General features: G+C 61.3%; 57 protein-coding genes and 1 tRNA gene (1 of these 58 only partly in view). 28 read left to right on the forward strand and 30 right to left on the reverse strand.

What is annotated here, in order from left to right; all coding sequences use genetic code 11:
• Nucleotides 1-236 precede the first annotated feature (236 nt).
• Entirely contained in the window at nt 237-1,118 is an 882-nt protein-coding gene (locus BS629_RS06135; RefSeq protein ID WP_003543296.1) for a 3-hydroxybutyryl-CoA dehydrogenase, read from the forward strand.
• A gap of 178 nt (nt 1,119-1,296) precedes the next feature.
• On the opposite strand, the gene tlpA is transcribed toward BS629_RS06135, so the two are convergent.
• A complete protein-coding gene (gene tlpA, locus BS629_RS06140) occupies nt 1,297-1,959 on the reverse strand; it encodes a thiol:disulfide interchange protein TlpA (RefSeq protein WP_018243780.1) in 663 nt (220 codons plus the stop codon).
• 26 nt (nt 1,960-1,985) lie between these two features.
• Between tlpA and argH the strand changes: the two genes are divergently transcribed.
• The 4 genes from argH to BS629_RS06160 all read left to right on the forward strand — a co-directional run bounded on the left by argH (nt 1,986) and on the right by BS629_RS06160 (nt 8,030).
• Complete coding sequence (gene argH / locus BS629_RS06145; RefSeq protein WP_018243781.1) at nt 1,986-3,389, forward strand: argininosuccinate lyase; 1,404 nt, start codon at nt 1,986-1,988, stop codon at nt 3,387-3,389.
• Nucleotides 3,390-3,521: 132 nt separating this feature from the next.
• Entirely contained in the window at nt 3,522-3,734 is a 213-nt protein-coding gene (gene lptM / locus BS629_RS06150; RefSeq protein WP_018243782.1) for an LPS translocon maturation chaperone LptM, read from the forward strand.
• A gap of 11 nt (nt 3,735-3,745) precedes the next feature.
• The gene (lysA, locus tag BS629_RS06155; protein ID WP_018243783.1) at nt 3,746-5,014 is read left to right on the forward strand and encodes a diaminopimelate decarboxylase; all 1,269 of its coding nucleotides are present in this window, start codon (nt 3,746-3,748) and stop codon (nt 5,012-5,014) included.
• Between the two features lie 361 nt (nt 5,015-5,375).
• Complete coding sequence (locus tag BS629_RS06160) at nt 5,376-8,030, forward strand: TIGR02302 family protein (protein ID WP_018243784.1); 2,655 nt, start codon at nt 5,376-5,378, stop codon at nt 8,028-8,030.
• 240 nt (nt 8,031-8,270) lie between these two features.
• Here BS629_RS06160 and BS629_RS06165 read toward each other — a convergent pair whose 3' ends face one another.
• From BS629_RS06165 to BS629_RS06175, 3 genes are all read right to left on the reverse strand, one after another.
• A complete protein-coding gene (locus BS629_RS06165; RefSeq protein WP_003543311.1) occupies nt 8,271-8,630 on the reverse strand; it encodes a response regulator in 360 nt (119 codons plus the stop codon).
• 116 nt (nt 8,631-8,746) lie between these two features.
• Entirely contained in the window at nt 8,747-9,289 is a 543-nt protein-coding gene (gene hpt, locus BS629_RS06170) for a hypoxanthine phosphoribosyltransferase (protein WP_003567049.1), read from the reverse strand.
• 134 nt (nt 9,290-9,423) lie between these two features.
• A complete protein-coding gene (locus BS629_RS06175; protein ID WP_026188539.1) occupies nt 9,424-10,077 on the reverse strand; it encodes a membrane protein in 654 nt (217 codons plus the stop codon).
• A gap of 205 nt (nt 10,078-10,282) precedes the next feature.
• On the opposite strand from BS629_RS06175, the gene ftsE reads away from it, so the two are divergent.
• From ftsE to BS629_RS06195, 4 genes are all read left to right on the forward strand, one after another.
• On the forward strand, nt 10,283-10,942 hold the full coding sequence (gene ftsE / locus BS629_RS06180) for a cell division ATP-binding protein FtsE (protein ID WP_003543317.1): 660 nt from the start codon (nt 10,283-10,285) through the stop codon (nt 10,940-10,942).
• Nucleotides 10,935-11,948, forward strand: a complete 1,014-nt coding sequence (locus tag BS629_RS06185; RefSeq protein ID WP_018243786.1) for a cell division protein FtsX — start codon at nt 10,935-10,937, stop codon at nt 11,946-11,948. The genes ftsE and BS629_RS06185 overlap by 8 nt, the downstream gene beginning before the upstream one ends.
• 73 nt (nt 11,949-12,021) lie before the next feature.
• On the forward strand, nt 12,022-12,732 hold the full coding sequence (locus BS629_RS06190) for a YdcF family protein (RefSeq protein ID WP_018243787.1): 711 nt from the start codon (nt 12,022-12,024) through the stop codon (nt 12,730-12,732).
• Nucleotides 12,733-12,972: 240 nt separating this feature from the next.
• Nucleotides 12,973-13,770 (forward strand): lysophospholipid acyltransferase family protein, encoded by a 798-nt coding sequence (locus BS629_RS06195; RefSeq protein WP_018448107.1) that lies wholly within the window; start codon nt 12,973-12,975, stop codon nt 13,768-13,770.
• Between the two features lie 87 nt (nt 13,771-13,857).
• Here the strand turns inward: BS629_RS06195 and BS629_RS06200 are convergent, their stop codons facing one another.
• The gene (locus tag BS629_RS06200) at nt 13,858-14,400 is read right to left on the reverse strand and encodes a gamma-glutamylcyclotransferase (RefSeq protein ID WP_018517241.1); all 543 of its coding nucleotides are present in this window, start codon (nt 14,398-14,400) and stop codon (nt 13,858-13,860) included.
• A 50-nt stretch (nt 14,401-14,450) separates the two neighbouring features.
• Here BS629_RS06200 and BS629_RS06205 point away from each other — a divergent pair, with 50 nt between their 5' ends.
• Nucleotides 14,451-15,467 (forward strand): DUF2125 domain-containing protein, encoded by a 1,017-nt coding sequence (locus tag BS629_RS06205; RefSeq protein WP_018243790.1) that lies wholly within the window; start codon nt 14,451-14,453, stop codon nt 15,465-15,467.
• Nucleotides 15,468-15,565: 98 nt separating this feature from the next.
• Here BS629_RS06205 and BS629_RS06210 read toward each other — a convergent pair whose 3' ends face one another.
• The 4 genes from BS629_RS06210 to BS629_RS06225 form a co-directional block, all read right to left on the reverse strand.
• Nucleotides 15,566-15,985 carry a GNAT family N-acetyltransferase gene (locus tag BS629_RS06210; protein ID WP_018243791.1) on the reverse strand — a complete coding sequence of 140 codons (420 nt, stop codon included), beginning with the start codon at nt 15,983-15,985 and terminating at the stop codon, nt 15,566-15,568.
• A gap of 8 nt (nt 15,986-15,993) precedes the next feature.
• Nucleotides 15,994-16,917 carry a prephenate/arogenate dehydrogenase family protein gene (locus BS629_RS06215; protein ID WP_018243792.1) on the reverse strand — a complete coding sequence of 308 codons (924 nt, stop codon included), beginning with the start codon at nt 16,915-16,917 and terminating at the stop codon, nt 15,994-15,996.
• Nucleotides 16,914-18,011 carry a histidinol-phosphate transaminase gene (gene hisC, locus BS629_RS06220; RefSeq protein ID WP_018243793.1) on the reverse strand — a complete coding sequence of 366 codons (1,098 nt, stop codon included), beginning with the start codon at nt 18,009-18,011 and terminating at the stop codon, nt 16,914-16,916. Before hisC ends, BS629_RS06215 begins: the two co-directional genes overlap by 4 nt.
• Nucleotides 18,012-18,236: 225 nt before the next feature.
• The gene (locus BS629_RS06225) at nt 18,237-19,028 is read right to left on the reverse strand and encodes a class I SAM-dependent methyltransferase (protein WP_026188540.1); all 792 of its coding nucleotides are present in this window, start codon (nt 19,026-19,028) and stop codon (nt 18,237-18,239) included.
• Between the two features lie 53 nt (nt 19,029-19,081).
• On the opposite strand from BS629_RS06225, the gene gloB reads away from it, so the two are divergent.
• Together gloB and BS629_RS06235 are read left to right on the forward strand one after the other, a co-directional pair.
• Nucleotides 19,082-19,852: a hydroxyacylglutathione hydrolase gene (gene gloB, locus BS629_RS06230; protein ID WP_018243794.1), complete on the forward strand. Its 771-nt coding sequence runs from the start codon at nt 19,082-19,084 to the stop codon at nt 19,850-19,852.
• Nucleotides 19,852-20,274 carry a cupin domain-containing protein gene (locus tag BS629_RS06235; RefSeq protein WP_018243795.1) on the forward strand — a complete coding sequence of 141 codons (423 nt, stop codon included), beginning with the start codon at nt 19,852-19,854 and terminating at the stop codon, nt 20,272-20,274. The genes gloB and BS629_RS06235 overlap by 1 nt, the downstream gene beginning before the upstream one ends.
• 3 nt (nt 20,275-20,277) lie before the next feature.
• Here BS629_RS06235 and yddG read toward each other — a convergent pair whose 3' ends face one another.
• Together yddG and BS629_RS06245 are read right to left on the reverse strand one after the other, a co-directional pair.
• Nucleotides 20,278-21,168, reverse strand: a complete 891-nt coding sequence (gene yddG / locus BS629_RS06240; protein WP_018243796.1) for an aromatic amino acid exporter YddG — start codon at nt 21,166-21,168, stop codon at nt 20,278-20,280.
• 30 nt (nt 21,169-21,198) lie between these two features.
• On the reverse strand, nt 21,199-21,981 hold the full coding sequence (locus BS629_RS06245; protein ID WP_018243797.1) for a DUF3108 domain-containing protein: 783 nt from the start codon (nt 21,979-21,981) through the stop codon (nt 21,199-21,201).
• A 243-nt stretch (nt 21,982-22,224) separates the two neighbouring features.
• On the opposite strand from BS629_RS06245, the gene rpmB reads away from it, so the two are divergent.
• Both rpmB and BS629_RS06255 read left to right on the forward strand, forming a co-directional pair.
• Entirely contained in the window at nt 22,225-22,521 is a 297-nt protein-coding gene (gene rpmB, locus BS629_RS06250; RefSeq protein WP_018243798.1) for a 50S ribosomal protein L28, read from the forward strand.
• A gap of 112 nt (nt 22,522-22,633) precedes the next feature.
• The gene (locus BS629_RS06255; RefSeq protein ID WP_018243799.1) at nt 22,634-23,269 is read left to right on the forward strand and encodes a VUT family protein; all 636 of its coding nucleotides are present in this window, start codon (nt 22,634-22,636) and stop codon (nt 23,267-23,269) included.
• A gap of 6 nt (nt 23,270-23,275) precedes the next feature.
• Here BS629_RS06255 and BS629_RS06260 read toward each other — a convergent pair whose 3' ends face one another.
• The 5 genes from BS629_RS06260 to BS629_RS06280 form a co-directional block, all read right to left on the reverse strand.
• Entirely contained in the window at nt 23,276-23,842 is a 567-nt protein-coding gene (locus tag BS629_RS06260) for an ATP-binding protein (RefSeq protein WP_018243800.1), read from the reverse strand.
• 143 nt (nt 23,843-23,985) lie between these two features.
• Nucleotides 23,986-25,023: an esterase-like activity of phytase family protein gene (locus tag BS629_RS06265; protein WP_018243801.1), complete on the reverse strand. Its 1,038-nt coding sequence runs from the start codon at nt 25,021-25,023 to the stop codon at nt 23,986-23,988.
• 24 nt (nt 25,024-25,047) lie between these two features.
• Entirely contained in the window at nt 25,048-26,949 is a 1,902-nt protein-coding gene (gene cobT, locus BS629_RS06270) for a cobaltochelatase subunit CobT (RefSeq protein ID WP_018243802.1), read from the reverse strand.
• Nucleotides 26,950-26,961: 12 nt separating this feature from the next.
• On the reverse strand, nt 26,962-27,954 hold the full coding sequence (gene cobS / locus BS629_RS06275) for a cobaltochelatase subunit CobS (RefSeq protein ID WP_018243803.1): 993 nt from the start codon (nt 27,952-27,954) through the stop codon (nt 26,962-26,964).
• Between the two features lie 310 nt (nt 27,955-28,264).
• Complete coding sequence (locus BS629_RS06280) at nt 28,265-28,882, reverse strand: J domain-containing protein (protein ID WP_018243804.1); 618 nt, start codon at nt 28,880-28,882, stop codon at nt 28,265-28,267.
• Between the two features lie 102 nt (nt 28,883-28,984).
• On the opposite strand from BS629_RS06280, the gene BS629_RS06285 reads away from it, so the two are divergent.
• The gene (locus BS629_RS06285; protein ID WP_018243805.1) at nt 28,985-29,269 is read left to right on the forward strand and encodes a BolA family protein; all 285 of its coding nucleotides are present in this window, start codon (nt 28,985-28,987) and stop codon (nt 29,267-29,269) included.
• A gap of 101 nt (nt 29,270-29,370) precedes the next feature.
• On the opposite strand, the gene BS629_RS06290 is transcribed toward BS629_RS06285, so the two are convergent.
• From BS629_RS06290 to BS629_RS06300, 3 genes are read right to left on the reverse strand one after another with little or no spacing between them, the layout of a single operon-like run.
• The gene (locus tag BS629_RS06290; RefSeq protein ID WP_018243806.1) at nt 29,371-30,681 is read right to left on the reverse strand and encodes an HlyC/CorC family transporter; all 1,311 of its coding nucleotides are present in this window, start codon (nt 30,679-30,681) and stop codon (nt 29,371-29,373) included.
• Nucleotides 30,681-31,811 carry a 3-dehydroquinate synthase gene (gene aroB / locus BS629_RS06295; protein WP_018243807.1) on the reverse strand — a complete coding sequence of 377 codons (1,131 nt, stop codon included), beginning with the start codon at nt 31,809-31,811 and terminating at the stop codon, nt 30,681-30,683. Before aroB ends, BS629_RS06290 begins: the two co-directional genes overlap by 1 nt.
• Nucleotides 31,808-32,398 (reverse strand): shikimate kinase, encoded by a 591-nt coding sequence (locus tag BS629_RS06300; protein WP_018243808.1) that lies wholly within the window; start codon nt 32,396-32,398, stop codon nt 31,808-31,810. The genes aroB and BS629_RS06300 overlap by 4 nt, the downstream gene beginning before the upstream one ends.
• 148 nt (nt 32,399-32,546) lie before the next feature.
• Here BS629_RS06300 and BS629_RS38130 point away from each other — a divergent pair, with 148 nt between their 5' ends.
• The 5 genes from BS629_RS38130 (at nt 32,547) to BS629_RS06320 (ending at nt 36,352) form a co-directional block, all read left to right on the forward strand.
• Nucleotides 32,547-32,723 (forward strand): hypothetical protein, encoded by a 177-nt coding sequence (locus BS629_RS38130; protein WP_012759201.1) that lies wholly within the window; start codon nt 32,547-32,549, stop codon nt 32,721-32,723.
• A gap of 5 nt (nt 32,724-32,728) precedes the next feature.
• Complete coding sequence (gene xerD, locus BS629_RS06305) at nt 32,729-33,682, forward strand: site-specific tyrosine recombinase XerD (protein WP_018243809.1); 954 nt, start codon at nt 32,729-32,731, stop codon at nt 33,680-33,682.
• Nucleotides 33,683-33,744: 62 nt separating this feature from the next.
• Complete coding sequence (locus tag BS629_RS06310) at nt 33,745-34,698, forward strand: acetyl-CoA carboxylase carboxyltransferase subunit alpha (RefSeq protein ID WP_018243810.1); 954 nt, start codon at nt 33,745-33,747, stop codon at nt 34,696-34,698.
• Between the two features lie 197 nt (nt 34,699-34,895).
• Complete coding sequence (locus BS629_RS06315) at nt 34,896-36,122, forward strand: L,D-transpeptidase family protein (RefSeq protein WP_018243811.1); 1,227 nt, start codon at nt 34,896-34,898, stop codon at nt 36,120-36,122.
• Between the two features lie 5 nt (nt 36,123-36,127).
• Entirely contained in the window at nt 36,128-36,352 is a 225-nt protein-coding gene (locus BS629_RS06320; RefSeq protein ID WP_018243812.1) for a sulfurtransferase TusA family protein, read from the forward strand.
• A gap of 99 nt (nt 36,353-36,451) precedes the next feature.
• Here BS629_RS06320 and BS629_RS06325 read toward each other — a convergent pair whose 3' ends face one another.
• Nucleotides 36,452-37,648, reverse strand: coding sequence for a CobW family GTP-binding protein (locus BS629_RS06325; RefSeq protein ID WP_018243813.1), 1,197 nt, complete (start codon nt 37,646-37,648; stop codon nt 36,452-36,454).
• Nucleotides 37,649-37,666: 18 nt separating this feature from the next.
• The gene (locus BS629_RS06330) at nt 37,667-38,800 is read right to left on the reverse strand and encodes a D-alanyl-D-alanine carboxypeptidase family protein (protein WP_018243814.1); all 1,134 of its coding nucleotides are present in this window, start codon (nt 38,798-38,800) and stop codon (nt 37,667-37,669) included.
• A 157-nt stretch (nt 38,801-38,957) separates the two neighbouring features.
• On the opposite strand from BS629_RS06330, the gene BS629_RS06335 reads away from it, so the two are divergent.
• The 5 genes from BS629_RS06335 (at nt 38,958) to eat (ending at nt 44,397) form a co-directional block, all read left to right on the forward strand.
• Nucleotides 38,958-40,121: a M20 aminoacylase family protein gene (locus BS629_RS06335; protein ID WP_018517244.1), complete on the forward strand. Its 1,164-nt coding sequence runs from the start codon at nt 38,958-38,960 to the stop codon at nt 40,119-40,121.
• 54 nt (nt 40,122-40,175) lie between these two features.
• Nucleotides 40,176-40,252 (forward strand) — tRNA-Arg (locus tag BS629_RS06340).
• 571 nt (nt 40,253-40,823) lie between these two features.
• Nucleotides 40,824-42,260, forward strand: coding sequence for an ethanolamine ammonia-lyase subunit EutB (locus BS629_RS06345; protein ID WP_018243816.1), 1,437 nt, complete (start codon nt 40,824-40,826; stop codon nt 42,258-42,260).
• Nucleotides 42,257-43,003 carry an ethanolamine ammonia-lyase subunit EutC gene (gene eutC / locus BS629_RS06350; protein WP_018243817.1) on the forward strand — a complete coding sequence of 249 codons (747 nt, stop codon included), beginning with the start codon at nt 42,257-42,259 and terminating at the stop codon, nt 43,001-43,003. The genes BS629_RS06345 and eutC overlap by 4 nt, the downstream gene beginning before the upstream one ends.
• A gap of 29 nt (nt 43,004-43,032) precedes the next feature.
• Nucleotides 43,033-44,397, forward strand: a complete 1,365-nt coding sequence (gene eat, locus BS629_RS06355) for an ethanolamine permease (RefSeq protein ID WP_018243818.1) — start codon at nt 43,033-43,035, stop codon at nt 44,395-44,397.
• Between the two features lie 233 nt (nt 44,398-44,630).
• On the opposite strand, the gene BS629_RS06360 is transcribed toward eat, so the two are convergent.
• Nucleotides 44,631-45,149 (reverse strand): DUF2937 family protein, encoded by a 519-nt coding sequence (locus BS629_RS06360; protein WP_018243819.1) that lies wholly within the window; start codon nt 45,147-45,149, stop codon nt 44,631-44,633.
• 147 nt (nt 45,150-45,296) lie between these two features.
• On the opposite strand from BS629_RS06360, the gene BS629_RS06365 reads away from it, so the two are divergent.
• Nucleotides 45,297-45,539: a hypothetical protein gene (locus tag BS629_RS06365; RefSeq protein WP_018243820.1), complete on the forward strand. Its 243-nt coding sequence runs from the start codon at nt 45,297-45,299 to the stop codon at nt 45,537-45,539.
• A 118-nt stretch (nt 45,540-45,657) separates the two neighbouring features.
• The gene (locus BS629_RS39130) at nt 45,658-45,810 is read left to right on the forward strand and encodes a hypothetical protein (RefSeq protein WP_018243821.1); all 153 of its coding nucleotides are present in this window, start codon (nt 45,658-45,660) and stop codon (nt 45,808-45,810) included.
• Nucleotides 45,811-45,893: 83 nt separating this feature from the next.
• On the opposite strand, the gene BS629_RS06370 is transcribed toward BS629_RS39130, so the two are convergent.
• Nucleotides 45,894-46,184 (reverse strand): BON domain-containing protein, encoded by a 291-nt coding sequence (locus BS629_RS06370; protein ID WP_018243822.1) that lies wholly within the window; start codon nt 46,182-46,184, stop codon nt 45,894-45,896.
• A 63-nt stretch (nt 46,185-46,247) separates the two neighbouring features.
• Nucleotides 46,248-46,898 carry a hypothetical protein gene (locus BS629_RS06375; protein ID WP_032980561.1) on the reverse strand — a complete coding sequence of 217 codons (651 nt, stop codon included), beginning with the start codon at nt 46,896-46,898 and terminating at the stop codon, nt 46,248-46,250.
• Nucleotides 46,899-47,280: 382 nt separating this feature from the next.
• On the opposite strand from BS629_RS06375, the gene dxr reads away from it, so the two are divergent.
• The gene (gene dxr, locus BS629_RS06380) at nt 47,281-48,471 is read left to right on the forward strand and encodes a 1-deoxy-D-xylulose-5-phosphate reductoisomerase (RefSeq protein WP_018243824.1); all 1,191 of its coding nucleotides are present in this window, start codon (nt 47,281-47,283) and stop codon (nt 48,469-48,471) included.
• Between the two features lie 56 nt (nt 48,472-48,527).
• Here dxr and BS629_RS06385 read toward each other — a convergent pair whose 3' ends face one another.
• The 6 genes from BS629_RS06385 to BS629_RS06410 form a co-directional block, all read right to left on the reverse strand.
• Nucleotides 48,528-49,601, reverse strand: a complete 1,074-nt coding sequence (locus BS629_RS06385) for an ABC transporter ATP-binding protein (RefSeq protein ID WP_020493409.1) — start codon at nt 49,599-49,601, stop codon at nt 48,528-48,530.
• Between the two features lie 23 nt (nt 49,602-49,624).
• Nucleotides 49,625-51,547 carry a glycoside hydrolase family 127 protein gene (locus BS629_RS06390; protein WP_018243826.1) on the reverse strand — a complete coding sequence of 641 codons (1,923 nt, stop codon included), beginning with the start codon at nt 51,545-51,547 and terminating at the stop codon, nt 49,625-49,627.
• 20 nt (nt 51,548-51,567) lie between these two features.
• Nucleotides 51,568-52,431: a carbohydrate ABC transporter permease gene (locus BS629_RS06395; RefSeq protein ID WP_018243827.1), complete on the reverse strand. Its 864-nt coding sequence runs from the start codon at nt 52,429-52,431 to the stop codon at nt 51,568-51,570.
• Nucleotides 52,428-53,345: a carbohydrate ABC transporter permease gene (locus tag BS629_RS06400; RefSeq protein ID WP_020493410.1), complete on the reverse strand. Its 918-nt coding sequence runs from the start codon at nt 53,343-53,345 to the stop codon at nt 52,428-52,430. The genes BS629_RS06395 and BS629_RS06400 overlap by 4 nt, the downstream gene beginning before the upstream one ends.
• Nucleotides 53,346-53,419: 74 nt before the next feature.
• A complete protein-coding gene (locus BS629_RS06405) occupies nt 53,420-54,658 on the reverse strand; it encodes an ABC transporter substrate-binding protein (RefSeq protein ID WP_018243829.1) in 1,239 nt (412 codons plus the stop codon).
• Nucleotides 54,659-54,712: 54 nt separating this feature from the next.
• Nucleotides 54,713-55,581, reverse strand: the 3' portion of a protein-coding gene (locus tag BS629_RS06410) for a LacI family DNA-binding transcriptional regulator (protein ID WP_020493411.1). 109 nt of this gene lie beyond the right edge of the window; only the last 869 of its 978 coding nucleotides appear in the window; its start codon lies off the right edge, out of view; its stop codon occupies nt 54,713-54,715.

The following is a 55,581-nucleotide window of genomic DNA, read 5'->3' on the forward strand; positions in this document are numbered from 1 at the left end:
CGAGGAGGCGCCGATCTTCCAGGTCGCCGACTACGGATTGGTCGCCGATCTCTTCGACGCCCTGCCGGAATTGCAAAAGGCGCTCTGACCGCGCCAAATGCTTTTCTTTCGCACTTGCGAATGACTGGAAAATTATCTTTTATCGGGCTACTACTGCTGCCGGGCGATCCTTCGTCCGGCAGTATTGCTAGAAAAATGCGGCGGCGCGGGGGCGAATGCCGTGCGGGGGTTTGGAGATGAATGCGGTGTTGAAGAATATTGGTATTATCGGTGCCGGTCAGATGGGCTGCGGCATCGCGCATGTTTCGGCCGCCGCAGGTTACAGGGTTCACATCTACGATCTCTCGCAGGACCGCATCGAATCTGGCCTTGCCACCATCAACGGCAACCTGGCCCGCCTGGTGACGAACGGCAAGATGACCGAAGAGGAGCGCAAGTCGACCTTGTCGCTCATCACAGGCTCGTCCGATGTCAATGATCTCGCCCCCTCCGATCTCGTCATCGAGGCCGCCACCGAGGATGAAACGGTCAAGCGCAAGATCTATACGCAGGTCTGTCCGGTCCTGAAGCCGGAAGCACTGCTTGCCACCAACACCTCTTCCCTGTCTATCACCCGGCTTGCTGCCGCCACCGACCGCCCCGAGCGCTTCATGGGCATACATTTCATGAACCCGGTGCCGGTGATGAAGCTGGTCGAACTGGTGCGCGGCATCGCGACCGACGAGAAGACCTTTTCCGCCGCCAAGGAATTCGTCGGAACTCTGGAAAAGACCATCACCGTCGCCGAGGATTTCCCTGCCTTCATCGTCAACCGCATCCTGCTGCCGATGATCAACGAAGCGATCTACACGCTCTATGAAGGCGTCGGCACGGTCGACGCCATCGATACGGCGATGAAGCTCGGCGCCAACCACCCGATGGGACCGCTGCAGCTTGCCGATTTCATCGGCCTCGACACCTGCCTCTCGATCATGCAGGTGCTGCATGACGGCCTGGCGGATTCGAAATATCGTCCCTGCCCGCTGCTGGTAAAATATGTCGAAGCCGGCTGGCTCGGACGCAAGTCCGGCCGCGGCTTCTATGACTATCGTGGCGAAGTGCCGGTCCCGACGCGGTAAGCGGCCATCACCTGAAAGGGCGAATAGACCGAGCGCCCGCTAAATGCTTTCTTTGCCGGGAACGGGAGGAAACGCCATGTCGACCGAAACACCCATGTTCCTGCTGCAATGCTGCGTCCTTATCGGAATCGCCGGCGTCTTTCTCATGAGAGGAGATGGGGACTCCTGATCAACGTCGTTACGACCCGATCGCACCCTTGATTAGCGCCTTCGCGTCTTCGCTATCCCACGCGGCCGGGCCGTTCATGGCGGAGATCAGGCAGCCCTTGTCGTTGAGCAGCAGCGTCACCGGAAGGCCGAAGGCAAGGCCTTCCTTCTTCAGGCTGTTGAACACGCCGATCGTATTGTCGCGGTAGAGCTGCAGCGCATCGACGCCGGTTTCAGTCAGGAACGTCTTCGGCTTCTCATCGTCGCCGGTGTCGATATTGACCGGCACGACCTGGAACCTGTCGCTACCCATCTCCTTTTCGAGTGCGTTCAGCGCCGGCATTTCCTCGCGGCAGGGCACACACCAGGTGGCCCAGAGATTGAGGAGCACGGTCTTGCCGGCGAAATGATCGAGCGTCAGCGGCTTGCCATCCGGCCCGTTGAAGGAAACCGCCGTCAGCTTGCGCGGCTCGGTGGCGGCAACCATGGCGGCCACCTGCCCCTTCATGAGCGGTGCCAGATTGGCAGCACGCTCCTTCGCCAGCGAGCATTCGGCCGAAGCGCTGCTGCCGATCCCATTGCCAATCCCCTTCTCCTTCACGTATACCGCTGCCGCACCTGCAACGACACCTGCGACGGCGGCGATTGCGATCAATTTTCCGGACGGCAGGCCGAAGGGTTTTTTCGTCGTCATTTCATTCTCCAGGACGGGCATCTTCCATGGCCGAGAACAACACGGACACCAAATCCTCCAACCAGATGTGGGGTGGGCGCTTCGCCTCCGGCCCGGACGCGATCATGGAGGAGATAAATGCCTCGATCGGTTTCGACAAGAAGCTATTCGCCCAGGACATCCGCGGTTCGATCGCCCACGCGACCATGCTTGCCCATCAGGCGATCATTTCATCAGACGATAAGGACAAGATCGTTCACGGGCTAAACACGATCCTGTCAGAAATCGAAAGCGGCAATTTCGAATTCTCGCGTCAGCTCGAAGACATCCACATGAATGTCGAGGCACGCCTGGCGACGCTGATCGGACCGGCGGCCGGCCGCCTGCACACCGCCCGCTCGCGCAATGATCAGGTGGCGCTCGACTTCCGCCTCTGGGTGAAGGAAGAGCTGCAGAAGACCGAGCAGATGCTGACCGGCCTGATCGCGGCCTTCCTCGACCGCGCCGAAGAACATGCCGAAAGCGTCATGCCGGGCTTCACCCATCTGCAGACCGCCCAGCCCGTTACCTTCGGCCATCACTGCATGGCCTATGTCGAAATGTTCGGCCGCGATCGCTCGCGCGTGCGCCACGCCATCGAGCATCTGGATGAAAGCCCCATCGGCGCCGCAGCCCTTGCCGGCACCGGCTATCCGATCGACCGCCACATGACAGCCAAGGCGCTCGGTTTCCGCGAGCCGACCCGCAACTCCATCGATACGGTCTCCGACCGCGATTTCGCCATCGAATTCCTGTCGATCGCGGCGATTGCGGGCATGCACCTGTCGCGTCTGGCAGAAGAGATCGTCATTTGGTCGACCCCGCAATTCGGATTCGTGCGTCTCTCCGACGCCTTCTCGACCGGCTCGTCGATCATGCCGCAGAAGAAGAATCCGGATGCCGCTGAACTGGTGCGCGCCAAGACCGGCCGCATCAACGGCTCGCTGGTGGCGCTGTTGACGATCATGAAGGGTCTGCCGCTCGCCTATTCCAAGGACATGCAGGAAGACAAGGAACAGGTCTTCGACGCAGCCGAGAGCCTGGAACTGGCAATCGCTGCCATGACCGGCATGGTGCGCGACATGACCGTCAACACCGCGCGCATGAAGGCGGCGGCCGGCTCCGGCTATTCGACGGCGACCGATCTTGCCGACTGGCTGGTGCGCGAAGCCGGCCTCCCCTTCCGCGATGCCCATCACGTGACCGGCCGCGCCGTAGCACTCGCCGAAAGCAAGGGCTGCGACCTTGCCGAACTTCCGCTTTCCGATCTGCAGGTGATCCACCCCGACATCACCGACAAGGTCTACGACGTGCTGACCGTCGAGGCCTCGGTCGCCAGCCGCAAGAGCTTCGGCGGCACGGCACCGTCCGAAGTGCGCAGGCAGATCGCCTTCTGGCGCGCCCGCAACTAAGAGATATCAGGCGTGGCGAAGAGCCGCCACACCCTTCCTGCAGGTGGAAAGACCGTCCAACAATCAGGGTGCACAAGGCGGATAAACTTCGCTATGAAGATGTCCATCATTCGATATGAATGATGCCAGCACATGCCGCAGAAGAGGATATCCATGAAGAGCTTGCCGCATCTCATCCGCCTGACGGCGGTTCTCGCCGTCATCGGCCTTGCCGTTGCCGGATGCGGGCGCAAGGGCGACCTCGATCCGCCGAGTGCTGCGGCAACCAAGGAAGGCGACGTTTCCAAGCCGACGAAACAGCCGGGAACTGTCGACAAGCCCTTCCTTCTCGATCCCCTTCTTTAAGGCATAAGCCCGTGAACCATTTCGAGTACCGTGACGGCGTCCTCCATGCCGAGAACGTTCCCGTTCCCGAGATCGCCAAGGCGGTCGGCACACCTTTCTACGTCTATTCCACCGCGACGCTGGAACGCCACTACCGCGTCTTTTCGGAAGCGTTCGCCGACATGGACTCCATGGTCTGTTATGCGATGAAGGCGAATTCGAACCAGGCGGTGCTGAAGACGCTGGGCCGCCTCGGCGCCGGCATCGATGTCGTCTCGGAAGGCGAGCTGCGCCGCGCGCTTGCCGCCGATATTCCGGCGAGCCGCATCATGTTCTCAGGTGTCGGCAAGACGCCGTCCGAGATGGATTTTGCGCTTGAGGCCGGCATCTACTGCTTCAACGTCGAATCCGAGCCCGAGCTCGAGATCCTCAATCAGCGCGCCGTCAGCGCGGGCAAGAAAGCGCCGGTCTCCTTCCGCATCAACCCGGATGTCGATGCGAAGACGCATTCCAAGATCTCGACCGGCAAGAAAGAAAACAAGTTCGGCATCTCCTGGGAGCGCGCCCGCGCCATCTATGCCCATGCCGCCAAGCTGCCGGGCATCGAGGTTACCGGCATCGACATGCATATTGGCAGTCAGATCACGGAACTGCAGCCCTTCGACGACGCCTTCAAGTTGTTGCACGACCTTGTCGCGACGCTCCGCGCCGACGGCCACACCATCCACCACGTCGATATCGGCGGCGGCCTCGGCATCCCCTACAAGGACGACAACAATCCGCCGCCGCTGCCGGATGCCTATGCGGCAATCGTCAAGAACCAGCTGCGCGGCTTGGACTGCAAGATCATCACCGAGCCCGGCCGCCTGATCGTTGGCAATGCCGGTATCCTCGTGACCGAAGTCCTCTATGTGAAGGATGGCGGCGAAAAGACCTTCGTCATCGTCGACGGCGCAATGAACGACCTCATCCGCCCGACGCTCTACGAGGCCTATCACGAGATCCGGCCGGTAACAATTTCAGCGGCCAACGCCCCCCGCATCCGCGCCGACGTGGTCGGCCCCGTTTGCGAGACCGGCGATTATCTGGCGCTCGACCGCGAGATGGCGATGCCGAAGCCCGGCGACCTGATGGCCGTCAGCACTGCCGGCGCCTACGGTGCGGTCCAGGCCGGCACTTATAACAGCCGCCTGCTGGTGCCCGAAGTTCTGGTCAGGGGCAGCGATTTCCATACGATTCGACCGCGCAGAACCTATGCCGAACTGATCAGCCTCGATTCCGTTCCGGCCTGGCTCGACTAGCGCATCGGCCCGAAAATCGGACGATTTTCAGCACGATGCGAGGATTGAAAGAGTTAGAGCGTCCTTTGTGCGTCCGAAAGGACGCACGGCGCTCTAAGCATGTCGCGCAAAAGTGCGCGGCGGTTTTCCGATCACGACATGGGTAAAACAAAGACCTAAAGCGCGCGAAGCAATCCGAAAGATCGCGACGCGCTTTAAGTCGCATCACTTTTTGGCGAATAACCGTGAAAAGCCAGTATTACTGGCCGCTCGCCCTCGCCTTCGCCACAAAGAGTGTTATCCTTTCGTTCATGAGCGTATTGCCCTGCAATCGCCGGAAGCGCCCTCTGTTCCAGAACGCCAGATCGCGGAGACCGGACCGATGACAAGCCCCTCGAGGCAGAAGAAAGGTGCATTTGCGTTCCGGCCCTCGCTTGCCCGGCTGGTGACGACGAAACGCCTGCTGGCGCGCATCGTGCTCTTTTTCGAGCAGCTGCTGCCGCCTCTGATGCCGGTACTATCCGTCATCGCCTTTTATCTCTCCGCCTCCTGGTTCGGTCTCTTCCGCAGTGTGCCAGACTGGCTGCGCATCCTGCTGCTCATCGCCTTTGCTGGCGCTTTTCTCGTCTCGCTCCTCCCCTTCCGCACCCTGCGCTGGCCGAGGATCGCGGAAGCCGACCGCATGCTGGAGGAGCGCAACGGCCTGCCTCACCAGCCGGTCACCGTCCAGGAAGACGAGCCGGCCTTTGATACGCCCTTTGGCCGAGCGCTCTGGCGCGAGCACCAGACGCGCATGGCCGAAAAGATCGCAGCACTCGATGCCGGACTGCCGCGGCCTGACATCGCCGCGCATGACCGTTTTGCGCTGCGCGCCGTCCCGGCGCTGCTGCTCGTCACGGCCTTCGGTTATTCGCTGTCGATCAACGGCGGCTCGATCCGCGACGCGTTGCAGGCAGCACCCGAGCAGGTGGTCAGCGATCCGGCGGTGCGCATCGACGCCTGGGTGACGCCGCCTTCCTATACCGGCCGCGCCCCGATCTATCTGACGGCTGACGGCAGCGAGCAGGCGCCGATCGGCATTCCGCAGTTTTCGGGCCTTACCGTACGGGTCAGCGGCGGAAAGACGGCCGAAAAAGTCGTGTTCCGCAAGGCCAACGGCGAGGCGCAGGATATTTCAGTACAGGCGGATACCAAACCGCAGCAGACGGCGGCATCCGGAAGCGAGCAGCCGACGGCGGCACCTGCCAGCCAGGCTCTCGTCGCGCAGACGCATATGATGAAGCTCCAGGAGAACGGTGCACTTGAGGTCAACGGCCGGCGCTGGAGCTTCGAGGTGCTCCCCGACAAGGCGCCAGAAATTGCCTTCGACGGCCTGCCGAAGCGCAGCGTCAACGGCGCGCTTGAAATCGCCTTCACGGTCAAGGACGATTACGGGGTCCAGGAGGCGCATGCGGAGATCGTTCCCGTCGAAACCGATCCGACGGCAACGCCGCTCTATCCGCTGCCGGAATACCGGCTGGATATTCCCCGCCGCAACGCCCGCGACGCCAAGGGTGTGACCAGCCGGAACCTGACCGAACATCCGCTTGCCGGCAAGCGCGTGCGCATCACGCTCGTTGCCAAGGATGCCGCAGGCCAGACCGGCCGCAGCCCGCCGTATGAGATGGCGCTGCCGTCGCGGCCCTTCAACGAGCCGCTTGCCGCGGCTGTCGCCGAAGAACGGCAGGTTTTCGCGCTCGATACGCGCAAGATGCCGCAGGCGATCGCACTGAACGAGGCACTGACCATTCGTCCCGAGGAGACGATCCCCAAGCTCACCAACTATCTGCTCTTGGAATCCGCCCTGGCGCGCATGAAACTTGCAAGGGGCGAGGATGCGCTGAAGGATACGGCCCAATATTTGTGGGAGATCGCCCTCGGCATGGAAGATGGCGATCTTTCGCTTGCCGAGCGCAAGCTGCGCGAAGCCCAGCAGAACCTCGCCGACGCGTTGGATCGCAACGCCCCGGACGCGGAGATCAAGAAGCTGATGGACGAGCTTCGCAAGGCGATGCAGGACTATATGACCGAGCTTGCCCAACGCATGCAGAACGCGCCGATGCAGCCGAACCAGAACGCGCAGAATATCCTGCGTCAGCAGGATCTGGAACGGATGATGGACCAGATCGAGAATCTCGCCCGCTCCGGCAATCGTGACGCCGCCCAGCAGATGCTGTCGGAATTGCAGCGGATGATGAACAACCTGCAGGCGGGCCGTCCACAGCGCGGCCAGCAGAGTCAGGAAAACAGCGAGGCCCGCAAGCAGATCGACAAGCTCGGCGAGATCCTGCGCGACCAACAGAAGCTGATGGAACAGACCTTCCGGCTCGACCAGCAGCTCAGGGACCGCATGCAGCGCGGTGAGTCTGATATGGGCGAGAACGATCCGCTGCTCGACGAGATGAACCCCGGAGAGAACGGCGAGCCTCAGGATCAGCAGCAGGGCCAGCAAGGCAAGGAAGGCCAGCAGCCCTCCGACCAGATGACGGCCGAGCAGCTGCGTGAGGCGCTGAAACAGCTGCGCGCCCAGCAGGATGCGCTCGGCAAGCAGCTCGGCGAATTGCAGAAGAGTCTCGGCGAGATGGGCATGAAGCCTGGCCCGGGCTTTGGCCAGGCGCAGCGTGAAATGGAGGGCGCCGGCCGTGAACTCGGCCAGGGCCGCGGCCAACCGGCCGTCGAGGGCCAGGGCCGCGCGCTGGAAGCACTTCGCCAGGGCGCCCGCGACATGATGAACCAAATGATGCAGGCGCAGCAGGGCCAACAGGGTCAAGGTCCGAACGGCCAGGTTGGCCAGGGCGACCAGAACGGCCGCGACCCACTCGGCCGGCCACGCCGGCCCCAAGGGCCGGATTTCGGCGACAACAGCGTGAAGGTGCCCGACGAAATCGACGTTCAGCGGGCGCGAGAAATCCTTGACGCGATCCGGGAAAAGCTCGGCAACAATCCGCCGCAGGAAATGGAACGGCGCTATCTCGAGCGGCTGCTGGACATCCAGTAGCACCGCAACGCGATGGACAGCAGGCGCGTTAGAACAAGATCATTCCAGGCCGAACCGGCCTAAAGCATGTCGCGCAAAAGTGTGCAGCGGTTTTGCGATAACGACTTGCGTAAAAACAAAGACCTAAAGCGCAAGGCGCGAATCTGAAAGATGGCGACGCGCTTTAGAAGCTGAATCGTGATCTCAATCAAAGAAATGGAGCATGATTTCGCCCGAAATCACGCTTTCAGCATCCTGGCTCTAAGCGACAAGCGCTCGGGCGACTGCCTTGCGGATATCGGGAAGCGCGAATGGCTTAGCGACGACGTCGATGATCTTTTCGGCAAGATCGTCGGCCCGTTCGCGCTGTTCGGCATAGCCGGTCATCAGCAGGATTTTCAAGCCAGGAAAAGCGTCTTTTGCCTGATGGGCGAGTTCAATGCCGTCCATCACGGGCATGCGGATATCTGAAAGCAGTAGATCGTAGACCCCGTCTTTGAGCTTCTCCAAGCCCTCGGCCCCATCGGCCGCCTCATCGGTCTCGTGGCCATCAAGCCTAAGGGCCCGGGCTACGAAGGACCGCAGGGAGTCCTCGTCTTCCGTAATCAGAATTCTTGCCATATGTGCATCGCTCCGTATCAGCCCCGCGACGGAAATCACCAGACTTTCCTTTTCGATCGGTAAAGATGACGAAGCGATGGACGAGATGGTTAACAACCCGTCTTGAAGGCAACAGTTCAGGCGTCCCCGGTAACCACGCCGACGAAGGGCAGTTCGCGAAAGGCATAGGCGACATCCATGCCGTAGCCCACGACAAAATAGTCGGGGCATTCGAAGCCGACATAGTCAGCCTCCAGCTTTTCCTTGCGCTTGACGCGCTTGTCGAGCAGCACGGCGATCGTGACGTTGCGCGCGCCACGCTCGAAGAGCAGTTCCTTGGCAAAGAGCAGCGTTCGGCCGGATTCGAGGATATCGTCGATCAGCAGAACGTCGCGGCCATGGACGTCGCTGTCGATATCCTTGACGATGCGCACGCCCTGCGAAACCGTGCCGATGCCGTAACTCGACAAGGTGATGAACTCGACCTCCGGGGCAAGCCCGCTATCATGCAGGGCGCGGATCAGGTCGGCGGCGAAGATGAAGGAGCCCTTCAGCACGGCGATGACGAGCAGGTCCTTGGTCGGGCCATTGGCGATCTCCCGCGCCATCGAATGATTGCGCTCGGCGATCTGCTCGGCGGTGAAGAGCGGCTCGATGTTTTTTCCGCGCACGACAGGCATAAGGGCTTGCTCCATGAAAAGAAGGGTAAGCCGTTAGCACATATGCGAGCCTGAAACAGCCTCGTCGGCTATGAAATTAACGCGATTGGCGCGACCTGTGGCGGGAAAGTCGGCCATTCCATGTCCTGTTACATCTATGGCAGGAAGGAAAGCCGGACCTCCGGCATTTTTCCGCCGGCATGCTGGACGCGAGCCGAGAAGCCCCGGCTCTGGCCGCTATAGATCACATCCGCCGGCGGGTTGATGACGATGCTTGCGGTCAGCCGCTCGTCGGTCACGAGATCGGCACGGATCGGATGCACCGTCTGCGTCGTGCCACTCTCATTTTCGATGATGCCGTTGATGACGAGAACGCGCATGCCGTTCGCATCACGCGGCGTCACCGTGACATGGGTGAAATGCAGCGGCGCTCCGGAAGTGGCTCGCTCGCCGGAAAAGCCGGAAAAACCACCTGCAAGCCCGAAGACGAGCACGACGAGCGCGAACACCAGCGCTGCGAAGCTCCGCATCGACGCGCGCTGCAGCCAGGATTCCACTGTCCTCAGAACGGAAGCAGCCATCGCCGGCATCAGCGCCGGCTGTGCGGCCTGTGCGGCAGCCATGCGCTTGCGGTTGTCGTTATAACTCCTTGCATTGAATTCCCTGGGCCGCACATTGCCGAGGGTAACGAATTCGGCGTCGGAGATATCGGCAGGTCGCGCCGAGCGGTACTGGCGGTTGGCGGGTTCCGGCGGCAGGAAATCATAGGCCTGGCCCGGCGTCCGGCGACTGAAGGAGGATGCTTCCATGGTGGCTGCCTCGCAGATGTCCACATGGTTTCGTTGCCAGGAGAAATCTGGCATTGAAACGAATCCTGCTCAGTCGTAAATTTTAATGGTTAATGCTTCGCAAAGATCGCCATCAAACGGGCGTCTTTCCAGCAAAATTTACCGGCTGTTAACGGTGTTGGTTAACAAGTCGTGCGGTGAAACCCACAACAGACTGAGCTGCCCGTTGATCCACTTCGAGAATGTCGGTTTGCGTTATGGCATGGGCCCGGAAATCCTCCGGGACCTGACCTTCGACATTCCGAAGAAATCCTTTCAGTTCCTGACCGGCCCATCGGGCGCCGGCAAAACGTCGCTGCTGCGGATGCTTTTCATGTCGCTGCAGCCGACACGCGGCCTGATCCGCATGTTCGGGCGCGATATTTCCGAAATCCCCCGCCCCGAACTGCCGCTTCTGCGCCGCCGCGTCGGCATCGTCTTCCAGGATTTCCGCCTCCTCGACCATCTCACAACCTATGAGAATGTCGCTTTGCCCTTACGGGTACGTGGCAAGGATGAGAGCTCCTACAAGACCGATGTCCTGGAACTGTTGAAATGGGTCGGCCTTGGCGAACGCATCAATGTGTTGCCGCCCGTGCTCTCCGGCGGCGAGAAGCAGCGCGCCGCAATCGCCCGGGCGCTGATGGACCGGCCGGAAGTGCTGCTGGCCGACGAACCCACAGGCAATGTCGATCCACCGATGGCCAAGCGCCTGCTCAATCTTTTCCTCGAGCTGAACCGCCTCGGCACGGCGGTCGTGATCGCCACCCATGACCTGGCGCTGATGGAACAGGTGGAAGCCCGCCGCATGATCCTCTCAGAGGGGCATCTCGATATCTATGACTGAGCCCCCGTCCAGAAACCCCGAGAAGGCGTCGGCCAAGATCCAGCAGAAGCGGCCGGAACTGCGCGTGCGTCCGACGGCGCCGATCCTGCCGCCTTCCAACATCCAGGGCAGTGCGTTGATGGTGGTGATATCAATCATGGCCTTTCTCGCCTGCCTGACGCTCGGCGGCGTCAGCATGGTGCGCTCGACGGCGGCAAGTTGGGAGAGCCAGATCTCCCGCGAGATCACCATTCAGATCAAGCCGGACGACAATCTCGACATGGAGAAGGCGCTGACCCAGGCGCGCGACCTGGCGCTGACCTTCGTCGGCACCAAGAGCGGCCAGATCGTCGACGAGGCGGCGACCGCTCGCCTGCTCGAACCCTGGCTCGGCCCCGGTCTCGATCTCAAGGATCTGCCCGTTCCCCGTCTCGTCATCATTACCATCGACGAGAGCAATCCGCCGGATTTCGATTCGATGCGAGCGCTGCTCAAGGACAGTATCCCGCAGGCCAGCCTCGACGATCACCGCACCTGGGTCGACCGGCTGGTGTCCATGGCGCACACGACTGTGATGATCGGCACCGGCATCCTGCTCCTGGTTTTCACGGCGATGGTGCTTACCGTCGTCTTCGCTACGCGCGGCGCGTTGTCGGGCAATCGTCACGTCGTTGAAGTGCTGCATTTCGTCGGCGCCGAAAGCTCCTTCGTCGCCACCGAATTCCAGAAGCATTTTCTGAAGATCAGCCTGAAGGGCTCGGCGATCGGCAGCGCGCTTGCCGCTCTCTTCTTCGCCACCGCCGGTTTCTGGCAGAGCCGCACCCTCGCCACCCCGGAAACGGACCAGGCGACCGCGCTTTTCGGCACCTTCTCCGTCGGCGTTCTCGGTTATGCCGGCATCTTCGCAACGATGATTGTCATCGCGCTCCTCACCACCTTCACCGCGCGGCTGACCGTCATGCGGACGATCTACGAGATCGATACACTACGCTCGGACCCGACACGCACCGACGGCATCGGAAGTTGATCGTGACCGGGCCGTTTTGCCATGAAAGCGTCTGTTCTGCGCCGCAATCAGCGTATAATCACGATTCATGACCATGGGACATACGACACCCAACCCGATTCATCAGGGCCCGGAGCTTGATCGCCCGGTGGGTCTGCCGCCGCGGCGCGGGCCGATCCGCCGCCTGCTGCGCTGGGGCGGCTTTGCCTGCCTGCTGGCAATCGCCCTGGTGTTCGGCGGTTTTCTGCGTTTTGCTGATTCGGTGACGACGCTCCGGCCGCCGGCCGAGCCGAAGGCGGATGCGATTGTGGTACTGACGGGTGGCTACCAGCGCATCGACCAGGCGGTGGAGCTGTTGCAGAAGGGTGCCGGCAAACGCTTGCTCATTTCCGGCGTCCACCCGACGACGACACCGGCACAGATCCGCAAGATGACGCAAGGCTCGGCCGATCTCTTCTCCTGCTGTGTCGATATCGGCTACGATGCGATCGACACGATCGGCAATGCCGAGGAAGCTTCGAACTGGATCCACGCCAAGGGATACCGGAGCGTTCTGATCGTCACCAACAATTACCACATGCCACGAAGCCTCGCCGAACTCTCCTATGTCGATCCCGACATCGAGTTCATCGCTTATCCCGTGGTCAATTCGGATTTGAAGAGCAGCAACTGGTTCACCGACCCGAATGCGATGCGCGTCATGCTTGCCGAATATGCGAAAGTGCTGCTGGCGGGCGCCCGCAACATCACCGGCTTCGGCCGCCACACCGGGCTGCGCTCGGCAAATGCGTCCGGTCAGCAATAGAGCCGCGCGTCGGATAGGACGCTCCATCGATTTAAAAGTTGCGCATAATCCTTTCGGAAAATCGATTCCGATTTTCGGGGTCATGCGCAATCTTTTGCGTTTGCGCAATTCCGGACGTAAAACCGCTGCGCACTTTTGCTGGAATTGCTCTAGGCTTTTACATCAGGGCGTCATCAAATGCTTTTTATGACCGGCAATATCGTGTAGGCCGGTCGCGTGAGCATGCCTCGGGAAAGTTTCATGATCGCCCTGCGTTCCGTTCTCTTCAACACGATCTTCTATGCCAACCTCATCATCCGGATGATCGTGCTCTCACCCTACTATTTCGTGGTGCCGCGCAAGATCGCCTATGCGATCCCGAAGAACTGGGCGCGCTCCAACCACTGGCTGATGCGAGTGATCGTCGGCACCACCTTCGAGATCGAGGGCCTGGAGAACCTGCCGGATGGCAGTTACATCCTGGCGCCGAAGCACCAGTCTTTCTGGGATACCTACGCGCTGCTGCCCTGGTTGAAGGATCCGGTCTATATCCTGAAGCGTGAACTGATGTGGATTCCCCTCTTCGGCTGGTATGCGAAGAAGCAGCGCATGATCCCGGTCGATCGCGGCGCTCGCGGCAAGGTGATGGTGGAAGTGCTGAAACGCACGAAGGAAGAGCTTTCGACCGGCCGCCAGCTCATCATCTATCCCGAGGGGACCCGCCGCGCGCCGGGCGCGGAGCCGGTCTATAAATACGGCATCGCCCGCATGTACCGCGACCTTAACCTCCCCGTCGTGCCGGTCGCCATGCATCCCGGTCTCTTCTGGCCGAGGCGGAGCATTCGTCGTTATCCCGGTCATTTCAAAGTGAGAATCCTGCCGCCGATCATGCCGGGAATGGATCCGGACGCCTTCTTCGCCCATTTGATCGAGGTATCGGAGCGGGCAAGCGACGAGCTTCTGCTCGAAACCGTCGAGCGAAATCCGCATCTGCCGCTCCCGCCGACGGCGATAGAAAGGCTGGCGGAGCTGCGAAAATTGAACGCTGCGACGGCCTGAGATTGCAGCGCCACGCGTCTCTTCGAGAGCCGCAAAGGATCCTGCAGCACTTTGAATGGCTGCATAACTCCTTAAATCGATACCGATTTAAGGAGTTATGCAGACGGCGCGCAGCCGCTCCACTTCGTTGACGACCTGCTCCAGCCAATGGTCGCGAATGCCCATCTCTTTCAGATGCGTCAGCGTATTGAAGACATAGGCATCATTCGGACCTGACTGGCCTTCTGCTTCGTTCACCACCCGTGCCGCCGCAACCGCATCCAGCGCGCCGGCATATTGCTCATGATCACGATCGATGATGTAGGCGACCGCTTCCACTCGGCGCCGGCCGGCAAGCTGCAGCCGCACCCGGCGTTCCAGGTAGACATTGGTGACCAGCTCGCGGGCGCGAAGATAATCGATCACCTCATCCCATTTTTCAGGCGAAATGCGGAAAGCCATGCCGCGGCAGGCGCCCCCCCTGTCGAGGCCTAGAACCAGGCCCGGATTGTCGCGGGTGCCGCGATGGACAAAGGAGCGGACGCAAAGCGAACGCCTGTAGCCGTAGACCAGGGCCTCTGCCCGCTCCATGAACTCGAAGCCCGGATTCCACATCAGCGAACCGTAGCCAAATACCCAAAATTCGTCCATATCGCACGCCAGACCGGAATCACATTTGCGATTCACCATTGGAGAACATCATGGCAGCGTCAAGCCAATCCGGCAGCAGCCAATCCGGCAGCGGTAAGAAATTCTGGTTGCTGGGTGGAGGCGTGCTCCTGGTGATCGCACTTTACACCGGTGGCTGGTTCTATGCGGCGTCAGCATTGAAGACCACGGTGCTGAAAGCGATTGCACCGCGCGATCAGGCAGGCGTCAGCGGCGAATGCTCCGATATCGAATTCCGCGGCTATCCCTTCCGCATCGGCCTGTTCTGCTCCAAGATCGACGTCGACGACAATGTCAACGGCGTCTCCGCCACCTTCGGCGCGCTGCGCTCGGCAGCACAGATCTACGCGCCCGGCAATATCGTCTGGGAGCTCGATTCACCGGCCGAGATCCGCACCACCAACGGCCTTTCGATCTCGGCTCAATGGACGAACCTGCAGGCGAGTCTTGCAACCAGGCTGCAGGGCGTCGACCGCAGCTCGACCGTCATCGAGGGTCTGAAGGCGATGGCCGTCTCCTCCTACACCGGCCAGACCATCAGCTTCGATGCCGCCCGCACCGAAATCCATCTGCGCCAGAACGGCGCCGATCTCGATGGCGCGATCTCCGTGCAGGATGCCAACACGGCGATCAAGGACTGGCCGCAGATCTTTCCGAAAATGTCTGCCAGCATCGATCTGACCGTCGCCGGCAAGGCCGGCCTGATCGACGGCAGCGACCGAAGCGGCCTCAATGGCACCACCGGTGAACTGCGCCGCATCGTCGCCGACATCGGCGATGGCAAGGTGATGACGCTCACCGGCCCCTTCTCCTTCGACGAACAGGGCTTCCTCTCGGGAAAATTCAAGCTGGAGATCGAACAGCTCGGCCCCTGGGGCGACAGCCTGAAACAGGCCTTTCCGGATATCACCTCGACCGTCAACACGGCAACGAAGCTCTTGAAGGCGCTCGCCGGCGGCGGCGACAAGGTCTCTGTCGATCTCGTCGTCGATCGTGGCAATGCCACCGTCAGTGGTTTCATCCCGCTCGGCCGGATTCCGCCGATCTGAAGCATCTCGCCCAAAAGTGTCCAGCGGTTAACGGGATGCATAGGAAATAGGAAAAAGCCTGAAGCGCGTCGCATGATTCCCGTTCGACGCGATGCGCTTCAGGCTATTCGCTTGATGAAGAAGACTTCCGGCACCGATTGCAGGCCGGGCAGCTCGATCGCGCCGGTTTCGCAAAATCCGTTACGGCGATGCCAGTCCTGAGGTCGGCTTTCGTCGCATTCACTCGACGTCATCAGCAGGCGGGCGCCTTCGCCGCGCATGGCTTCTTCCCAGGCGAGAAGCAGCGCCGTTCCAACGCCCGACCGGCGATGCTCGGGCAGGACGCGGATCATTTCCATATAGGGAACCCTGCCCCAGAAGCGGGAGAATCGCAGGAAGCCGACGATTTCGCCGGCCTGCCAGGCAAGGAGATATTCGCCGAGCGCGACGCAGCGCGATACCCATGCCTCACCGGAGCTGGCGTCCTCGCGAACCAGCCAGTCAATATCCGCCCGGCCGGCACGTGCCACCTCCACCATCGCGGCGGCTACTTCTTGTCCAGCGCATGACGACCGAAATCAGGCGCGTCGACATCCTGGCCGGCCTGGACGATCGAACGGCGGATGGCGCGCGTGCGGGTGAAGAGTTCGAAGATCTTGTCGCCCTCGCCCCAGCGGATGGCGCGCTGCAGATAGGCGAGATCCTCCGAGAAGCGCGCCAGCATTTCGAGGATCGCATCGCGGTTGTGCAGGCAGACGTCGCGCCACATGGTCGGGTCGGAGGCAGCGAGGCGAGTGAAGTCACGAAAGCCAGAGGCGGAATATTTGATGACCTCAGACTCCGTCACCGTCTCCAGATCGTCGGCTGTGCCGACGATATTGTAGGCGATGATATGCGGCAGGTGCGAGACGATGGCGAGCACCTTGTCGTGATGCTCCGCATCCATCTCGTCGACCTTCGAGCCCAGCGCTTCCCAGAAGCTGCGCAACCGCTTCAGCGCCGTCTCGTCGGTGCCGGCGACCGGCGTGAAGATGCACCAGCGGCCTTCGAAGAGGCCGGGAAAGCCGGCATCCGGGCCGGATTTTTCGGTGCCGGCCAGCGGATGGCCGGGGATGAAATGCACATTATCAGGCATATGCGGCAGCATCTGCGCAATGACAGAAGCCTTGGTGGAGCCGACATCGGTGACAACAGCCCCGGGCTTCAGGCTTCCCGAGATCTCCTTCGCCACACTTTCCGAGGCGCCGACCGGCACCGAGACGATCACCAGATCGGCATCCTTGACGGCATCCTGCGAAGACGTCGTGTAGCGGTCGCCAAGGCCGAGTTCTTCCGCGCGCTTCAGCGTATCGGGGCTGCGTGTGGCGACAACGATCTCCCTTGCAAGACCAAGCCGTCTGATGTCGTAGGCAAGCGAAGAGCCGATCAGGCCGATGCCGATCAGCGCAATCCGATCGAACTGCACGCTCATGCCTGATGTCCCATGAATTCGGTGAGCGCGGCAATCACGCCGCGGTTGGCCTCCTCAGGACCGATACTCATGCGCAGCGCATTGGCGAAGCCATAGCCGCGCACGGCGCGCAGGATGTAGCCGCGGCTCGTCAGCAAATCGTCGGCATCCGCGGCCCGCTTGCCGTCGATCTCGGGGAAATGGATGAGGACGAAATTGGCGACAGACGGCGTCACCTTCAGCCCGATCGCTTCGAGCGCCTGGGTCAGCGTCTCCACCCACATCTGGTTGAAGGAGACGGCCTGCTGGATGAAGGCCTGGTCGCGGATGGCAGCGGCAGCGGCGGCAATTGCCGGCGCGTTCAAGTTGAACGGCGCACGCACACGGTTCAACGCATCGACGATCTCAACGGGCGCATACATCCAGCCGACGCGCAGCGCCGCGAGACCATAGGCCTTCGAGAAGGTGCGGGTCATCACCACGTTGGCATTGGAGGATACGACCTCGATGCCGGCTTCATAATCGTTGCGGCGCACATATTCGGCATAGGCGGCATCGAGCACGAGGACGACATGTTTCGGCAGTCCGGCCTGCAGGCGGCGGATCTCGCTGACGGAAACATAGGTGCCTGTGGGATTGCCGGGATTGGCGATGAAGACGATTTTCGTCTTCTCGGTCACCGCGGCAAGGATCGCATCGACATCGACGGTATAGTCCTTCTCCTTGACGACGACAGGCGTGGCGCCCGCGCCCAGGATCTGGATCTTGTAGACGAGGAAACCGTGCTCGGTGATGATGCCCTCGTCGCCAGCACCGAGGTAGACATGGCAGAGCAGGCCGAGCAGCTCGTCGGAACCGTTGCCGCAGAGGATGTTTGCCGGATTGAGACCGTGCACGGCGGCGATCGCCTCGCGCAGTTCGATCGCCTGCCCGTCAGGATAACGCCCCAGATTGTCGGCAACCGTCTTGAAGGCCTCGATTGCCTTCGGGCTGGCGCCGAGCGGCGTTTCGTTGGACGAAAGCTTGTAGACGCGGGCAACGCCCGGCGCATGTTCCTTGCCCGGCACATAGGCTGCGATATCGAGAATACCGGGACGCGGAACGGGCTTGCTCATCTCAACGCTCATGGGTTCGACCTTGGAATTGCCGGAAATCCGGGCTGAAAAACACCAAGTGGCATTAAAGCGGAATGCGATTGTTGTCGAGAGGTATGGGCGTGACACAAGCAGTTGGAGACCGCCGGGAGCGACGTCATCTACTGCATAATTCCTTAAAATCGGAATCGATTTAAGGATAAAATTATGCAGCAATTCAAGGTGCTACAGCGTCCTTTGCGCGTCTCAGAAGACGCGCGGCGCTGTAGTGCGTGTGGTCGGCACGCCATGCGGTGCGAGCACCGGCACGAAGACGCGGCGGGAGGCCCGCGCCGCAACCGGCAGCCCCTGATAGAGCCGCTTCTGCGCTTCGACGATGATGACGCCCGAGAAGGCCGGCCACAGTGTTCGGCCGATCCGCTCGAAGGCGCGGCGAAGGCGCAGGATGGTCCTGAGCTTCGAGGGCGGGAAGAACAGCGCTTCAGCCGTTGCGCCCGGGGTGAAGTTCGTCTCGCGCAGCAGATTTGTTAACTGACCGCGGGAATAGGGCCGGCCCGAACCGAAGGGCGTATGCTCCATGCGCGCCCAGACGCCGCGCCGGTTCGGCACGACGATGACCAGCCGTCCGCCCGGCGCCAGCACCCGCCAGAGCTCCTTCAGCGTCTCGCGCGGGCTTTCGGCGAATTCCAGCGAATGCACCATCAACACCCGGTCGATTGAAGAATCCGGCAGCGGCAGTTCCTCGTCGAAAATCAGCGCCGTCGTCGAGAGCGAGCCCATCGGCCAGTTCACCGCGCCCTGCCCGGCCGGCATGAAAGCGAAGGTGCGCTCGGTATCGGCCTGGAAACGGTCGAGGAAGGGCACCGCATAACCGATGCCGACCAGACGCTCCTGCGGCAGCCGCACCCAGAGCGATGACAGCGCCATGGCGATCGACTGCTCGGCAAGACGTCCAAGCTCGGAGTGATAGAATTGGCGTAGGTCGACGATATCGGCGTGCATTGCGACAAATGTTATCAGCGGGCGGTTGGACTTCAAGGCCGGAACCTCTACATTTCCGCGAGACTCCTGGGATAAGGGATTATTGAACGATGAAACCTTTGGAATTAGACGTTTTTCTCTGCCGCACCGACAATTTCGGCGTTCTCGTGCACGATCCGGAGACAGGTTTTACCGCGGCGATCGATGCGCCGGAGGAGGCGCCGATCCTGGAAGCGGCGACACGTCGCGGCTGGAAAATCACCCATATCTTCACCACTCATCATCACACCGATCATGTCACCGCCAATCTGGCGTTGAAGGAGCAATTCGGCTGCGAGATCATCGGCCCGATCAACGAGGCTATCGCCATTCCCGGCCTCGATCGGACGATGGCCGATGGCGACAGCTTTCATTTCGGCGATCACACGGTCAACGTCATCGAGACGCCCGGCCACACCGCCGGCCACATCTGCTATCACTTTGTCGACGATAAGCTGCTGTTTGCCGCCGACACGCTGTTTGCGCTCGGCTGCGGCCGGCTGTTCGAACGCCCGGCTGCCGACATGTGGCATTCTCTGCAGAAGCTCGCCGTTCTGCCCGATGAAACCGCCGTCTATTTCGGCCATGAATACACATTGTCCAATGCCCGTTTCGCGTTGACTGTTGATCCCGACAATGAGCGCCTCAAGAGCCGCGCCGCCGAGATCGAAGCCTTGCGCGCCGACGGCAAATTCACCATCCCGACGACATTGGGGCTGGAAAAGGAAACCAACCCGTTCTTGCGCGCCGCCGACCCGGCGATCCGCCGCAATCTGCTGATGGAAGGCAAGACGAACGAGGAAGTCTTTGCCGAGATCCGCAAGCGCAAGGACAATTTCTGATGTCGCCCGAGGACATCATCCGCGAACTCGGCATGCAGCCGCATCCCGAAGGTGGCTGGTACGTGCAGACATTCCGAGATACGGCGGGCGGAGAACGCGGCCGCTCGACGGCGATCTATTATATGCTGACCAGGGGACAGCGTTCGCACTGGCATCGCGTCCACGATGCGGCCGAGGTCTGGCATTATTACGCCGGCGCGCCGCTCTCGCTGCACCGCTCGGAAGACGGAACGGCAAGCGAGACCCTGACGCTCGGAACGAATCTTCCTGCCGGCGAGCGGCCGCAGGCGATCATTCCCGCCAATTGGTGGCAATCGGCCGAAACTCTCGGCGATTTCACCCTGGTCGGCTGCACCGTCTCGCCCGGCTTCGAATTTTCAAGCTTCGAGATGGCGCCGCCCGATTGGAAGCCCGGCAGCTGAAGCCTATTCCGCGGCCGCGGACTGCGCCGGAATTTTACGGCGAAACATCTCCTGGGCAGCCAGCACCGCCCCGCCGGTCACGAGCAGGCAAGCCAAGGCAATGCGCCAGCTCGGCTCGGCAAATCCAAACAGCACCAGAATAAGCGTCGAAAGCAGCGGTGCTGCGTAACTTGCCGCGCCGAGGATCTGGATATCGCCGTTCTTGACGCCGTAATCCCAAGCGTAGAAGGCAGCACCGACCGGAAAGAGCCCGAGCCCGGCGATGGCGACCCATTCGAAACTCGTTGCCGGCCAGACGGTCGTCTCCAGGCCGAGATGGCAGAAGAACGACAGCATGGAGGTCGCAAGGCAGAAGCCGGTGACGACATCCGTGGAGACGGCGTCGAAACGGCGCGTCAGCAGCGAATAGCCGGACCACGTGAAAGCGCTGAGAAAGGCCGCGCCGTAACCGACGGCATAGGCGCCGTCGAAATCGATACCGTTGCGGCCGACGATCAGGAAGGTGCCGCAAAGCCCGGCAAGCGCACCCGCCAGGTGATACCAGCGCAGCCGTTCGCCCGGCAGCAGCGCCGAACCGACGACGATCAACAGCGGCCAGAGATAGGCGACCAGCCCCGCCTCCACCGCCGGAGCGTTCCGGAGCGCAGTGAAGTAGAGGAAATGATACCCGAAAAGCCCTGGAATACCTGTCACCCAGACCTTGGCCGGCTGCTTCAGCAGCGCCAGCCGCGCGGGGTTGAGGATAAGCACGACGAGGCCGGGAATGCTGCCGATCGCAAAGCAGATGGTTGAAAGTTGGAACGGCGGCATCTTGCCGGAGGCAGCCGTCAACAGCGCCAGGAACGACCACATCAGGATGGCCGTAAAACCGATCAACGTCGCGCGAAGCTTCACCTGTCCCCCTTCACGGAGACAGAAGCCCCGTCAGCTGTTGCTGCCGTATTTGACGGCAGTGATCGTCACCATTCCATATTCGGTTGGAATGCGCACATAGACAGGAGCGTATACATTTGCCGCGTCCGACTTGGCAAACCAGATTTCCATGCGGTCGCTCTTGCTGAGATAGTCGATGTCCTTGCGGCCCTTCTTGTAGCCCGAGCGCGGCACGAAGCGCACGCCGCAGACAACAGCCTTGCCCTTGAAGCCATTGGTGGAAAAATCCTCGTCGCCCTTCGGCGACAGCACCAGATCCATGCGTGTCTCGCCGTCGAAGATCGGCAGCGTCTGCGAGCAGACCTTGGTATCGCCGGTGAAGACCAGACCGGAGATCGGATCGAGCACCGAGCGCATGTCGCGTGGCGTGACGTCGATCCAGTTCTTCGGACGCTTCGGCATCGGTGTCGTCGTCGCCGAGATGATGTTGCCGTTGCGGTAGCTGACCTCGTAGACGCGGGCCTTCCTCTTGCCGCTCTTGTAGTAGAGTGAGTACTTCAGCGCCTGCAGCCTGTCATTGCGCACGACCCCGGTGACGCTGGTCTTCGCCGAAATCGTCGTGATGAGATCGGCAAGACCGGAGGAATTGATGTCGCCGGCGATCGTGTAGCTGTGATCGTCCTCGATCTGCGTCAGGAACGCCGCGCGCGCGATCGGCAGGCCGGCGAGCGCCACACGGTATTCCGTCCGATGCTGGATTTCGGCCGCAGATGCCGGTATGGCAAGAAGTGCGGCGATGGCCGAAATGAAAATCCGTCTGCCCGAATGAGCCATGGAAAAAAGCCTTGTCTTGCTGCGCGCTGGCAGGCCATTGCTGAGCGCTCTATACTCCTGCCGTGAAGGGAAGAAAACAGCAGCTTTTTGACAGAATTGCGGGAAAGGCCAAGGTTTGGCTTGACGCGCGCGGCCTGTCTGACTATAGAACCGCAACTTTCCAATCATGCCCGTTGGATTGCGCGCCTGGCTTTGCCGGGAATGGCAATTCGATGGCCCGAGAAAAACAAGAATAGGTGTTCCATGTCCCGCGTGTGCGAATTGACCGGCAAGGCCGTCCTGACTGGTAACAATGTCAGCCATGCCAACAACAAGACCAAGCGCCGGTTCCTGCCGAACCTGTGCCAGGTAACGCTGATTTCCGACGCTCTCAACCAGCGTTATCGTCTTCGCGTTTCGGCTGCCGCTCTTCGTTCCGTCGAGCATCGTGGCGGCCTCGATGCCTTCCTGCTGAAGGCCAGCGAGAACGAATTGTCGATGCGCGCGCGCCTGCTGCGCCGTCAGATCGCCAAGAAGACCGCCGAAGCCGCTGCTGCGTAAGCTTCTGCCCTTCTTTCATACGGCTTCAAAAGGCTTGAACGGATAATACCGGACAAGCCTTTTGCTTTGCCGGTTTGCTCCTCCAACTGGTGGCATCACCCAGGATAAAAAAATGCTGAAGAACCGCTATACCATCGCCTATGTCGCGCTGATGACGCTCGTCGTCGTCGCCTCCAACTTCCTCGTCCAGTTTCCGCTGAACGCCGAAGTCGCCGGCATCAACCTTGCCGACATCCTGACCTGGGGCGCCTTCTCCTATCCGATCGCCTTCCTGATCACCGATCTGACCAACCGCCAGTTCGGCCCGCAGGCAGCCCGCAAGGTCGTGTTTGCCGGCTTCGTCGTCGGCGTAACGCTGTCCTTCTTCACCTCGGTGCCGCGCATCGCCATCGCTTCCGGCTCGGCCTATCTCGCCGGCCAGCTGCTCGATATCGCCGTCTTCAACCGCCTCCGCCGCCAGGCCTGGTGGCGCGCCCCGCTGGTCGGCTCGCTGATCGGCTCGGCGCTCGATACGGTGATGTTCTTCTCGTTGTCCTTCGCTGCGTTTTTCGTCCTCCTCGGCCCGAACGATCCCTTCGCGCTGGAAGCAGCCCCTATCCTCGGCGTCTTCGCCACGGAGGCACCACGCTGGATTTCCTGGGCGATCGGCGATTTCGCCGTAAAGATGATCGTCGGCCTCGTCATGCTGCTGCCCTATGGTGCGCTGATGAACGTGCTGCGGCCGATGCAGGCCGCTCGCGCCAGCTGATTTAGATTACGGACGCCGCCGGACTGCACCGGCGGCGATGGCAGGATGCAGCAGCACCTCCGCCGCCAGATCGTCGATACCAAGCGATGAATCGAGCCGCAGCACCGGCGCTGTCTGTGTTTCCAGCCATTGTTCATGTGCCGCAAGGCTGCGGCGCTCGGTACCGGCCGTGTCATAGCTGGCCGCCCATTCCAGGAATTCCCCGCTTTTTGCGGCCATGTCGCCGCCGGGCCCGATTCTGCTGCCGTAGCGGGCAAGCTCCCGCGCAAGAATGCGCGCCATTCTAAGCTCGGGGTCTATCCTGAGGAACACGATCAGATCGCAGAGCGGCTCAATCGGCCTTCCCCATTTCAGCGCCGATCCGGAGAGGACCCAGCCGTCGTGCCGCGCCGCTTCCTCGAGCAGCAGCCGGATGCGCTCGTCGGCATTCCTCGGCGTCGTGAACGGCGGATCGGTCGGCATCCAGAAGAAATCGTCGGTGTCGAGATGGGCGATATCGAGCCTTTCGGCAAGCGCGCGGCCAAGCGATGTCGTGCCGGAACCGGACGCGCCCAGGACGTGGATATGCACCATGAATCTCCCTCCAAAGACTGCTTCCCGATACGGCAGCCGGCCGATTGCGGCGGGATAGCCGAGGCATAGGACATCGGTCTGACGTGAATCTAGGCATCGTGCTTTCCGAAAATCGATTCCGATTTTCGGGCCGATGGCTTGGATCAATTCCGCTTCTGGGAACTCGGCGCTGCCCACGCGGCCTCTTCCGAAAGCCGGAATTCCAGCATCAGATTGCGCTGCAGGATCGAATGATTGTCGTCCGAGACCAGAATGATATGAGTCGTGCCGTCCGCAGTCTGGAAAGCATCGAGCCCTTCCATATTGTCGATCTGCGAGTTGAAATTGCCTTCCAGCAGCAATTCGCCCTCAACGACGGCGCCAGGCCTGATAGCGGCGCCCCGGATGCGCCGAAGACGCATGCCGATGCCTTCGGCCATGTTGAAGCGACGCTCCAGCAGCAGCAGGTCGCCGTTCGGCAGGAAGGCGCCGTCAGTGATGTCGAAGCTGCCGTCCCGCTTAACCGCGAAACGCCCTTTCAGCGGCCCGCTGAGAATGGCCGCCAACCGGTTGCCGTCTTTGTCGAGACCACGTTCGGAGACGATGACCACGCCGCCCCTAAGCGGGCTCGATGCCGGCGCCACGGTGATGGTCTCGATGCCGCGATTGTCGCTCAGCATCTTCCGCGGGATGAGGATCGGCAAAGTGGCGATCGCGCCCGAATCGGCAAAGCCGGGATCGGGATAGACATCGACGCGATGATCCTGCTCGAAGGAAACCAGGATCCGGTCGCCGTCGAGCGCCAGGCCCTCGGCATCCATATGCCCCTTGCCCTCGAAGCTGCGCCCGGCGCTGTTCTTCATCGGCGTGATCTCGACATCCGAAAGACCGGAAAGCCTGCCCTTGACGTCACGTTCGATGCTGCCGGTCAGCCACTGGCCGGTATCGAGCACGACGACGAAATGTTTTTGGTCCTGCCGGAAACGAATGGAGGAGAGCGAGCCGAACAACGCTCTGCTGGAGACCATCTCCAGACCGCCGACAAATTCCAGCGATCCGAATTTCGTCTCCGAAGAGCCGATCCTGAAATCGGAGATTTGTCGGCTAATGACCGGCACGTCGTCGCCGGCCCACGACGGGAAAGCGCCTGACGCGATACAAAGAACAATCGACGCCGTATGGCAGAGGCGCTTGAGCGTCATGCCAGGCATTTCCTTTGAGCGGCGTCAGCCGGCACGGCGTAGCCGGCCGCCGCGCGGCTGGACGGATTGGTCTTCGAACAGCGAAGCAAGCTGCTCGGTCATCGCACCGGCAAGCTCATCCGCATCGACGATCGTCACGGCGCGGCGATAATAGCGCGTCACGTCGTGACCGATGCCGATCGCCAGCAACTCGACAGGCGAGCGCGTCTCGATCTGTTCGATGACGGCACGCAGGTGCCGCTCCAGATAATTGCCCGGATTGACCGACAGCGTCGAATCGTCGACCGGCGCCCCGTCCGAGATCATCATCAGGATGCGGCGCTGCTCACGGCGCGCGAGCAGGCGATTATGCGCCCAGATCAGCGCCTCGCCGTCGATATTCTCCTTGAGTAGGCCCTCGCGCATCATCAGCCCGAGATTGGCGCGCGCGCGCCGCCACGGCGCGTCGGCCGACTTGTAGATGATGTGGCGCAGGTCGTTGAGGCGGCCCGGCGTCTGCGGCTTGCCGCCGGCAAGCCAGTTTTCACGCGCCTGCCCGCCCTTCCAGGCTTTGGTCGTAAAGCCCAGGATCTCGACCTTGACGCCGCAGCGCTCCAACGTACGGGCGAGAATGTCGGCGCAGGTGGCGGCAACCGTGATCGGCCGGCCACGCATCGAGCCGGAATTGTCGATGAGCAGGGTGACGACGGTATCGCGGAACTGGGTGTCGCGCTCCATCTTGAAGGAAAGCGCCTGCATCGGATCGATGATGATGCGCTGCAGCCGGGCCGGATCGAGATAACCCTCTTCCAGGTCGAAATCCCAGGAGCGGTTCTGCTGCGCCATCAGGCGGCGCTGCAGCCGGTTGGCGAGACGGCCGACCGCGCCCTGGAGATGCGCCAGCTGCTTGTCGAGAAAGGCGCGCAGGCGCTCCAGCTCGGCGGCGTCGCAGAGTTCCTCGGCGGTGATGATCTCGTCGAACTCTTCGGTAAAGACGTGATAGTCGACCTTTTCGTTGAAATCGGCGAAAGGCGTGTTTGGACGGCGGGTCTCGCCCGGCGTTTCCGAATCGTCCTCGCCTTCTTCCATCATGTCGTCGTCGGAGATTTCGGCGCCTTCGGTCTCGCCGTCCTCCATCTGCTCGTCGGCGACCTCGCTGTCCTCGACAGGGGCGGCATCCGTGCCGGCATCCTCGTCGACCTCGTCCTGGTCCTGCTCGTCGCCGCTCGACTGGTCTTCCTGCTCCGACTGATCGTCATTGTCGGCATCGCTGTCGTCGTCGCCGTATTCCTCGGCCATTTCCATGGCCGACAGCATGTTGCGGATGACCTTGGCAAAGGCTTGCTGGTCGTTGATCGCGCTCGACAGGTTGTCGAGTTCAGGCCCTGCCTTGTCCTCGATAAAGTCACGCCAGAGGTCCAGCACCTTGCCGGCGGAGCCGGGCGGGCGCTGGCCGGTCAGCTTCTCGCGCACCATCATCGCGACGGCTTCGCCGACCGGTGCGTCTTCCTGGCGCTCGATGCCGGTGAAATTCGCCTTGGAGTATTTCTCTTCCGTCATGGAGCGCAGGTTCGACGCCATGCCCTCCATGCGCAGCGCGCCGATCGATTCGACGCGCGCCTGCTCGACCACATCGAAGATCGCCCGGGCGTCCGAGCCCTGCGGCGCCATCGTCGCATGCACCTTCTCGTCATGGCAGGCAAGGCGCAGCGCCATCGAATCGCCGAGCCCGCGGGTGACCGCCAGCTCATGCGCCGTCGGCCGCTTGGAAAGTTCCGGCAGCCGAATGCGCTCGCCGGTCATCCCCGGCCGTTCATTGGCGAAGGTCACCTCGACATCGCCGTCGCCGGCGATCGAGCGCACGCAGCCGGTTATCGCCCGGCGCAATGGCTCGACGTCGACAGGCGCGCCGGGTTTTGCTTTCGAATTGTCACCGCGAGCTGCCATGATCGGTCGGTCTCAAGCCCCGAGAACGATGTTGGCGGCACTTTCCTTCAGCTCGACGCCGAAGGCGCGCTGATAGTGCTCGGCGACCAACGGGCGTTCCAGCTCGTCGCACTTGTTGAGGAAGGTGACGCGGAAGGCGAAGGCAAGATCGCCGAAGATCTCGGCGTTTTCGGCCCAGGTGATGACCGTGCGCGGGCTCATGACTGTGGACAGATCACCGTTCATGAAGGCCGCGCGCGTCAAGTCGGCGACGCGCACCATCTTCGAAACCGTCTCGCGGCCGTTCTTGTCACTGCCGAAGCTCTTCACCTTGGCGGCGACGATATTCACTTCGTGATCATGCGGCAGGTAGTTCAGCGTGGTGACGATCGACCAGCGGTCCATCTGCGCCTGGTTGATCTGCTGCGTGCCGTGATAGAGGCCGGTCGTGTCGCCGAGGCCGATCGTGTTCGCAGTCGCAAACAGACGGAAGGCCGGGTGCGGCCGAATGACGCGGCTCTGGTCGAGCAGCGTCAGGCGTCCGGAGGATTCGAGCACGCGCTGGATGACGAACATCACATCGGGGCGGCCGGCATCATATTCGTCGAAAACGAGCGCCACATTGTGCTGGTAGGCCCAGGGCAGGATGCCATCCTTGAACTCGGTGATCTGCAGCCCGTCCTTGACGACGATTGCATCCTTGCCGACGAGATCGATACGGCTGACATGGCTGTCGAGGTTGATGCGCACGCAAGGCCAGTTGAGCCGCGCCGCCACCTGCTCGATATGCGAGGACTTGCCCGTGCCGTGATAGCCGGAGATCATCACGCGGCGGTTATGGGCGAAGCCGGCGAGAATGGCGAGCGTCGTGTCGCGGTCGAACAGGTAGTCGGTATCGAGGTCCGGCACATAGGCGTCGCCCTTGCTGTAGGCAGGAACGCGGATATCGGAATCGATGCCGAAGGTCTCGCGGACCGAAACGGTGGTATCGGGCAGTTCGGATATATCAAGGTCGATCTTGCTCATCATGTCTCCAAGGCGGGTGATGCCACCCGGCCATACTGTCTCAGGCCATGTCGCAACCGTGACGCCGCGTTTTTTATTCCGCGCCCGTCCAGGTCGGAACGTCGGCGATGCTTCTCCGGGACTGAAACGAAACCTCGGCGGGATAATGACCGCGTGCGAGCATTCTTGAAAGAGTCCCGGACAAGAAACGCCGCGTCCGGAAGGTCGGCGGAGGCGATGTCGGGAAAACGCACAAATATGAGCCGCGTTTGCCTGCGGCCTCAGCCGATTTGGACCATACCCGATTGAAGCCCAAGAGCAAGGACGGGAATTAACAAAAACCGTTCTGCTTCAACAATTGATAGGCCTGGATGACGGCGCGGAAACGCTCCTCCGAGCCGCGGTCGCCGCCATTGGCATCCGGATGGTGTTTCTTCACCAGCTCCTTGTAGCGGCTCTTGATCTCCGCCGATGTCGCATTGGCGTCGAGCCCCATCGTTTCGAAGGCCTTGGTTTCCAGCGATTTCAGCTTGCGCGCCTGGGGGAAACGCGGCCCGCTGCCCTTGCCGCCTTCCTTGACGAAGCCGAAGGGATCGCGAACACGCGTATAGGCACCGGAGCGCACCTCCGAATGCAGCGGACTGTCCTTCGCCGCCTTGTTGACGCCGACCGTCCATGTCGGCCGGTGGCCGGTGATCGCCTCTTTCTGGTATCGCGCGATCTCGCCGTCCGAAAGACCGGAGAAATAATTGTAGCCCTTGTTGTATTCCTTGACGTGCTCGAAGCAGAACAAAAAGAACTGGCCTTCCGCATTGCGGCCGACGGGAGCGCGATGCGCCCCCTTCTTGTCGCAGCCGTCCCACTGACAGGTAGGCGGCGCCTGCTCTGTCTCCTGCTCGCGTTTGCGGCGTGTTCGGATGCGATCGAAATATTTGGAATCAAGTCTCATGACGGCGCTAATTATGGGGCTGTCGCGAAGCGACAACAAGAATTGACAAACGGGAATGTTGCTGGCTTGGTAGGTACCCTTTTCGCGAACCAGCAAGACCGGATGATGACCCTGCGAACCCGCATCGAAGAAAAACTTGTCGAAGCCTTCGCGCCCGAACGCGTAAGCGTCATCGACGAAAGCCATCTGCATGCCGGCCACCAGCCTGATATCACCGGCACCGGCGAAACCCATATGCGGGTGAGGATCGTTTCCGGAAAATTCGCCGGCATGTCGCGGCTGGCGCGCCACCGGGCAATCACCGACCTGTTGAAACCGGAGCTCGATGCCGGCCTGCATGCGCTGGCCGTCGAACCGGCAGCACCCGGCGAACCGACCCGCTGGTAGCGGCACCAAAGCCTATATAGGCATTGGCGGCCCGCAATCCTACAGCGCCGCGCGTCTTTTCAGACGCGCAAAACACGCTGTAACAATTTGAATTGTTGGGGTCAGGATGACTTTGCGCCGTCTTCCCCGGCAGGACGGATGCGCAGCTTGGTGATGCGGTTCTTCTCCCGTTTCATGACGATAAAACGCTTGCCGTAGAAGGTGAAGGCTTGGCGCTCTTCGGGGATGGTCATCGATTCATGGATGACGAGGCCCGCAATCGTCGTCGCCTCCTCGTCGGGCAGGCTCCAGTCGAGCGCGCGGTTCAGATCGCGGATCGGCACGCCGCCGTCGACGACGACGGAACCATCGGCCTCCTGACGTACGCCCTGTATCTCGATATCGTGCTCGTCGGAAATGTCACCGACGATTTCCTCGAGAATATCCTCCAGCGTGACGATGCCCTGCACTTCGCCATATTCATCGACGACGACGGCGAAATGCTGCTTGCGGCGCAGGAAGGCGTTGAGCTGGTCCTCGAGGTTGGTGCTGTCGGGCACGAACCACGGCTTCTGCGCGATCTTCACGATATCGAGGTTCTGCGGCTCCATGTTCGGCTCGGCAAGTGCCCGCAGCAGATCCTTGGCATGAACGACACCGATGATGTTGTCGATCGTGCCACGCCACAACGGCATGCGCGTATAGGGACTTTCGAGGATGACGCGCACCACCGCTTCCGGCGGATCATCGGCGTTGATCGCCCGCATCGCGGTGCGGTGGACCATGATGTCGGACAGTTCGAGTTCGCTGAGATCGAGCACGCCGCCGAGGCGGTCGCGGTCAGCCTTCACCACCGATCCCTCGCGGTGCAGCAGGTCGACGGCGCCGCGCAGTTCCTCATGCGCCGTCAGCATCGATGTCTCTCGTGACAGATTGATGCCGAACAGCGAAAGAATCTGCCGCACAATCGCATTGACGAAGGAGGAAATCGGCCCGACGACGGTGACGAAGAGCTTGGCAGGCAGCGCGATGGCGAGTGCGAAGCGCTCAGGCGCCGAAATCGCCCAGCTCTTCGGCAGCACTTCCGCGAAGATAACCAGGATGACGGTCATCGCGAGTGTCGCCAGCGCCACGCCGGAACTGCCGAACAGCCCCAGAAAGAGGCTGGTGGCGATCGAGGAGGACAGGATGTTGGCGAGATTGTTGCCGATCAGCAGCGCGCCGATCAGCCGGTCGCGCCGCTCGATCAACTGCCGGACGAGGCCGGCGCGTTCGTCGCCGTTGACTTCGAGTGTATGGATACGGCTGCGCGAAACGGCGGTCAGCGCGGTCTCGGAGCCGGAAAAGAAGGCGGACATGAGCACGAGCGCCGTGATCGAAAGGATCTCCGGCCAGTATGTCTCGAGAAATGCCAGAGCGCCTTCGATCGACATCAGGCGTGTTTTTCCCGGAGAAAGCTGATCGCTTCGGACGCCGGAACATCGTCGGCGACGAAGGACTGACCGATGCCGCGTGTCAGGATGAAGGTGAGCTTGCCGCTCTTGACCTTCTTGTCCTGGGCGATCGCGTCCATCAGCGTTTCGGCCGGCGGCAAGTCGCCTGGAATATCGGACATGCGGGTCGGAAGGCCGACCTCCTTCAGATGCCGCTCGACGCGCCGGGCATCGTCGGGGCTTGCAAGGTTCATCCGTGCGGAGAATTCATGCGCCAGCACCATGCCGATCGAAACGCCCTCGCCATGCACGAGGCGGGAGCTGTCATAGGCGGTCGCCGCTTCCAGCGCATGCCCGAAAGTATGGCCGAGATTGAGCAGCGCCCGCTGACCGTTCTCGCGCTCGTCGGCAACGACGACATCGGCCTTCGCCTGGCAGCTCGCGGCAATCGCCTCGATGCGCGCGGAGCCGCCGGTAAAAACCGCCTTCCAGTTCGCTTCCAGCCAGGCGAAGAAATCCGGCTTGTCGATCAGCCCGTATTTCGCGACCTCGGCGTAACCTGCGCGGAATTCGCGCGCGCTCAGCGAATTCAGCACATCTGTATCGGCCAGAACCAGGTCCGGCTGATGGAAGACACCGATCAGATTCTTGCCATGGCGGGAATTGATGCCGGTCTTGCCGCCGACGGAGGAGTCGACCTGCGACAACAGCGAAGTCGGCACCTGGACGAAGCGCACGCCGCGGCGGACGATGCCGGCCGCAAATCCCGAAAGATCGCCGATGACGCCGCCGCCGAGCGCGATGACGTAATCGTTACGCTCGACGCGGGCTTCGAGCACCTTGTCGCAGGCTGTGATCAGATGTTCGAAGCTCTTGGTCTTCTCACCGGCCGGCAGGACGACCTCTGCCGAGGCGATACCCGCTTCACCCAGACTTGCGACGAGGGCCTTGAGATAGAGCGGCGCGACATTTTCGTCGGTGACAACAGCCGCCTTGCGGCCCTTGAGCCGGGTGGCGATCTCGGCGCCGGCTCGCGCAATCAACCCCGGCCCGATCAGGATGTCGTAGGCGCGCTCGCCGAGCGGCACATGCACCGTTCGGATGGCGGAGGCGGAGGTTATCGCATTCATGACGCTGCACTTTCCTTCTGAGCTTCGATCACGGCCTTTAAGACCTCGTCGGCCATGATTTCCTTGCGCACGTCGCGCGAAAGCACGGTGATATCGGCCTGCGCATAGATCGGATAGCGCGCATTCATCAGGCCCTCGAGCGTCTGCTTCGGATTTTCGGTCTTCAGCAGCGGCCGCGTGTCGCGTTTGTTGACTCGCTCCCACAACACGTCGAGATCGGCCTTCAGCCAGACGGAAAGGCCGCCCTTCTTGATATGCTTGCGCGTCCGGTCGTTGATGAAGGCGCCGCCGCCGGTGGAGACGACACGCGGCCCGCTCTTTAGCAGCCGCTTCACCACCCGCGCTTCCAACGCCCGGAACTCTTGCTCGCCATAGGCGGCGAAAAGCTCGGCGATCGTCATGCGCGACACCCGCTCGATCTCCAGATCGCTGTCGATGAAGGGAATGGCGAGCTGGCTGGCGACGATGCGGCCGACGGAGGATTTGCCGGCGCCCATCAGGCCGACAAGGATCAGATTGCGTGAACCGAGCGCGGCGCGAGCTCTGTCTCTCAAGCTGTCAGCAACGGTCAGCAGTTGTTCACTCATCGGTCCATTCACACTTTGTTTGCAAACGGTATCGACAAATGCAGGTGGAGCGTCAAGTCGCGGACAAGGGAATCATGGCTTGAATACCGCTTCTTGCACTTGCAGATAGGCTTCTTATAACAGAAGCAGAGCATGAAGGAGTTGCTGAATGCCGACCCTGTTCCGTTTCCTGTTCGTCTGCGCGATCCTCGCCGGGACGGTCTACGGAGCGATGCTGGCGCTTGTGACCTTCGTGGAGCCGCAGCAGCGCGACGTGACGATCCGCATTCCGTCCGAACGGGTCAATCCGCCCGCCACGGGTGCGATCGACACGACCAGGAAGTGACCGGCATGGTGGATCTCGGTCGCGTCCATGTGGAATCCTTCCTGGAGATGATGAGCGCCGAGCGGGGTGCTGCCGCCAACACGCTGCAATCCTATGAACGCGATCTCGACGATGTCAGATCCTTCCTGAAGGAGCGCAGCATACGGCTTACCGAAGCCGCCTCCGCCGATCTTGCCGCCTATCTCTCCTCACTCGCCGGAAAGGGCTTCAAACCCTCCTCGCAGGCGCGCCGGCTTGCGGCCATGCGGCAGTTCTACAAGTTCCTCTACGCCGAGGGCCTAAGGACCGACGACCCTACAGGCATTCTCGATGCGCCGAAGAAAGGCCGTCCGCTGCCGAAGACGATGGGTGTCGAGGAGGTCGGCAGGTTACTTTCGCAGGCAGAGGTCGAGGCGGAGGATGCGGCTCCGGGCCAGTTGCACCGCCTGCGCATGCTGGCACTGCTGGAGCTGCTCTATGCCACCGGAATGCGTGTCAGCGAACTCGTTTCGCTTCCTGCCCGCGTGCTCGATCAGGAAGGCCGTTTCCTGATGATCCGCGGCAAGGGCAACAAGGAACGGCTGGTGCCGCTGTCGCAATCGGCGATATCAGCCCTCAAATCCTACGGGCGCCTGCTGGCGACCGAAAATGCAGCAATGAAGGAACCGCCGGAAAGCGCCTGGCTGTTTCCCTCCGCCTCGAAGGAGGGATATCTGCCGCGCCAGGTTTTTGCCCGCGACCTCAAGAACCTGGCGATCCGCGCCGGCCTGACGCCGTCGCTGATCTCGCCGCATGTCATGCGCCACGCCTTTGCCAGCCACCTGCTGGCCAACGGCGCCGATCTGCGCGTCGTACAGGAACTCCTCGGCCATTCGGACATTTCGACCACGCAGATCTACACACATGTCCTCGAAGAGAGGCTGCAGCAGCTTGTCCAGACGCATCACCCCCTTGCCAAACAGGCGAAAAAGCACGAATAGGACCGGCGACATGGGGCGGAGCCAGGAAAACGCCCCGGGCACAAGGAACGGAAACGCACCTCATGCACAATTATCTCGACTTCGAAAAGCCGATCTCCGACCTCGAAGGCAAGATCATCGAGCTGAAGAAGCTCGCAACGGAAGACGAGAGCATCGACACCACCGATGAGATCGGCCGGCTGGAGGTTCGCGTCCGTGAGGCGATCGTCGAAATTTACTCCAAGCTCAATCCCTGGCAGAAGACGCAGGTCGCCCGCCATCCGCAGCGCCCGCATTTCGTCGATTACGCCAAGACGCTGTTCCAGGAATTCACGCCGCTCGCCGGCGACCGAAAATTTTCCGAGGATGCCGCGATCCAGGCGGGCCTTGCCCGCTTCCGCGGTCAGCCCGTCGCCGTCATCGGCCAGGAAAAAGGCAACGACACCAAGAGCCGCATCAAGCACAATTTCGGCAGCCCCCGCCCGGAAGGCTACCGAAAGGCGATCCGCATTCTTGAAATGGCCGATCGTTTTGGTCTGCCGGTGATTTCGCTGGTGGATACGGCAGGCGCCTATCCCGGCGTCGGCGCCGAAGAGCGCGGCCAGGCCGAGGCAATCGCCCGCTCGACGGAAATGTGTCTCGGTGTCAAGGTTCCCCTCGTTTCCGTCGTCATCGGCGAAGGCGGCTCGGGCGGCGCCATCGCCATCGCCACCGGCAACAAGGTCTATATGCTCGAGCATTCGATCTATAGCGTCATCTCGCCCGAAGGGGCAGCCTCCATCCTCTGGCGCGATTCCACCCGCGCCCGGGAAGCGGCGACCAACATGAAAATCACCGCTGAAGACCTGAAATCGCTCGGCATCATCGACGGCATCATTTCCGAGCCACTCGGCGGCGCGCATCGCGATCCCGACAGCGTCATTGCCGCGACCGGCGATACGATCGCCAATGCCCTGGCCGAAATGGCGTCCCGTTCCGGCGAGCAGCTGCGCAACGAGCGTCGGCAGAAATTCCTCGCAATGGGCCGCAATCTCTAACAGACATTCGGCTCTTCGCCGATTGGGGCCAAATCTTGGCCACATTGATGTTATCTGTAACACTCGCGCTTGCGGGGACGTTCGTGGCAAAGTCATAGGCTGGTAAGGGTTTATAAAGTATAAGCCGCCTATGATTCCTTCTGATGCCCGGACTCCATAGGCGGACCGGGTGGCACTATCTTTATGGGCTAGTTTGGATGCGCATACGTCATTTTGCCTATATTTCCCTCATGGCGCTGGCTCTGTCCGGCTGCAATGACGCGTTGGAAACCGCGCAGGTCGATCTTTCCAAGGTCAAGAACAAGGTCGAGCAGCCGCTTCCCGGCCACATCCTCGCTCAGATGTCCGCCAAGGGCATGGACCGCAATTCGCCGATCATGATCCGCATCTTCAAGGAAGAAGGTGCCATGGAGATCTGGAAGGCGAAGACCGACAACCGTTTTGACAAGATCGCCGATTACAAGATCTGCGCCTGGTCCGGCCGTCTGGGCCCGAAGGTAAAGACCGGCGACCGGCAGGCGCCGGAAGGTTTCTACGACCTGACGCGCGCCAACCTGAACCCCAATTCCAAATATTATCTGGCGATCAACACCGGCTTCCCGAACCGCTACGACGCGGCGAACGGCCGCACCGGTTCCGATCTGATGATCCATGGCGCCTGCTCCTCCTCCGGCTGCTATTCGATGACCGACCAGCAGGTGCTGGAGATCTACGCCTTCGCCCGCGACGCTTTCAAGGGCGGCCAGGCGACGGTGCAGCTGCAGGCTTTCCCCTTCCGCATGACGGCGGAAAACATGGTGAAGCATCGCCTCGACAGCAGTTACGACTTCTGGAAGATGCTGAAGGTCGGCTACGACAATTTCGAAGTGACGAAGCGCCCGCCCGAGGTGAACGTCTGCGAGAAGAAATACGTCTTCAATCAGCAGGCAACCGACGGCGGCGCCTTCAATGCCGCCGGCAAGTGCCCTGCTATGTCGACGCCGCCGGCGCTGACCGCAGCTCTCGCCTCCTACGGCAAGACCTACGATGCCGATTATGCCAAGGCGATGAGCAAATTTGACGGCATGGCCTGGTACGATCCCACCGAAGCCGAGCGCAAGGCCGTGGTCGCCAAGACGCGCAAGGGCCGCGAACTTGCTTACGCCCCGACCGGCACCTCGCTGGAAGCCGGCCGCATGGTGAAGGTCGCCGAACTCGAAGACCTGATGGCCAAACGCACCGCGCAGGGCCTCGCCGCCAAAAGCGCGCCTGGCGCCACGCCTGCAGCACCTGCCCAGCCGCAGCCAATGGCCGTCGCTGCCGCGACGCCTGCGGTCGTGCCGGTGCCGATGCAGAACCCGCTCGCCTACACGGCTCCCGAACCGCAGGAAACGGCAGAGGCCGCGGCAAAGAAGCCGTTCTGGAAATTCTGGGCGCGGAACTGAACGGCTTGACCCCCGTTCTCTACGACCTTCGCGGCCTGAAATGCCCCTTCCCGGTGATCAAGACACGCAAGAAGCTTGCCGCAATGGCGAGCGGCACGCTCATTCGCGTCGACACCACCGATCCGCTTGCTGTGATCGACATGCCGCATTTCTGCAATGAGGACGGCCACGAACTGGTCGAAACGGAAAAGACCGAAAACGGCCACCGCTTCCTGATCCGCAAGCGCTAAAGCGCGTCGCGATCTTTCAGATTCGCTTCCCGCGCTTTAGCTCTTTGTTTTACGCATGTCGTTATCGCAAAACCGCTGCACACTTTTGCGCGACCTGCTCTAAATTCTGAGGCCGGGAATGGCGAGCGGATTGTCGGAGAGCGCCGCACGATCCGGCATATCGATGCGCGGCTTGCCGAGGAAGGCGTCGAAGAGATCCTTCACGAAGGCTTCCGGCAGATCCCTGGTGATCAGCACCATGCGTGTGCGCCGGTCTTCCCCCGGCCAGGCGGGAAGCCGCACCGGCGGATGGAAGATGCTCTGCACCCCATGCAGCACCAGCGGCCGATCCGGCCGGTCGGAGACCGACACGATCGCCTTCATCCTCAACAGCTTCTCGCCATGGGCCGAACGCAGGAGATCGATGAACATCTCGAGCGCCATCGGATCGATCGGCTTCTTCTCAATGATCGAGAAAGAACGGATCGAGGCATCGTGACGATTGACGTCATGCGGATCCTGATCCGCATGAGCGTGATGATGGTGGTGGTGACCAGCATGATCATGGCCATGATCGCCATCACGATTATCATCGTGATTGTGATGTCCATCACGACCGTGGTCGTGATTGTGATGCGCCTCGTGTGCATCCTCGTCCTGCAGCCAGCGGCCAACATCGGCAATCTTCGTCGCCGGATCGTAGAGCCCGTTGACCAGTACTGCGGCACTGCCCGCATCAGTGCTGTCGGCATCCATCATCACGGCACGCGGATTGAGCGCCCGCAGGCGCTTTTCCAGCCCGTCCGTCGCCTCGGCCATCGACTTTTTCGAGACGATCAGCCGGTCGGCGACCGCCGCCTGCTTGCGCGCTTCCTCGTGATTATCGAGCGTCTGCAGCCCATTCACCGCGTCCACGACGGTAACGACGCCGTCGAGCTCGAAATTCGTGGCGATGACGGGATTGCCCATGATCGCCTGCATGACCGGCGAAGGATCGGCAAGCCCTGTTGTCTCGATGACGACGCGCTTGACCGGCTTGACGCGGCCCGTCTGCACCGCGTCCATCAGGTTCGCCAGCGTATCCACCAACTCGCCGCGCACGGTGCAGCAAAGGCAGCCGTCGGACAGCTCGATGATCGAATCGCCGGAACTTTCGACCAGGAGATGGTCGATGCCGACATCGCCGAATTCGTTGATGATAACGGCCGCATCCTTCATCACGGGGTCTTTGAGGATGCGGTTGAGCAGCGTCGATTTGCCGGCGCCGAGAAAGCCGGTCAGGATGGTGACCGGAATCCTGTCGTTGAGCGCGCTCATGTCATCTACCTTAAAAGCTTAAAAGGATGTCGGGCGCGGCATCGGCACCGGCACGTTGGCGAGCGTTCCCGCGGTATCGCCCCGTGCCATTTTTTCCGGCTGCGCAGCCGGCTGCGGATCCTGGCCCGGAATGAGGCCGGCAAAGACGAATTGCGGATCGTGGTCCATCGGCTGGATATAGGGTGACTGCACCCTCATGCGGCCGACCTCGTCGCGCGTTTCGCTGCGCACCTTGGCGCCCTTGGCGCTGCAGATATCGGCGCTGATGTCGGTCACCTGGTCCTGTCCCGACCCGTAGGGTCTCAGCGAACCCAATGTGTCGTTGCTGGCAGGCTGGGTGGTGAAACCCTTCTGCAAAAGGTTCGCCGTCGCATCGGCGCGCGCTGCAAGGCTGTCGGTGCCAAGCACGACGGAGACCAGCGTGCGGCCATTGCGCGTCGCCGACCCGATCTGGTTGAAGCCCGAGGCGCAAATGAAGCCGGTCTTCATGCCATCGGCGCCGGCGAAGCGGCCGATCAGCATGTTGAGGCTCGGCACGTTCTGCTGGCCGGTGGTGAAGCCCTCCAGCGCGAAATAACCGGCATATTGCGGAAAGTCGCGGCGCAGCGCCACCGTCAGCACCGCAAGGTCACGCGCCGTTGTATACTGACCCTTGCCGGGCAGGCCGTTCGGATTGACGAAATGCGAATCCGTCATGCCGAGCTTCAGCGCCTCGCCGTTCATCCGCGTCACGAAGCCTTCCTGCGTGCCGCCGATGGCTTCGGCGACCGCGACCGCAATGTCGTTAGCCGATTTCACCATCAGGATCTTCAGCGCGCTGTCGAGCGTCAGCTTCTGGCCCGGCTTGAAATACATCTTGGCGGCCGGCTGCGCGGCGGCGCGCTTGCTCATGACGATCGGCGTATCGAGGCTGATCTGTCCGGCGCGGATCGCATCGAACACGGTATAGACGGTCATCAGCTTGGTCAGCGAGGCCGGATACCATTTGCGGAAGGCTTCTTCATGCTCGAGCACGCGGCCGGTCTGCACGTCGACGAGAATATGCGGATTGGCCTGGGCAAGCGAAACGGAGCCCAGAAAAACGGCAGTCGCCGCTGATACGAAAGAAAGCGGCCGCAAGGCAGCAAACAAACGGAAGTGGCGCGTCGACACGGTTCGTCCTTCAGATATCAGGAAAATCTCGAAATCTTCCCCTATTTAGCCTATATGGCTATGACATGGCAAAGGTCATTGACTAAGTAATTTCCACAGCCTCACACCCTTGTGATGCGATGAAAGATTGTCGAGATTTCATAACAGGAACGCCGATATGCCGATTTTGAACAGAGCCGCGGAGTTGCAGGACGAGGTCGCCGAATGGCGCCGCCATATTCATGCCCGGCCCGAGCTCCTCTTCGCGGTGGAAAATACGGCCGCCTTCGTCGCCGAAAAACTCAAGGAATTCGGCGTCGACGAGATTGTCACCGGCATCGGCCGCACCGGTGTCGTCGGCCTGATCAAGGGCAAGGGCGAAGGCTCCCGCACGGTCGGCCTGCGCGCCGACATGGACGCCCTGCCGCTCACCGAGATCACTGGCAAACCCTGGGCTTCGAAGACGCCGGGCAAGATGCATGCCTGCGGCCATGACGGCCACACCGCCATGCTGCTCGGCGCCGCGAAATACCTGGCCGAAACCCGCAACTTCAACGGCAATGTCGCCGTCATCTTCCAGCCCGCCGAAGAAGGCGGCGGCGGCGGCAATCTGATGGTCAAGGACGGCATGATGGAGCGCTTCGCTATCGAAGAGGTCTACGGCATGCACAATCTGCCGGGCCTGCCGGTCGGCCAGTTCGCCACCCGCAAGGGCGCGATCATGGCGGCGACCGACGAATTCACCGTCACCATCAAGGGCCGCGGCGGCCACGCCGCCCAGCCGCACCGGACGATCGACCCGATCGCCATCGGCGCCCAGATCGTCGCCAACCTGCAGATGATCGCCTCGCGCAGTGCCGATCCGCTGCGCTCGGTCGTCGTCTCGGTGACCAAGTTCAATGCCGGTTTCGCCCATAACGTCATTCCGAACGATGCGACCTTCGCCGGAACGGTCCGTACCCTCGACCCCGAGGTGCGCACGCTCGCCGAGACGCGGTTCCGGCAGATCGTCGAGGGATTGGTTGCTGCCCACGGCGCCGAGGCCGAAATCAGCTTCCACCGCAACTATCCCGTCACCGTCAACCACCCCGATGAGACCGAGCATGCGGTCGCCACCGCCAGCGCCATCGCCGGCGCGGCGAACGTCAACGCCGAGATCGATCCGATGATGGGCGGCGAGGATTTCTCCTACATGCTGAACGCCCGCCCCGGCGCCTTCATCTTCATCGGCAACGGCGACAGCGCCGGTCTCCACAATCCCGCCTATGACTTCAACGACGAAGCCATCGCCCACGGCATCTCCTACTGGGTCCGCCTCGCCGAACAGCGCCTCGGCCTCTAGCAACAATTAAGGCTTGGCTTCACGCCAAGCCTTTTGTATGCATGGCACTCAAGTGGTCCCGTAGCTCAGCAGGATAGAGCACCAGATTCCTAATCTGGGGGTCGCGCGTTCGAATCGCGCCGGGATCACCAGTCAATCAGATGGTTATCTCCCTTGACCGAACGCACGTTCCTGCAGACATGCAAGAACGCAATAATGATGTCATGAGAAACCGGCCTTTGATCGGCAATAGCGAGGCCAAGTGTCGCGCTGAGGTCGCACACCGAGCTCTTGGGACGAAGAAATTGGCGATCGACTGGACTCATTCAGCTGGCTAGTTTTTCAACATCGGCGTCGATCCACGGTCAGTTCGCTCAAAATTGACGATCGCGTCTCAGCACAGACTGCCCCACCGAACAAGCACCTCGTGCCAGAACCACGGGATCAGCACGATCAACGAATATTTTCGCAATCAGCGTTGAGCCGGGCGCAAATGTGCGCATATCGGAGCATGTTATCGTAATGTGGATACAACCACCCTAAATTGAAAACAGTCGCTGCGAGAGGCGAGCTGCGTAAGCGGTCATAGCCCGCCATGCAGAGCCTTTGGCACGGTTGCCTTCGTACGTTAGCCCATTAAATGGCACGCATCTTGCGTTGCTGGATATGGGGCCGAGCAAAAACATGCTCGGCGGGAAGCCGGCGAATGCCCACAAAAGGTGGATGGGCATTGAGGATAGGCTGATCGACGGCCAGGAGCAGATGACAACATATTCGATCGTTCTAGGACGCGAACGCCATGTCTTTCAGGATCTGAAATCAGTATTGGCTTGCGCTTCGCCGCTGAAATCAGGTGACGTGCTGGCCGGGATCGCAGCGTCGAGCAATGAGCGGCGCGTGGCCGCCCGTTACCTGCTCGCGGATATGCCTCTCAAGACTTTCCTGGAGGATCTCGTCATCCCATACGAGGTCGACGAGGTCAGTCGACTGATCGTCGACCGCCATGATTGGATGGCGTTCGCGCCGGTATCTCATATGACGGTCGGTGAGTTTCGCGATTGGCTTCTCTCCTACGACGCAACCTCCGAAAAACTGCTCGCCATTGCACCAGGCCTCACCCCCGAAATGGTCGCGGCGGTCTCCAAGATCATGCGCAACCATGATCTGATCACCGTCGCCGGCAAATGTAAGGTGGTCACGGCCTTTCGCTCCACGATCGGTCTGCCCGGCCGACTATCGAGCCGCCTTCAGCCCAATCATCCCACCGATGATCCTGAAGGCGTTGCCGGCTCGACGCTCGACGGACTTCTTTATGGGATCGGCGATGCGGTCATCGGCATCAACCCGGCGACCGACAATCTTGAAGCCTGCACAAGATTGATGGTTCTTTTCGACCGGCTGCGCGAACGGTTCGATATCCCGACCCAATCCTGCGTACTGACCCATGTCACCACGTCAATCAAGGCGATCGAGGCTGGAGCGCCGCTCGATCTGGTGTTCCAGTCAATCGCCGGCTCGGAAGCCGCCAACGAGGGTTTCGGCGTCGATCTCGCCATCCTGAGAGAAGGCCAGCAGGCAGCACTTTCCATGAAACGCGGCACGGTCGGAAACAATGTCATGTATCTGGAGACCGGCCAGGGCAGCGCTCTTTCGGCCGACGCCCATCATGGTGTCGACGAACAGACGGTCGAGGCGCGGGCCTATGCCGTTGCACGTGAACTCAATCCGTTGCTCGTCAATACGGTGGTTGGTTTCATTGGCCCCGAATATCTTTTCGACGCCAAGCAAATTATCCGCGCCGGGCTCGAAGATCATTTCTGCGGCAAACTGCTTGGCGTGCCGATGGGGGTCGACGTTTGCTACACGAACCATGCGGAAGCCGACCAGGACGATATGGATAATCTGATGGTGTTGCTGACTGTCGCGGGCGTCAGTTTTCTCATCGCAGTGCCCGGCGCCGACGACGTCATGCTCAATTATCAGAGCCTTTCCTACCACGATATTGTCGGCCTCAGGCACCAGTTCAATCGTCCGCCCGCTCCGGAATTCGAAGCATGGCTTCATCGCATGGGCATGCTTGATCACACGGGTCGTCTTGCGCCGGCCAGCGCCTCGGGTGCCTTTTCCCGCAATCTCTTGAGCTACAGGGCATCGGCATGAGTCCCTTCGAACGAGATCCGTTTGCGCGGTTCCGCAACGCCACACGCGCCCGGATTGGGCTTGGAAGAGCCGGCGACGCCTTGCCGACATCGGCAATTCTCGACTTCCAGCTTGCCCATGCCCGGGCGCGGGATGCCGTACATGGGCACGTGGATTTTGTCGCCCTTGCCAAACAGCTTGCGCCCGTGCCGACGGTGCGGATTCGGTCTCGCGCCAAAGACCGCACGATCTATCTGGCGCGCCCGGATCTCGGCCGCCAGACCAACGCAGACGATCTCCCGAACCCAGGCGATCGTTATGATATCGCCTTCATCATTGCAGACGGGCTTTCGGCCTCGGCGGTCGAGCACCACGCAGTGCCGTTGTTTAAGGCCTGCATGAAGCGTCTCGGAGGCTTCAGCGTCGCCCCGGTGATATTGGGCGAGCAGGCGCGGGTGGCATTTGGTGATGAGGCGGCGGCGGCGTTTGGTGCGGAAGTCGCCATCGTGCTGATCGGCGAGAGGCCAGGACTAAGCGTGCCTGACAGTCTCGGCGCCTACATCACGTTCCGACCGCAATCGGGACGGCGGGACAGCGAGCGCAACTGTATTTCAAATATTCATGCCGACGGGCTCAGCTACGAGATCGCAGCGGACAAGATCGTTTGGATCGTCCGGGAGGCGCTTCGCTTGCAGCTGACCGGTGTCGATCTCAAGGAAAATGCCGAAGGCGCCATAGAAGCGCTGCCACACCAAGAAACATAAAGTTCAATCTACAAAAAAGGGGAACAATCATGTCAAATTCTCAACCGACGCTCGCCAAGAGCCTGACCGGGCTGCATTTATGGGGACTTGCAGTCGGCCTCGTCATCTCGGGCGAATATTTCGGCTGGAGCTATGGCTGGGCGGCGGCCGGCACACTCGGCTTCTTGATCACCACGATCCTGATCGCCGTCATGTACACCACCTTCATCTTTTCCTTCACGGAGTTGACGACGGCTATTCCCCATGCCGGCGGACCGTTTGCGTACGCGCTCAGGGCCTTCGGCCCGCTCGGCGGCTTCGTTGCGGGCTTTGCGACACTAGTGGAATTCGTCTTCGCCCCTCCGGCCATCGCGCTTGCCATCGGCGCCTATCTCAATGTGCAGTTCCCGGGGCTTGATCCGAAAATGGCGGCCGTCGGCGCCTATATCGTCTTCATGGCGCTTAATATTGTCGGCGTTACCATCGCTGCGACATTCGAGCTCTTCATTACCATCCTCGCCATTATTGAACTCCTGGTCTTTATGGGTGTCGTTCTACCCGGCTTCTCCGTCGCCAACTTCGCGGCCAATGGCTGGGCTGGCGCACCTGAATTCTCGGTCGGCGCCATTGGAGGCATCTTTGCCGCCATTCCATTTGCCATCTGGTTCTTCCTGGCGATCGAAGGCGCGGCAATGGCTGCCGAGGAAACCAAGAACCCCACCCGTACCGTGCCGATCGCCTATATCGCGGGTATTCTCACTCTCGTTTTCCTGGCTTTCGGCACGATGATCTTCGCGGGAGGCGTTGGCGACTGGCGCACGCTGTCCAACATCAACGATCCGTTGCCGCAGGCGATGAAGGCTGTCGTCGGAGAATCCTCCGGCTGGCTGCATATGCTGGTCTGGATCGGCCTGTTCGGCCTGATCGCATCGTTCCATGGCATCATCATGGGCTATTCCAGGCAGATTTTCGCGTTGGGCCGCGCAGGCTACCTGCCGGAAGTTCTCGCGAAGATCCATCCGAAATTCCGCACGCCATACCTTGCTATCCTCGCGGGCGGCGTTGTCGGCATTGCCGCGATCTTCTCCGACAACCTGATCCAGATCGGCGGCTTGCCGCTGACTGCCAATATCGTCACGATGTCGGTGTTTGGCGCGATCATCATGTACATCGTCTCCATGGCATCGCTGTTCAAACTTCGTCGCACCGAGCCCGAGCTTGCCCGACCGTTCAAGGCATGGGGCTATCCCGTTGTCCCGGCCATTGCCCTTGGGCTTGCGCTCGTCGCGCTGGCGGCGATGATCTACTACAACTTCCTGATCTTTTTGATCTTCCTTGCGATGGGCGCGGTGGCCTTCGGTATCTGGCGCTTGCTGTCAGGCGGCGTCGCCAAGGAAGCGGCAGCTTCCGCGTAACAAGGCTCTCTGGCTCGATCATCAAGCAGGCAATCGGACGAACTGGTTCCGATCGATATCAACGACCCCCGCCGAGTTTGGCGGGGGAATTCGAGCGCAAAGCCCGGATGGCCTTACCATCACGTTCCCATTCAGATGGGTCAGCCCGCGCGCAAAGTTCTTAAATTCCTCCTTGAGACAAGCTCGAGGCTATTCGATCTTCCGTGCATCAGGTCGCGTTCGCCGTCGTTGGTTTACCGCACCTGACGATGGACCCGTCGCGTCCTCACTGCCCGCCGCGCGCCCAATCCCAGCAGCGCCGCCACGATCCAGCCACCGATAAAACCGATCGCTCCCCAGACGAGACCCGCAAAGCTGACGGGGACGCCGGGCACGAAGTCGCGCCAGGTATTGGCGAAAACGACGTCATCTGCGCCTTGCAGCAGCACGAAAGGCTTGGCGACGGGTGCGGCGGTGCCGAGGTGGAGTTGCTGCGACAGCAGTGTTTCGTAGCGTGAGATCGTGCTTTGCATCGAAACACCGCGGTCGCGCAGGAAATCGTCGGATGATTGCGCATAGGCGTTCAGCGCCTGCTGGCGATCGAGATGGTGTTCGGCCGCCTGGGCATTGAAATCCTCGACGATGACTCGCAATTCGTCGATCGCCCCGCCGATCCGCTGGCGGTATTGCTGCACAAATTCCGGCGCCTGCGAAAAGACCGTGCCGCCGGCAAGCCCGGCGACGACGGCGATGATCCTTGCAATCGGTCCCATGAATGATGCCTCCGGCTATCCCCCTGCGCTAACGATCCGGCGCGTCAAAGGTTTCTGCCTCCGTCACAATCGGTAACTCTATGTGATTGAACCGACTGCGCTTCCAGCGAGTTGATGCCGTGACCAACTCAGAAAGAGAGGCTTGTCATGAGACAGATTATCCTTGCCTGCACGCTCGCTGCTGCGTCCATCTTTTCCGCAATGCCGTCCCAGGCGGCAAGTGTGACCATCACCACGGATGATGCCAGTCCCACTTACCGTCATGCGGAACGGCCCTATTACCGCCATCACATGCGGCCGCGCCACGTCTCCCAGGACTGCTTCACCAAGACGGAAAAAATCCGCCGTCACGGCCATACGGTCGTCAAGGAAACCCGAATCTGCCGATAAGGCAAATCCATGCAGAAAAAGCCCGGCTGATCCTTCAGTCGGGCTTTTCTCATCTGATCTCGCCGATGAGGAACTTCGCAATATCAGCCGCGTTTATTGTGAAACGGGAGCATTCATCATGCGTATCAAGATGATTCTTTTGGCCATCGCTTATGTCGCCGTCAGCGTCGTGCTGCTTGCCATCGCCTACCAGCCGCAGAGTTCGGGCGCCATGCAGAAAACGGATCGCCTGGCCGGCTCGTCCTTCCTTGTCGAACGCTTCGCCGGTTGATCAACTGAGCGCCGGCTTATAGGCGAAGACGTAGAAATATTCCTCGTCCGGCAGGTCTGGCTTCGGAGCTGCCCGTCGTCTGATCAATGCGTACCGTCAAGCGAATATCCGCCAAGCAGAATCCGGTTCTGCACCGAATGCACGCCCTCGACAGCCTTGGCGACCGCGGTTGCCCGTTCGATTTCGCCCACCGTGCCGACTGTGCCGCTCAACACGATATGGTCGTTCTCCATCGTCACTTCGACATCAGACGCATCGATGCCGCCGGCGATCGCCAGCGCATTGGCAACGGCCGCCTCGACGGATGCGCGATTGGCGATTTCGGCTTCCATCTCGGGTTCGAGCCCGTGAAATGTCTGCTCCTTGAAAACCATGATCCATTCCTCCGTGAAACCTGCGGAGGAAACGCCCTTCGACAGAGTTTGGTTTCAGCACCGCTACCAGTTAACGCGATAGCGGAGATTGACGCTGCCGGCCTCATCCCCCGAAAACGGATTGTTCATCGACGCATCGAGGTTGAGGTTCGGCAGGATGGCCTGGCTGACGGCCACCGTACTTGAGAAGTCCCCGGTGGCATTACTGACGCCTGTGCCCGCCGAAAGCGAGGTTCCCGTCCAGGGATGGATCAGTTTCAGCGCCTGCGATGCCGTCACAGAAGCCTGCCGGGCATCGACCGCATCAAATTGAACGCTGATGGACCGGCTCGATTGCATGTCGAGCGAATCGGACAGAATCCAGCTGCGCGAGCGGCTGAGGGTCAGCGCGCCGCTGCCGCGCAGCGTATCGACGCTGACGCTCGCGCCCTGCTGTGACTGGCTTGCCGGGGTGACGTTCGTCCTGGTGATCCTGCCCCAAAGCATTGCCTGTTCGGAATCGGGCAGTGGCGCCCCGCCCTTGGTCGAGGCAAGCGCGATGTCGGCGCCAGCGCTCGTTTCCCATTCCGCCGGCAGGCGAAACCCCATCGTCGCCTTGTAGGACCGGTCCGAAAGCTTGGTCGGCGACCAGATCAGCAGGTCGTCCGCCCGCGTCGCGGTGGTGAGCGAGGGCAGGATGGCGAAAAGAATGCATGCTATTTTGGATGTCGTCATGAAGTAAGAACATTTTGCCTGACACAGGACCGCGGCTCCGAAACCGAAGCAGCAGCACACATGAAGCGCTCGCAGCGAACGCGATGAGGGATCACGGCCAAGCCGCTCATCCCGGTTTCATCCTCGATTTAATGGTTGGCTCGGAAAGCCGGCGGCACTGAGTGCCTGTTCTTCAATAGACGCCTTAGCGCCCCGAATTGCCCATGCGACCGAAACCAGCCGCAGCGGAACCGCAATTCCTCAAACAATGTTATAAGGATCACATCCAACCGCCGTTCTGTAAACCCCTTAAGGGTTGAAATCTGCTGCACCGCACACTTGCCGCCCCCTCCAAAGCCTAGTAGAGCCTGAGCCTACGAGAGAAATTTTCGCGAAATTCCACATGATGACCGGCAAAAGCGCGCCGCGGCGCCTCAGCATCTTCGGTTCGACGGGTTCGATCGGCCAGAATACACTCAATGTCGTCGATCATCTGGGCGGACGGGAGAACTTCGAAATCTCCGTGCTGACCGGCAGCGGCAATGTCGAATTGCTGGCCCGGCAGGCGAAATCATCCGGTGCGCGGCTGGCGGTGACGGCAAACGACCGGCATTACGAATCACTGAAGAGCGAACTTTCCGGCAGCGGCATCGAGGTCGCCTCGGGAAAATCCGGCCTGATGGAAGCCGCCGACCGGGATGTCGACTGGGTGATGGCGGCAATCGTCGGCACCGCGGGCCTGGCGCCGACGCTTGCCGCCACGCGCCGCGGCGCCGATATCGCTCTTGCCAATAAGGAATGCCTGGTATCGGCCGGCGATCTGTTCATCGCCGCGATCCGCGAAGGCGGCGGCAGGCTGCTTCCTGTCGATAGCGAGCACAACGCCATCTTCCAGGTGCTGGAAGAGAACCAGCGTCACGCCATCGAGCGGGTCATCCTGACGGCGTCGGGCGGTCCCTTCCGCACCGCCTCGCTGCGTGACATGGCTGATGTGACGGTGGAAACCGCACGCGCCCATCCGAACTGGTCGATGGGATTGAAGATCTCGATCGACAGCGCCTCGATGTTCAACAAGGCGCTGGAGATGATCGAAGCCCGGCACCTTTTCGGTCTGAGACCCGAACAGATCGAAGTCATCTTCCATCCGCAATCGATCATCCATTCCATGGTCGGCTATACCGATGGGTCGGTGCTGGCGCAGCTCGGCGCGCCCGATATGCGCACCGCCATCGGTTATGCCCTGTCCTTTCCGCGCCGGCCGAACCTGCCGGTCGAGCGGCTGGATTTCGCCAAGCTCGCCAGGCTGGATTTCGAGGCGCCGGATGAAGTGCGGTTTCCGGCGCTGCGGCTCGCACGCTTGGCGATGATGCGCGGCGGCGTTCAGGGCGCGGTGCTGAACGGCGCCAAGGAAGTGGCGCTCGAAGCCTTCATCGAAGGGCGGCTGTCCTTCCTCGCCATGGCCGAAGTCACCGAGAGGGTCATGGACGATCTGGCCGGCCTGCCGCCGGCTGCCGGCATGGACGATGTCTTCGCCGCCGACAGGGAGGCCCGGCAAAGGGCGGCGGAGCTCATGACACTGGCGATCGCCGAGTGAAGATCAGACGGGCCGATCGCCGAGTGGTCGCCCGCCTGTGATCCTCACCACCGCTATTAGCGCAACCGGTTCCCGCTCTCGTCGAACAACCGGCAATCCGACGGTTCAAACAGCAGACTCACCTGCTCGCCCGCCGCGATACTGATCGGTGAGCGATGCTCGACGGTGAGCGACTGGCCATCGGCAAGCTGGCAATAGAGATATTGCGTTCCCCCGAGATATTCTGAGAAATCGACCTTGGCCGTCAGGCTGCCCGATAGATCGGATGCCACCTTCAGATGCTCCGGCCGCAGACCGAGCGTCACCGCGGCACCAACCGGCCGGTTTGCGGGCGGCAGACCGCTTTCGATCTGCCGGCCGGCGACTTCGACCAGGCCTCCCTCACCCCAGCGGGCATTCAAAAGGTTCATCCGGGGCGAGCCGATGAAGCCCGCCACGAAGGTATTCGAGGGATTCTCGTAGATTTCCCGCGGCGTTCCCGCCTGTTCGACGCGGCCGTCGCGCAGTACCACAATCTTGTCGGCGAGCGTCATCGCCTCGGTCTGGTCGTGCGTGACATAGATCATCGTGTTGCCGAGTTCGCGGTGGAGGCGGGCGATCTCGATGCGCATCGAAACGCGCAGTTCGGCATCGAGATTGGACAGCGGTTCGTCGAACAGGAAGACATCGGGCTTGCGCACGATCGCCCGGCCGATCGCCACACGTTGCCGCTGGCCGCCGGAAAGCTGTCCCGGCCGCCGGTCGAGAAGATGGTCGATCTTCAGGATCGCAGAAGCGGCCTTGACGCGCGTCTCTATCTCCGCAGCATTGGTGCGCGCCATCTTCAATCCAAAGGCCAGGTTGTCGCGCACGCTCATATGCGGATAGAGCGCGTATGACTGGAAGACCATGGCGATGCCGCGCTCGGATGGATCGAGATCGGTGACGATACGCCCCTTGATCTCGACCTCCCCGTCGGTCACGTCTTCCAGGCCGGCGATCATGCGAAGAAGCGTCGATTTTCCGCAGCCGGAAGGGCCGACGAAGACGACGAATTCGCCCTCCGCAATCGTCAGGTCGATCCCGTGGACCACCTGCAGATTGCCATAGCTTTTTCGCACGTCCTGGAGCACGACGCTCTTGTTAGCCATACCGTTCGTCATCCCCAAAAGACCTATCTGTCCGACTGGACCCAGACGAGCATCTCTCCGGGCGCGCGGTTGTCCCAGAGATGATAGGGCACGAAACGTGCGGTGGCGACCTGCCTTTCGGCCGGCGCTTTGCGGTAGAGCGGTGTTCCCCAGTTCGACGTTTCCTCGCGCTCGACCCTGAGATCAAGGGCGACGGCATCATTCAGATCCTTCAGCACGACGGTTTCGGCGGCCGGCAGCTCGCGGGGCAGGACGATGGCGTTGAGGTCTTCGCCATTGTCCGTCGTTTCGACGCAATAGACGAGCGGGCCGCGCATCAAGGCGACGCGGCCGGCATCCTGGCGCACCTTCGGGTTGGCATATTGCGGGCGAAGCGCCAGCGGCAGGTAAAGGGCGACACGATCGCCGTCGGCCCACTCGCGATCGATCCAGGCATATCCGTCCCGGAGATTGGCGTTGAGATCGAGCATCCCTCCGTTGACGCTGAGGGTTGCACCATCGGCCCAGTCCGGAATACGCAGCGACAGCGCGAATCTAGCCGGCTTCCCCAGCTTGGTGGTAAAGGCGATCGCACCGTCCCACGGGTAGTTGGTGGTCTGCTCGAGCTCCACCTCGGCGCCATTGGCAAGCTTCAGTCGCGCGGTGCTCTCGCCATAGAGGTGCACGGCGATCTCATTGTCGGAAACGGCGTACATGTAGGAGCCGATCGAGGTCACCAGTCGGGCGATGTTGGGCGGGCAGCAGGGGCAATGGTGCCATTTCCACCGGTGATGTTTGCCGGCACTTTCAAGCGGGTTGTCATAGAAGAACGTCTTGCCGTCTGTGGACAGCCCCGGCAGCGCACCGTTGTAAAGCGCCTGCTCCATGATATCGGCATAGCGCCGATCCGGACCTCGTCCGAGCATGCGGCTCGCCCAGAACACCAGCCCGACCGAGGCGCAGGTCTCCGCATAAGCGGTATCGTTCGGCAGATCGAAGTAGTCGGTAAAGCCTTCGTTGGAGGCCGCCGGCCCGATGCCGCCGGTGATGTACATCTGCTTGGTCGTCAGATCGTCCCAAAGCGTTTCCAGAGCTGCCGTCAGGCTGTCGTCCTTGTATTCGGTGGCGATGTCGGCCATGCCCGAATAGAGGTACATGGCGCGCACGGCGTGGCCGACGACCTTTGTCTGCGCGCGCACCGGCTGGTGCGCCTGCGCATATTCATAGGTCTTCTGGTGGTACTGGGAGACATCGCGGCCGTCCCGGCTTGCTTCCGCCGTGAAGAAATGCGGTTCGGTGCCGCGTTCGTCGATGAAGTATTTCGACAGGTCGAGATATTTCTTCTCGCCGGTCACGCGGGCGAGCTTGACCAGCGCGAGCTCGACTTCCTCGTGGCCGCAATAGCCTGATATCTGGCCTTCGCCATGACCGAAAATCTTGATCATGTAATCGGCATAGCGGCACATGATGTCGAGCAGCTTGCGTTTGCCGGTCGCCTGATAATAGGCGACCGCGGCTTCCATCAGGTGGCCGGCGCAATAGAGCTCGTGATGGTCGCGCAGGTTGGTCCAGCGGCGGCTCGGTTCCACACGCTGGAACCAGGCGTTCAGATAGCCGTCCTCATCCTGCAGCTTCTCATACATATCGATGATCTCGTCGGCGCGCGCTTCCAGCTTCGGATTCGGCCGGCGATAGAGCGAATAGGCAATGGTCTCGATCGACTTGCCGAGGTCGGAATCCCAGAACATCTGCGTCGTCCCGCCCCAAGGCTGAATGGGAATGACGACCCCGGGGCTCGGCTGATCGACGTCGATCGCCTTGAGCATGCCGGCCTCGACGCAGCGGTCGAGCAGGGTCTCGGCGGTGGAATTGCAGACGGCGTCCTGCCATTTTCCCCAGAAGCCGCCGAGCTCCACATCGGGAACGGCGACGGGACGAAACTGGCGGTCATTGCTTGGTTTGGTCATGGGCTCCACTTTCTCTAAGATCATTTCACCGCGCCGGCCATCAGCCCGCGCATGTAGTAGCGTTGCAGGAGCAGGAAGACGATCAGGCAAGGGATCGTCATGACGACGACACCGGCCTGGACCGCTCCCCAGTTGATGGCGCCGAGCCGTCCGGCGCGAACCGCCGTCATCAGCACCGGCAGGGTGTATTTCTCATTGCTGGAGAGCAGCACGAGCGCGGCGAGAAACTCGTTCCAGGCATTGAGGAAGGCAAAGATCGCAACCGTCGCAACGCCGGGAAGCACCAGCGGCAGAAGAACCCGGACCAGAAGTCTGAGGTCGCGCGCACCGTCGATGCGTGCGGCCTCTTCGATCTCCTTCGGCACGGCGTCGAAGGCGTTGCGCATCATGAAGACCGAGAAGGGTAGCTGCAGCGTCACATAGACGAGTGTCAGCCCGAGCAGCGAGTTGTTGAGACCGAGCTTTGCCAGGATAATGAAGAGCGGCGTCAGGATCGACTGGAACGGGATCATCAGCGTCGCGATGATCAGCACGAAGAGCGCATTCTTCAGCGGGAATCGATAGCGCGAGAAGCCGTAACCGGCGAGCAGGCTGACGGCGACGGTCAGCACCACGGTGGCGACCGAAACGAATAGCGAATTGATCATGTGGCGCCAGATGCCGGCGCCGAACGTATCGAGCAGCGCGTAGGAATCGATGCTGACGCCCGAGGTCGGCCACGGCGGCAAAGGCGGCAGGCTGGCCTCCGTGCCATGCCGGAAGGACGACAACAGCGTGATCACGAAGGGGGCGAGAAAGAAGATCGAGATAGTGATGCCGGTCAGATGATAGGCCGACTTCGTTCGGACGGCCTTGCGCGCGCGACGTTCCCTTGAGGTGGTCATGGACGCTCCTCCCCGACGCGAAGCAGCCAGAGCTGCACGATGCTGATGGCGACCAGGATGGCGAGAAGCACGATCGAGAGCGCTGCGCCATAGCCGAGATTGAACGACACGAAGGACTGGTTGAAGATGTAGTAGACCACCGAGATCATCTTGTTCTGCGGTCCGCCTGCCGTCATGATGTAGAACTGGTCGAAGGCAAGGATCGAACCGGTGACGGAGACGATCAGCGCCAGTGCGATCGTCTTGCGCATCAGCGGCAGCGTCAGATGCCGGAAACGCTGCCAGCGGCCGGCGCCGTCGATACGGGCGGCCTCCGTCAGCTCGGACGGAATGGCCTGAAGCCCGGTCAAAAGAATGATCATGGTGAAGCCTGCAATCTTCCAGACGACCATCACCACGATCGTCAGAAAGGCGGTGTCGAAGGTCGCAAGAAGATTGGGGCTCTTTTCGACAAGGCCGAGCGCCTTCAAGGCAGGGCCGATGAAGCCGCTATCGACATTGGCGAGCCAGACCCAGAGCAGGGAGGCTGTGGCAAGACCGACCACGACGGGCAGGAAGATGATCGTGCGGTAGGCGCCGACGAACTGCCGTTCCTTTTCGACGAAGATTGCCAGCGGAAAGGCAATCGCGAAGATCGCGATGGTGACGATCACGGTGTAATAGGCCGTGAAACTCAGCGCCGTCATGAAGCGGGTGTCGTTGGCCATGCGGAAATAATTATTGAAGCCGATCCAGCGGGACGCCCCCATCAGCGGCCAGTTATGCAGGCTCATCCATCCGGTGAAGAGAACCGGCATGATGAAGAAGACGATGACCAGCGCCATGGCCGGCGCAATGTAGGCGAGACCGCGCCAGTTCGATCGGCGCCGTCGCCTGCGCCGAGGCAATAGAATCTCTGAACCGGAACCGGTCATCAAAACGCTCCGCATCTGTCGAGTGGAATTGGCCGGGAAGCTGCCACCGCTCCCCGGCCGCGGCCGGGAGAGAGTTATTGGCCGCTATCGATGATCGATTGCATTTCCGACTGGGCGCTCGAAAACGCGCCGTCGACATCGTCGCCGAAGATCGAGGCGTTGGTGAAACTGGCCCAGGGTCCGTTGGCGCTGTTGATCAAGTCGTTGAACTGCAGCGTATAGGGTGTCTTGGCGACACCGATCGCCTTCAGGCCGACCTGCATGCGCGGATCGAGACCTTCCAACACCTTATCGGCGATATCGCCGCGCGTCGGCAGGCTGCCATATTTCGCCATGATCTTCTGGCCGTCCATCGAATACACATATTCGAGGAACTCCTTCACCGCGTCGATCTTCTTCGTGCCCTTGGTGATCACGAAGTTGTCGCCGCCGGCAAAGGACGAAGGCTTCCCGTCGACGCCAGGAATGAGGGTTACGCCGAAGTTGATATCGGGATGCTCGGTCACCAGCGTGCCGATGGCAAAGGCGCCGAGGCTTTGCTGGCCGATCTTGCCGTTGGTGAAGGTCAGGAAGTTGGCGCCGTTGTCGCTGGCGGCTCCCGCCGGCACGAGGTCCTTCTTGACCATGTTGCGGTAAATATCAACGGCCTTGCGCATCTGCGGCGTATCGAGCGTCGCCGTCTTGCTATCGGCCGACAGGATATCGGCGCCCGCACCCCAGACGAGCGGCGTGAAGGTGAAGATCATGCAGCCGCCGCAGCCGCCGCCGGAGAAATAGAAGCCGTAGGTATCGTCACCCAGCGCCCGGATCTTCTCGGCATTGGCGGTAATTTCGTCCCAATTCGCCGGTGCCTTTTCCGGGTCGAGGCCGGCCTTCTTGTAGAGATCCTTGTTCCAGGCAAAAACGGAGGTTTCGACCGACAGCGGCAGGCCGTAAATCCGGTCCTGATAGGTGCCGAGGCGAACATGCGATGGCGAAAGCGAGTTGAAATAGGGCAGGGATTTTGCCCAGTCCGTCAGGTCTTCCAGCTGCCCGGCCGCAGCAAAGGCAGGGTTATAGATGAGATCCATCGACAGCGCGTCTGGCGCCTGTCCGCCGGCGATCGCCGTCGCATATTTCTGCACCAACTCGGAGAACGGCACTTCGGTCATCACGACCTTGCTCTCGTGACCGGAATTATAGGCTTCGACAACCTTCTTAAAGGCGTCGCCGATCCCCGAGCGAACCCACATTTCGACATTTTCGGCAGCCGACGCGGCCGACACCAGACATAGGGTAGCGATGCTGGTCGCCACCAATAGACGCTTGATCATGACACTCCTCCCGATATGGCGCATCTCCTCGCGCCTTTGCTCATTCACGTGTTCTCATTCCGTGGGGGCTTTCCCCCCGCATGACTGCCGGACGATCAGCCGGCACGGCAATTTCCTCACTCCCGGCTCGACAGGCCGTCCTTCCGCAAGCGCGAGCACCGTCAATCCGGCTTGTCGCCCGAGCTCCTTCAGTTCCATGTCCACCGTTGTCAGCGGCGGCCGCGTCTGGGCAGCGACAATCTCCCAATTGTCGAAGCCGATCACCGAGACGTCCTGCGGCACCTTGACGCCGCGTTCGCGCAACCCATCCACAGCACCGCGGGCGATCTGATCGTTGCCGCAGAAGAGCGCGTCCGGTTTTTCTCCCGGTCTCTTCCAAAGCTGTTCGACCGCCTCATGGCCCCAGTTTTCCGACCAGACGCCGTAGAGCACCGGCTCGCGGTGACCTGCGACCTCGTGATAGGCGCCGGCACGCTCCCGCACCGAGAAGAAGTCCTCCGGACCGGTGATGTGCGCAATCCGCCGCCGCCCGATCTTCACCAGCCATTCCACCGCCAGCCGCGCACCCTGTTCGTCGTCAGACCGGAAGGTAACGCTGTTCTGCGTCCCCTCCGTGAATGCGTAGACGACAGGCACATGCAAATTCGACAGATCGACAGGCAGACGTCTGTCCAGACGTTTTCCTGTCGCGATGATGCCGTCGACCTGTTTGTCGAGCATCGCGTCGACATGGATCTGAGCGAGCGCCGGATCGTCTTCGATGGCGCACAGGAAGACCGAAACGCCGTGATCGACGAGAGCGTCGGAAATACCCGCCATGACAGGCAGCGTGAACCGGCCATAGGTGTCGTTCGTCAGCAGCCCGATAGTGAAGCTGCGTTTGCTGAGAAGACCTCTCGCCAGCGCATTCGGCCGATATCCGA

Origin of the sequence: Rhizobium leguminosarum bv. viciae USDA 2370, assembly GCF_002008365.1 — a bacterium.
GTDB lineage: Bacteria > Pseudomonadota > Alphaproteobacteria > Rhizobiales > Rhizobiaceae > Rhizobium > Rhizobium leguminosarum.

What these genes read in the sequence shown, in the direction of transcription:
- aroB (WP_018243807.1), bottom strand. Translation starts at nt 31,811, where the DNA reads ATGAATGCGATAACCTCCGCCTCCGCCATCCGAACGGTGCATGTGCCG.
- BS629_RS06290 (WP_018243806.1), bottom strand. Translation starts at nt 30,681, where the DNA reads ATGTCGATCGAAGGCGCTCTGGCATTTCTCGAGACATACTGGCCGGAG.
- BS629_RS06255 (WP_018243799.1), top strand. Translation starts at nt 22,634, where the DNA reads ATGCTGAAGAACCGCTATACCATCGCCTATGTCGCGCTGATGACGCTC.
- eat (WP_018243818.1), top strand. Translation starts at nt 43,033, where the DNA reads ATGTCAAATTCTCAACCGACGCTCGCCAAGAGCCTGACCGGGCTGCAT.
- BS629_RS06160 (WP_018243784.1), top strand. Translation starts at nt 5,376, where the DNA reads ATGACAAGCCCCTCGAGGCAGAAGAAAGGTGCATTTGCGTTCCGGCCC.
- BS629_RS06390 (WP_018243826.1), bottom strand. Translation starts at nt 51,547, where the DNA reads ATGACCAAACCAAGCAATGACCGCCAGTTTCGTCCCGTCGCCGTTCCC.
- BS629_RS06335 (WP_018517244.1), top strand. Translation starts at nt 38,958, where the DNA reads ATGCCGATTTTGAACAGAGCCGCGGAGTTGCAGGACGAGGTCGCCGAA.
- eutC (WP_018243817.1), top strand. Translation starts at nt 42,257, where the DNA reads ATGAGTCCCTTCGAACGAGATCCGTTTGCGCGGTTCCGCAACGCCACA.
- BS629_RS06165 (WP_003543311.1), bottom strand. Translation starts at nt 8,630, where the DNA reads ATGGCAAGAATTCTGATTACGGAAGACGAGGACTCCCTGCGGTCCTTC.
- dxr (WP_018243824.1), top strand. Translation starts at nt 47,281, where the DNA reads ATGATGACCGGCAAAAGCGCGCCGCGGCGCCTCAGCATCTTCGGTTCG.
- BS629_RS06325 (WP_018243813.1), bottom strand. Translation starts at nt 37,648, where the DNA reads ATGAGCGCGCTCAACGACAGGATTCCGGTCACCATCCTGACCGGCTTT.
- BS629_RS06370 (WP_018243822.1), bottom strand. Translation starts at nt 46,184, where the DNA reads ATGGTTTTCAAGGAGCAGACATTTCACGGGCTCGAACCCGAGATGGAA.
- cobT (WP_018243802.1), bottom strand. Translation starts at nt 26,949, where the DNA reads ATGGCAGCTCGCGGTGACAATTCGAAAGCAAAACCCGGCGCGCCTGTC.
- BS629_RS38130 (WP_012759201.1), top strand. Translation starts at nt 32,547, where the DNA reads ATGCCGACCCTGTTCCGTTTCCTGTTCGTCTGCGCGATCCTCGCCGGG.
- gloB (WP_018243794.1), top strand. Translation starts at nt 19,082, where the DNA reads ATGAAACCTTTGGAATTAGACGTTTTTCTCTGCCGCACCGACAATTTC.
- BS629_RS39130 (WP_018243821.1), top strand. Translation starts at nt 45,658, where the DNA reads ATGCGTATCAAGATGATTCTTTTGGCCATCGCTTATGTCGCCGTCAGC.
- tlpA (WP_018243780.1), bottom strand. Translation starts at nt 1,959, where the DNA reads ATGACGACGAAAAAACCCTTCGGCCTGCCGTCCGGAAAATTGATCGCA.
- BS629_RS06195 (WP_018448107.1), top strand. Translation starts at nt 12,973, where the DNA reads ATGATCGCCCTGCGTTCCGTTCTCTTCAACACGATCTTCTATGCCAAC.
- BS629_RS06280 (WP_018243804.1), bottom strand. Translation starts at nt 28,882, where the DNA reads ATGAGACTTGATTCCAAATATTTCGATCGCATCCGAACACGCCGCAAA.
- hpt (WP_003567049.1), bottom strand. Translation starts at nt 9,289, where the DNA reads ATGCCTGTCGTGCGCGGAAAAAACATCGAGCCGCTCTTCACCGCCGAG.
- BS629_RS06375 (WP_032980561.1), bottom strand. Translation starts at nt 46,898, where the DNA reads ATGACGACATCCAAAATAGCATGCATTCTTTTCGCCATCCTGCCCTCG.
- BS629_RS06365 (WP_018243820.1), top strand. Translation starts at nt 45,297, where the DNA reads ATGAGACAGATTATCCTTGCCTGCACGCTCGCTGCTGCGTCCATCTTT.
- BS629_RS06395 (WP_018243827.1), bottom strand. Translation starts at nt 52,431, where the DNA reads ATGACCACCTCAAGGGAACGTCGCGCGCGCAAGGCCGTCCGAACGAAG.
- BS629_RS06235 (WP_018243795.1), top strand. Translation starts at nt 19,852, where the DNA reads ATGTCGCCCGAGGACATCATCCGCGAACTCGGCATGCAGCCGCATCCC.
- rpmB (WP_018243798.1), top strand. Translation starts at nt 22,225, where the DNA reads ATGTCCCGCGTGTGCGAATTGACCGGCAAGGCCGTCCTGACTGGTAAC.
- BS629_RS06135 (WP_003543296.1), top strand. Translation starts at nt 237, where the DNA reads ATGAATGCGGTGTTGAAGAATATTGGTATTATCGGTGCCGGTCAGATG.
- BS629_RS06210 (WP_018243791.1), bottom strand. Translation starts at nt 15,985, where the DNA reads ATGGTGGAGGTGGCACGTGCCGGCCGGGCGGATATTGACTGGCTGGTT.
- BS629_RS06315 (WP_018243811.1), top strand. Translation starts at nt 34,896, where the DNA reads ATGCGCATACGTCATTTTGCCTATATTTCCCTCATGGCGCTGGCTCTG.
- BS629_RS06360 (WP_018243819.1), bottom strand. Translation starts at nt 45,149, where the DNA reads ATGGGACCGATTGCAAGGATCATCGCCGTCGTCGCCGGGCTTGCCGGC.
- BS629_RS06265 (WP_018243801.1), bottom strand. Translation starts at nt 25,023, where the DNA reads ATGACGCTCAAGCGCCTCTGCCATACGGCGTCGATTGTTCTTTGTATC.
- cobS (WP_018243803.1), bottom strand. Translation starts at nt 27,954, where the DNA reads ATGAGCAAGATCGACCTTGATATATCCGAACTGCCCGATACCACCGTT.
- BS629_RS06385 (WP_020493409.1), bottom strand. Translation starts at nt 49,601, where the DNA reads ATGGCTAACAAGAGCGTCGTGCTCCAGGACGTGCGAAAAAGCTATGGC.
- hisC (WP_018243793.1), bottom strand. Translation starts at nt 18,011, where the DNA reads ATGAGCAAGCCCGTTCCGCGTCCCGGTATTCTCGATATCGCAGCCTAT.
- BS629_RS06260 (WP_018243800.1), bottom strand. Translation starts at nt 23,842, where the DNA reads ATGGTGCATATCCACGTCCTGGGCGCGTCCGGTTCCGGCACGACATCG.
- BS629_RS06190 (WP_018243787.1), top strand. Translation starts at nt 12,022, where the DNA reads ATGGGACATACGACACCCAACCCGATTCATCAGGGCCCGGAGCTTGAT.
- BS629_RS06245 (WP_018243797.1), bottom strand. Translation starts at nt 21,981, where the DNA reads ATGGCTCATTCGGGCAGACGGATTTTCATTTCGGCCATCGCCGCACTT.
- lptM (WP_018243782.1), top strand. Translation starts at nt 3,522, where the DNA reads ATGCCGCAGAAGAGGATATCCATGAAGAGCTTGCCGCATCTCATCCGC.
- BS629_RS06285 (WP_018243805.1), top strand. Translation starts at nt 28,985, where the DNA reads ATGATGACCCTGCGAACCCGCATCGAAGAAAAACTTGTCGAAGCCTTC.
- BS629_RS06300 (WP_018243808.1), bottom strand. Translation starts at nt 32,398, where the DNA reads ATGAGTGAACAACTGCTGACCGTTGCTGACAGCTTGAGAGACAGAGCT.
- BS629_RS06345 (WP_018243816.1), top strand. Translation starts at nt 40,824, where the DNA reads ATGGGCATTGAGGATAGGCTGATCGACGGCCAGGAGCAGATGACAACA.
- BS629_RS06205 (WP_018243790.1), top strand. Translation starts at nt 14,451, where the DNA reads ATGGCAGCGTCAAGCCAATCCGGCAGCAGCCAATCCGGCAGCGGTAAG.
- xerD (WP_018243809.1), top strand. Translation starts at nt 32,729, where the DNA reads ATGGTGGATCTCGGTCGCGTCCATGTGGAATCCTTCCTGGAGATGATG.
- BS629_RS06215 (WP_018243792.1), bottom strand. Translation starts at nt 16,917, where the DNA reads ATGAGCGTGCAGTTCGATCGGATTGCGCTGATCGGCATCGGCCTGATC.
- BS629_RS06405 (WP_018243829.1), bottom strand. Translation starts at nt 54,658, where the DNA reads ATGATCAAGCGTCTATTGGTGGCGACCAGCATCGCTACCCTATGTCTG.
- argH (WP_018243781.1), top strand. Translation starts at nt 1,986, where the DNA reads ATGGCCGAGAACAACACGGACACCAAATCCTCCAACCAGATGTGGGGT.
- BS629_RS06400 (WP_020493410.1), bottom strand. Translation starts at nt 53,345, where the DNA reads ATGACCGGTTCCGGTTCAGAGATTCTATTGCCTCGGCGCAGGCGACGG.
- BS629_RS06185 (WP_018243786.1), top strand. Translation starts at nt 10,935, where the DNA reads ATGACTGAGCCCCCGTCCAGAAACCCCGAGAAGGCGTCGGCCAAGATC.
- BS629_RS06200 (WP_018517241.1), bottom strand. Translation starts at nt 14,400, where the DNA reads ATGGACGAATTTTGGGTATTTGGCTACGGTTCGCTGATGTGGAATCCG.
- BS629_RS06175 (WP_026188539.1), bottom strand. Translation starts at nt 10,077, where the DNA reads ATGGAAGCATCCTCCTTCAGTCGCCGGACGCCGGGCCAGGCCTATGAT.
- BS629_RS06310 (WP_018243810.1), top strand. Translation starts at nt 33,745, where the DNA reads ATGCACAATTATCTCGACTTCGAAAAGCCGATCTCCGACCTCGAAGGC.